General features: G+C 58.0%; 42 protein-coding genes and 3 pseudogenes. 29 read left to right on the top strand and 16 right to left on the bottom strand.

Features of this window, described 5'->3' with window-relative positions:
• Positions 1-141 precede the first annotated feature (141 nt).
• From Q2941_RS12305 to Q2941_RS12280, 6 genes are all read left to right on the top strand, one after another.
• The gene (locus tag Q2941_RS12305) at positions 142-2,220 is read left to right on the top strand and encodes a methyl-accepting chemotaxis protein (protein WP_458192643.1); all 2,079 of its coding nucleotides are present in this window, start codon (positions 142-144) and stop codon (positions 2,218-2,220) included.
• A 71-nt stretch (positions 2,221-2,291) separates the two neighbouring features.
• On the top strand, positions 2,292-2,597 hold the full coding sequence (locus tag Q2941_RS12300) for a hypothetical protein (RefSeq protein ID WP_458192642.1): 306 nt from the start codon (positions 2,292-2,294) through the stop codon (positions 2,595-2,597).
• Between the two features lie 615 nt (positions 2,598-3,212).
• Entirely contained in the window at positions 3,213-4,085 is an 873-nt protein-coding gene (panB, locus tag Q2941_RS12295) for a 3-methyl-2-oxobutanoate hydroxymethyltransferase (RefSeq protein ID WP_458192641.1), read from the top strand.
• Between the two features lie 14 nt (positions 4,086-4,099).
• A complete protein-coding gene (gene panC, locus Q2941_RS12290) occupies positions 4,100-4,948 on the top strand; it encodes a pantoate--beta-alanine ligase (RefSeq protein ID WP_458192640.1) in 849 nt (282 codons plus the stop codon).
• A gap of 1,705 nt (positions 4,949-6,653) precedes the next feature.
• Positions 6,654-7,589 carry a S1/P1 nuclease gene (locus tag Q2941_RS12285; RefSeq protein ID WP_458192639.1) on the top strand — a complete coding sequence of 312 codons (936 nt, stop codon included), beginning with the start codon at positions 6,654-6,656 and terminating at the stop codon, positions 7,587-7,589.
• Between the two features lie 495 nt (positions 7,590-8,084).
• On the top strand, positions 8,085-8,288 hold the full coding sequence (locus Q2941_RS12280) for a hypothetical protein (protein WP_458192638.1): 204 nt from the start codon (positions 8,085-8,087) through the stop codon (positions 8,286-8,288).
• A 536-nt stretch (positions 8,289-8,824) separates the two neighbouring features.
• Here Q2941_RS12280 and Q2941_RS12275 read toward each other — a convergent pair.
• From Q2941_RS12275 to Q2941_RS12265, 3 genes are all read right to left on the bottom strand, one after another.
• A complete protein-coding gene (locus Q2941_RS12275; protein ID WP_458192637.1) occupies positions 8,825-10,390 on the bottom strand; it encodes a radical SAM family RiPP maturation amino acid epimerase in 1,566 nt (521 codons plus the stop codon).
• A 1,202-nt stretch (positions 10,391-11,592) separates the two neighbouring features.
• Positions 11,593-11,754, bottom strand: a complete 162-nt coding sequence (locus Q2941_RS12270; protein ID WP_458192636.1) for a hypothetical protein — start codon at positions 11,752-11,754, stop codon at positions 11,593-11,595.
• A 226-nt stretch (positions 11,755-11,980) separates the two neighbouring features.
• A complete protein-coding gene (locus Q2941_RS12265) occupies positions 11,981-13,018 on the bottom strand; it encodes a cytochrome-c peroxidase (RefSeq protein ID WP_458192635.1) in 1,038 nt (345 codons plus the stop codon).
• Between the two features lie 486 nt (positions 13,019-13,504).
• Between Q2941_RS12265 and Q2941_RS12260 the strand changes: the two genes are divergently transcribed.
• Both Q2941_RS12260 and Q2941_RS12255 read left to right on the top strand, forming a co-directional pair.
• Positions 13,505-14,209, top strand: coding sequence for a lytic polysaccharide monooxygenase (locus tag Q2941_RS12260; RefSeq protein ID WP_458192634.1), 705 nt, complete (start codon positions 13,505-13,507; stop codon positions 14,207-14,209).
• A gap of 86 nt (positions 14,210-14,295) precedes the next feature.
• Complete coding sequence (locus tag Q2941_RS12255) at positions 14,296-14,454, top strand: hypothetical protein (RefSeq protein ID WP_458192633.1); 159 nt, start codon at positions 14,296-14,298, stop codon at positions 14,452-14,454.
• Between the two features lie 364 nt (positions 14,455-14,818).
• Here Q2941_RS12255 and Q2941_RS12250 read toward each other — a convergent pair whose 3' ends face one another.
• On the bottom strand, positions 14,819-15,727 hold the full coding sequence (locus tag Q2941_RS12250; RefSeq protein WP_458192632.1) for a LysR family transcriptional regulator: 909 nt from the start codon (positions 15,725-15,727) through the stop codon (positions 14,819-14,821).
• Between the two features lie 98 nt (positions 15,728-15,825).
• On the opposite strand from Q2941_RS12250, the gene mhpA reads away from it, so the two are divergent.
• From mhpA to Q2941_RS12235, 3 genes are all read left to right on the top strand, one after another.
• Positions 15,826-17,400: a bifunctional 3-(3-hydroxy-phenyl)propionate/3-hydroxycinnamic acid hydroxylase MhpA gene (mhpA, locus tag Q2941_RS12245; RefSeq protein ID WP_458192631.1), complete on the top strand. Its 1,575-nt coding sequence runs from the start codon at positions 15,826-15,828 to the stop codon at positions 17,398-17,400.
• The gene (locus Q2941_RS12240) at positions 17,373-18,467 is read left to right on the top strand and encodes an alpha/beta hydrolase (protein ID WP_458192630.1); all 1,095 of its coding nucleotides are present in this window, start codon (positions 17,373-17,375) and stop codon (positions 18,465-18,467) included. Before mhpA ends, Q2941_RS12240 begins: the two co-directional genes overlap by 28 nt.
• A 77-nt stretch (positions 18,468-18,544) precedes the next feature.
• Positions 18,545-18,670, top strand: coding sequence for a hypothetical protein (locus tag Q2941_RS12235; protein ID WP_458192629.1), 126 nt, complete (start codon positions 18,545-18,547; stop codon positions 18,668-18,670).
• 365 nt (positions 18,671-19,035) lie between these two features.
• Here Q2941_RS12235 and Q2941_RS12230 read toward each other — a convergent pair whose 3' ends face one another.
• Together Q2941_RS12230 and Q2941_RS12225 are read right to left on the bottom strand one after the other, a co-directional pair.
• The gene (locus Q2941_RS12230; RefSeq protein WP_458192628.1) at positions 19,036-19,545 is read right to left on the bottom strand and encodes a GNAT family N-acetyltransferase; all 510 of its coding nucleotides are present in this window, start codon (positions 19,543-19,545) and stop codon (positions 19,036-19,038) included.
• Complete coding sequence (locus Q2941_RS12225; protein WP_458192627.1) at positions 19,542-19,832, bottom strand: type II toxin-antitoxin system TacA family antitoxin; 291 nt, start codon at positions 19,830-19,832, stop codon at positions 19,542-19,544. The genes Q2941_RS12230 and Q2941_RS12225 overlap by 4 nt, the downstream gene beginning before the upstream one ends.
• 280 nt (positions 19,833-20,112) lie before the next feature.
• Here Q2941_RS12225 and Q2941_RS12220 point away from each other — a divergent pair, with 280 nt between their 5' ends.
• Complete coding sequence (locus Q2941_RS12220; RefSeq protein WP_458192626.1) at positions 20,113-20,505, top strand: hypothetical protein; 393 nt, start codon at positions 20,113-20,115, stop codon at positions 20,503-20,505.
• Between the two features lie 3 nt (positions 20,506-20,508).
• Here Q2941_RS12220 and Q2941_RS12215 read toward each other — a convergent pair whose 3' ends face one another.
• The 4 genes from Q2941_RS12215 to Q2941_RS12200 all read right to left on the bottom strand — a co-directional run bounded on the left by Q2941_RS12215 (position 20,509) and on the right by Q2941_RS12200 (position 25,602).
• Positions 20,509-21,093: a mobile mystery protein B gene (locus Q2941_RS12215; protein WP_458192625.1), complete on the bottom strand. Its 585-nt coding sequence runs from the start codon at positions 21,091-21,093 to the stop codon at positions 20,509-20,511.
• Positions 21,090-21,542 (bottom strand): mobile mystery protein A, encoded by a 453-nt coding sequence (locus Q2941_RS12210; protein ID WP_458192624.1) that lies wholly within the window; start codon positions 21,540-21,542, stop codon positions 21,090-21,092. Before Q2941_RS12210 ends, Q2941_RS12215 begins: the two co-directional genes overlap by 4 nt.
• 2,454 nt (positions 21,543-23,996) lie before the next feature.
• Complete coding sequence (locus tag Q2941_RS12205; protein WP_458192623.1) at positions 23,997-25,280, bottom strand: type II toxin-antitoxin system HipA family toxin; 1,284 nt, start codon at positions 25,278-25,280, stop codon at positions 23,997-23,999.
• Complete coding sequence (locus Q2941_RS12200) at positions 25,267-25,602, bottom strand: helix-turn-helix transcriptional regulator (RefSeq protein WP_458192622.1); 336 nt, start codon at positions 25,600-25,602, stop codon at positions 25,267-25,269. Before Q2941_RS12200 ends, Q2941_RS12205 begins: the two co-directional genes overlap by 14 nt.
• Positions 25,603-27,039: 1,437 nt before the next feature.
• Between Q2941_RS12200 and sfnG the strand changes: the two genes are divergently transcribed.
• The 8 genes from sfnG to Q2941_RS12160 all read left to right on the top strand — a co-directional run bounded on the left by sfnG (position 27,040) and on the right by Q2941_RS12160 (position 35,840).
• Positions 27,040-28,146 carry a dimethylsulfone monooxygenase SfnG gene (gene sfnG, locus Q2941_RS12195; RefSeq protein ID WP_458192621.1) on the top strand — a complete coding sequence of 369 codons (1,107 nt, stop codon included), beginning with the start codon at positions 27,040-27,042 and terminating at the stop codon, positions 28,144-28,146.
• Between the two features lie 125 nt (positions 28,147-28,271).
• The gene (locus Q2941_RS12190) at positions 28,272-29,090 is read left to right on the top strand and encodes an ABC transporter ATP-binding protein (RefSeq protein WP_458192620.1); all 819 of its coding nucleotides are present in this window, start codon (positions 28,272-28,274) and stop codon (positions 29,088-29,090) included.
• Positions 29,090-29,980, top strand: a complete 891-nt coding sequence (locus Q2941_RS12185) for a branched-chain amino acid ABC transporter permease (protein WP_458192619.1) — start codon at positions 29,090-29,092, stop codon at positions 29,978-29,980. Before Q2941_RS12190 ends, Q2941_RS12185 begins: the two co-directional genes overlap by 1 nt.
• Before the next feature lie 45 nt (positions 29,981-30,025).
• Positions 30,026-31,027 (top strand): branched-chain amino acid ABC transporter permease, encoded by a 1,002-nt coding sequence (locus Q2941_RS12180; RefSeq protein WP_458192683.1) that lies wholly within the window; start codon positions 30,026-30,028, stop codon positions 31,025-31,027.
• Positions 31,028-31,054: 27 nt separating this feature from the next.
• Positions 31,055-32,386 carry an ABC transporter substrate-binding protein gene (locus Q2941_RS12175; RefSeq protein WP_458192618.1) on the top strand — a complete coding sequence of 444 codons (1,332 nt, stop codon included), beginning with the start codon at positions 31,055-31,057 and terminating at the stop codon, positions 32,384-32,386.
• Between the two features lie 75 nt (positions 32,387-32,461).
• Complete coding sequence (locus Q2941_RS12170) at positions 32,462-33,250, top strand: ABC transporter ATP-binding protein (RefSeq protein ID WP_458192617.1); 789 nt, start codon at positions 32,462-32,464, stop codon at positions 33,248-33,250.
• 28 nt (positions 33,251-33,278) lie between these two features.
• Complete coding sequence (locus tag Q2941_RS12165; RefSeq protein ID WP_458192682.1) at positions 33,279-34,475, top strand: acyl-CoA dehydrogenase family protein; 1,197 nt, start codon at positions 33,279-33,281, stop codon at positions 34,473-34,475.
• 123 nt (positions 34,476-34,598) lie between these two features.
• Entirely contained in the window at positions 34,599-35,840 is a 1,242-nt protein-coding gene (locus Q2941_RS12160) for an SfnB family sulfur acquisition oxidoreductase (protein ID WP_458192616.1), read from the top strand.
• Between the two features lie 268 nt (positions 35,841-36,108).
• On the opposite strand, the pseudogene Q2941_RS12155 reads toward Q2941_RS12160, so the two are convergent.
• A pseudogene (locus Q2941_RS12155) lies at positions 36,109-37,340 on the bottom strand (diaminopropionate ammonia-lyase).
• A gap of 281 nt (positions 37,341-37,621) precedes the next feature.
• Here Q2941_RS12155 and Q2941_RS12150 point away from each other — a divergent pair.
• Together Q2941_RS12150 and Q2941_RS12145 are read left to right on the top strand one after the other, a co-directional pair.
• Positions 37,622-37,828, top strand: a complete 207-nt coding sequence (locus Q2941_RS12150) for a hypothetical protein (RefSeq protein WP_458192615.1) — start codon at positions 37,622-37,624, stop codon at positions 37,826-37,828.
• A 509-nt stretch (positions 37,829-38,337) separates the two neighbouring features.
• Positions 38,338-38,543: pseudogene (locus Q2941_RS12145) on the top strand (cold-shock protein).
• Positions 38,544-38,709: 166 nt separating this feature from the next.
• On the opposite strand, the gene Q2941_RS12140 reads toward Q2941_RS12145, so the two are convergent.
• Together Q2941_RS12140 and Q2941_RS12135 are read right to left on the bottom strand one after the other, a co-directional pair.
• Positions 38,710-38,907 carry a hypothetical protein gene (locus Q2941_RS12140; protein WP_458192614.1) on the bottom strand — a complete coding sequence of 66 codons (198 nt, stop codon included), beginning with the start codon at positions 38,905-38,907 and terminating at the stop codon, positions 38,710-38,712.
• Positions 38,908-39,245: 338 nt separating this feature from the next.
• Complete coding sequence (locus Q2941_RS12135; protein WP_458192613.1) at positions 39,246-40,139, bottom strand: hypothetical protein; 894 nt, start codon at positions 40,137-40,139, stop codon at positions 39,246-39,248.
• Between the two features lie 97 nt (positions 40,140-40,236).
• Between Q2941_RS12135 and Q2941_RS12130 the strand changes: the two are divergent.
• A pseudogene (locus Q2941_RS12130) lies at positions 40,237-41,437 on the top strand (IS256 family transposase).
• Positions 41,438-41,581: 144 nt separating this feature from the next.
• Positions 41,582-41,719 (top strand): hypothetical protein, encoded by a 138-nt coding sequence (locus Q2941_RS12125; RefSeq protein WP_458192612.1) that lies wholly within the window; start codon positions 41,582-41,584, stop codon positions 41,717-41,719.
• Positions 41,720-41,853: 134 nt separating this feature from the next.
• Here the strand turns inward: Q2941_RS12125 and Q2941_RS12120 are convergent, their stop codons facing one another.
• Positions 41,854-42,180 carry a hypothetical protein gene (locus Q2941_RS12120; protein ID WP_458192611.1) on the bottom strand — a complete coding sequence of 109 codons (327 nt, stop codon included), beginning with the start codon at positions 42,178-42,180 and terminating at the stop codon, positions 41,854-41,856.
• A gap of 426 nt (positions 42,181-42,606) precedes the next feature.
• Here Q2941_RS12120 and ltrA point away from each other — a divergent pair, with 426 nt between their 5' ends.
• Together ltrA and Q2941_RS12110 are read left to right on the top strand one after the other, a co-directional pair.
• Positions 42,607-44,124, top strand: coding sequence for a group II intron reverse transcriptase/maturase (ltrA, locus tag Q2941_RS12115; protein ID WP_458192610.1), 1,518 nt, complete (start codon positions 42,607-42,609; stop codon positions 44,122-44,124).
• 912 nt (positions 44,125-45,036) lie between these two features.
• Complete coding sequence (locus Q2941_RS12110) at positions 45,037-46,089, top strand: alpha/beta hydrolase family protein (RefSeq protein ID WP_458192609.1); 1,053 nt, start codon at positions 45,037-45,039, stop codon at positions 46,087-46,089.
• An 870-nt stretch (positions 46,090-46,959) separates the two neighbouring features.
• Here the strand turns inward: Q2941_RS12110 and Q2941_RS12105 are convergent.
• Positions 46,960-47,442 (bottom strand): MarR family winged helix-turn-helix transcriptional regulator, encoded by a 483-nt coding sequence (locus Q2941_RS12105; protein ID WP_458192608.1) that lies wholly within the window; start codon positions 47,440-47,442, stop codon positions 46,960-46,962.
• 719 nt (positions 47,443-48,161) lie between these two features.
• Complete coding sequence (gene speD / locus Q2941_RS12100; protein WP_458192681.1) at positions 48,162-48,497, bottom strand: adenosylmethionine decarboxylase; 336 nt, start codon at positions 48,495-48,497, stop codon at positions 48,162-48,164.
• Between the two features lie 153 nt (positions 48,498-48,650).
• On the opposite strand from speD, the gene Q2941_RS12095 reads away from it, so the two are divergent.
• From Q2941_RS12095 to Q2941_RS12085, 3 genes are all read left to right on the top strand, one after another.
• A complete protein-coding gene (locus Q2941_RS12095; protein WP_458192607.1) occupies positions 48,651-49,148 on the top strand; it encodes a hypothetical protein in 498 nt (165 codons plus the stop codon).
• Between the two features lie 1,734 nt (positions 49,149-50,882).
• Positions 50,883-57,338, top strand: a complete 6,456-nt coding sequence (locus tag Q2941_RS12090) for an amino acid adenylation domain-containing protein (RefSeq protein ID WP_458192606.1) — start codon at positions 50,883-50,885, stop codon at positions 57,336-57,338.
• The coding region (locus Q2941_RS12085; protein WP_458192605.1) for an MATE family efflux transporter at positions 57,331-57,671 on the top strand (341 nt) is incomplete at its 3' end. The genes Q2941_RS12090 and Q2941_RS12085, both read left to right, overlap by 8 nt.

Here is a 57,671-nt window from a genome sequence, read left to right as displayed (position 1 = left end):
CAATTGGCGACGCGAGCACGCTGAGTCTGAGGACACGAAGGACAAAGAACCAAAGCAAACCGCCCGGCCGGTCTCGTCACGGGACGAGTCGATCCCGGTCTCTTCGTTAGCCTTGTGTAACATACCCAACAGAGGTTGCGAATGGTCGGCATCTTTTTTCCGAGCTTACGTTTCGAGCGTGCTGATCAGAAGCGCACCGGAAATGTTCACGGATTGATTGGCAATTTGATGTCCGTATCAACGGCTGCGAAACGCTTCGTATTGCCAAATCTTCGTCGACTTCGGCCAAGCCTGCGAACTAAGATTGCCATGCTTGGAATAGTGGGCGTGCTCGTCACAGGGGCGAGTTGCATCGTGGGGCTCAATTATGTTGCGCAAGTGCAGCACGAGGCAGATCAGAGCGTCCACCTTCGTGCGCACTTGGCGGCGCTTTCAGAAGCGTTTCTTGAATCGCAGCAGCTAGCACTGGAGTTTCTGCGTAAGCACGATGAAGCGTTGATCGCGCGGCACGCCCAAGGCATCAGGAAGGAGCTGGCCCACCTCAACCAGATCGAGGAGTACGTTGCCTCCTTGCGGGAGGGCGATCCCCTGAAAGACGTATCTTTCCTGCGCGCTGGAATCGGCCTTTATGCAAGACGTTTCAACAACATCGTTTCAGCGCAGCGCGTCCTTGGCTTCGCCGAGAATGATGGGCTCCAGGGCAAGCTGCGCGACGCCGTGCATCAGGCCGAATCCCAGCTTGCGCAGTTCAATCAACCGCAGCTAACTCTGTTGATGCTGATGATGCGGCGGCACGAAAAGGATTTCATGCTGCGGCGTGAGGAGAAGTACGGCGATGAACTGGAAAAGCGGGTCGCCGAATTCGGAACCGCGCTTGCGTCTTCCCAGTTGGCGCCGGACGTCAAGACGGAACTGAAGGCGCTCATTGATTCCTACCGAGCTAGCTTTGTGGCCTTCATGGTTGCTCAACAGGCGTTGGATGACCAGGTTGATGATCTCGGGCAGATTTACGGTCGCAATCGTCCTCTCCTCCTGAAAGCGATCGCGGCGGCTGATGCCAGCTCTGCGGCAGCAGAAGAGCGTGTTTCGCGCATCCGCCAGATGCTAGGCTGGGGAATTGGGTTTGCCACGTTCGTAATCGGGTTGGTTGCCGTCTTTGTCGGGCAGGGCATAGCCCGGCTGATCACACGCATGACCAAAGCGATGCGCCAACTGGCGGCCGGGCAATTCGAGGTGACCCTACCCGGACTTGATCGTTCAGACGAGATCGGTGAAATGGCGCAGGCCATGGAATCGTTCAAGCTTAAACTAGGTGAGAAGGCGCAGGCCGAGATTGCAGCGAATCTGGAACAGGATCGATTGGCGGGGATGCGCCGGAAGGCGGAGCTGGAGAAGTTTGCGAGGACGTTTGAAGATGCGGTAAGCGGCGTCATCGACACACTGTCATCCGCCTCGACCGAGCTGGAGGCTTCCGCTCGCAGCCTGACGGACACGGCGCACAACACACAGGAAGTCTCTGACAAGGTCGCCTTCGCCTCGGAGGAAGCTTCAGGCAATGTTCAGGTCGTCGCTGCACGTACCGCTGAGATGATGGCGTCTGCTACGGAGGTTGGACGCCAGGTCGGGCAATCTACAGAAATCGCCAGAGGCGCCGTGCGTCAGGCGGAAGAAACCGACCGAAGGATAAAGCACCTATCGGCAGCTGCGCTAAGGGTTGGTGGCGTGGTTGAGCTAATCGCCGCAATTGCCCGGCAAACAAACCTTTTGGCGCTTAACGCAACGATCGAGGCTGCGCGCGCGGGCAAGGCCGGCCGCGGCTTTGCGGTCGTGGCGCACGAGGTAAAGTCGCTGGCAACACAGACAGCCAAGGCGACCTCGGAAATTGCAGAGCAAATTGCGGATATCCAGGCGGCCACGGAAGAGTCGGTCTGCGCCATCACGGAGATCGGTAGCAGTATCGGCAGGATCTCGCAAATCGCATCGACGATTGCTGCTGCGATCGAAGCGCAGGATACGGCAACCAAAGATATTGCGCAGAATATCCAACATGCGGCGCAAATGTCGACGCAGGTCGCCAGCAACATCCGGCAGGTTGCACTGAGCGCCTCAAGTACCGGCGCGTCATCCTCACAGGTACTGACATCTGCGAATGCGCTGGCCCAAAGCAGTCATCGTCTCAAACTCGAAGTAGATGGCTTTCTCGCCGCGGTCAGGTCGTGATCATCTGAAACTCGTGCAGAATTATTGAACCATTTGACGTGTGATTATTTGCTCTCACTGGGGGTTTCAGAATGCCCGCCTACCTTGCGTCGTATGATCTGAAGGAGACCAATCCTGATCCGCACCCCACCTTTTTGAAGCAAGCAGCGGCGCAGGGCTGGAAATTGTGGATACTTAGCCCGAACAACGTGCGGTATCGACTGCCAAACACAACGTTGGTAGGCTTATTTGACAGTTTGGCCGTTGCTGAGGCCAGGCTCGAAGCGGCCCGGTTGGCAACGGAGAACGAAATGGGCGGCACCGTTGCGACGAGCAAGTGGATTGTTGCGGAATACGGACCCACTCGCTTCAACTCTGACGAACGGCAGAGCGCGTAAGCTAGAGGCCGCCGGAGTTGTGCTGGCCGACCAGGTTCATCATGATCCTCGCTTGCAGCGTTGGCTTCGTCGGCCAGGAACTCAACGTTTCAGGCTGCTTTTTCGCCTGCCATCAATCGATAAAGCGAGATAATTGGCCGTGTGCGAGACGCCGAGGTTCTCAGATGGAGAAAATCCGCTGGCGCGTTAGGACCGGTCGAGGAGATATCTGTTGGCGCCATGCGGCCAATGAGTTGCCAGCCAATCGCGAAGGCAAACTCGAACCATTGTACATGGCATTCCAAGGTGCAACCCCGGTTCGTCTCGTGGTGTAGGCGAGATGCCGCGGCTTCGAGTCTACACTTTTGTGAAATTCAACAGATGAGCGAGGAATGGAACTGGTATCCTCTCTGGCGGGGCGGCGCGAGCCTGGCGCGCAGCCGGTTCGCATGTTGATAGCCACAAGGGACTTTTCATCCGATGATCGCGCAATCATTGGATGTTTTTGGCGCACCTTTCCTTGAATATGGAGCGCACGTTTGTTTTTTTTGCGCTCAGCATTGACAATTTTCTCCCATCTTTCTTAGGAAGCGACGACCCTGGATCTGCAGGGTCAGTCGACGGATCGGATTTAGGATGAGCCACATTTCGCAGGCGCCTGTCGAGCGCGTCACCATTCCAGCGCTTCACCGATGGAAGGGGGAGGGCCGGCGTATCGTAATGACCACCGCTTACGATGCGGTGACGGCACGCATCGCCGACCCAATCGTCGACATCATCCTTGTCGGGGATAGTGTTGGCAATGTCTGCCTTGGATTTGACAACACGCTGCCGGTCAGCATTGCGATGATGAACCATCATCTTGAAGCCGTAGCGCGCACAAGGCCTCACGCCTTGCTTATAGCCGACATGCCCTTTCTCAGCTTTCACCTCAGTCCCGAGGAAGCCATCCGCAACGCCGGAGGTTTCCTGCAACGTGGGGCCGACGCCGCGAAGCTTGAGGGTGGGGCCAAGCGTGCCGAAATCGTACGCGCATTGGTTGATTGTGAGATTCCGGTCATGGGCCATCTCGGCCTGACGCCGCAGAGCGTCAATGTTATGGGTGGTTTCAAGGTGCAGGGTCGGAATGCCGATGATGCTTTACGTCTGCTCGACGACGCCTACCGTCTACAGGAGGCTGGATGCTTCGCTATCGTTCTGGAGGGTATCCCGGCAGAACTCGCTGCCCGAGCGACCGAGATTTTGACAATACCGACGATTGGAATCGGGGCTGGCCCCAGTTGTTCGGGCCAGGTACTTGTATTTCATGATGTGCTGGGCTTAACCGAAGGCCGTCGGCCAAAATTCGTTCGCACCTATGTCGAGGGTTTTCGGCTGTTGCAGGAGCCGCTGTCACACTGGGCCGCAGACGTCCGCAACGGCGCATTCCCGACGCCTCAAGAATCCTATCGGCTTCCCGAAGGCATGAGTGAGGCGATCTCAAACTGGGCGCCTTCCAATCCAACCTGATGTAAAGTCAAAACATGCAAACGATTACGACGGTCGCTGAGCTTCGTACCGCTCTCGCAAAAGCTCGTGACAAACGGGTCGGCTTCGTGCCGACAATGGGTTACCTGCACGACGGCCACCTGGCATTGGTCGAGGCCAGTCGTGCGCAATGCGACGTCACGGTCGTCAGTATCTTCGTCAATCCCACTCAGTTCGGGCCGAACGAGGATCTTGGCACCTATCCGCGTGCCTTTCTGCGGGATGAGAGGCTGTGCCGTGATGCCGGCGTGACCATTCTTTTTGCTCCCGATGCAGGGGAGGTCTATCCGGCTCAGTTTGAGACCTTTATCGAACCTGGCGAACTGGCAAAATCGTTGTGCGGATCTTTCAGACCTGGACACTTTCGCGGTGTCGCGACCGTCGTCTGCAAGCTGTTCAACATTGCGCAGCCCGATATCGCATTTTTCGGGCAGAAGGATTTCCAGCAATGCGCGGTCGTGCGTCGCATGGCAGTTGATCTCAATCTTCCTGTCGAGATCGTCACAGTGCCAACCGTTCGCGAGCCGGACAGACTCGCTATGAGCAGCCGCAATCGCTATCTCAACAAAGATGAGCGCCGGCGGGCTCTTGCGATCAGTCGGGGTCTGTTCGCGGCGGAGGCCGAATTTCACGCAGGCGAGCGCGAGTGCGAGAAACTTATCATGATCGCCAGGCGGCATTTGGATGGGGTCGACCGGCTACAGTACCTTGAGCTGGTCGATGCCGATACGCTTGAGCCGGCGTCGAGTCCCTTAACTAATCCTGCGGCTCTGTGCGCTGCGGCCTACGTCGGCTCGACGCGGCTGATCGATAACGTAATCCTTAAGCCGGAAGTCGGCACGTAGTACGAGCGATCTGGCTCGAGCGACGATATCGCGGCTCGACGACTCTAGGCGGTAAAAAGGCGCGATCGCGGCGCGCGATGCTGACTGCTGAGCATGAGTGCGAGCGTCACAATATCAAGCACATAGCGAAACAGGCACTCGATGGCGGGGCCAGCTGCTGGAAGCAGACTACAAATGTGAAGATCCTTTGCCTAAGCTTTCCAATGCAGCCGGTCTTGTCGTCTTTGCGGTGATTTTATTCACCGCCCGCAACCCCGCTGTTCGCAGATAAGACCAAATTTGGTCTGCCGTGTCCGCCTTCGCAAGGAGCGCTGAGCGCCTCACGCTAAGCCAGCCTCAAAGGCAACACCTCGGCCGGTCCGAGTGTCCATGCTGATTTGAACAGTTCGAGACCACTTGGCGTCGGATTGCTGCGCTTTGAGAGTGCGAAGGCGTCGCCAAACTCTATTTCAGTGTGGCCGGATGCAAGTTATCAATCGATCTCTCTAAAATTCGTCGAAAATTGCCGATGGGGTGCAGGATTTAGGCTCAAGTCCGCTACGGATTGCACTAATCAAGATTGAACGACGCGTATAGTCACCAATAACGGCAAGGCCCTCCAATGGAGCGGTTGCTTCGTCAAATCGGTGCGCAATCAAGCGATGGCGCGCGGTGTCCCGTACACGCTGGAAGCTTGGCGCCGGCCGAAGTCGCGCATGGCTTGCGCGCGTAGTGCTGCGCCGAAGGAAATGCCGGGCGCGAGGGGCTATCCACGTAACGCCGACAGGAGGCAAGAATGCAAAACAGCTCCCATAATTCGGGGCATGGTACAGCAAGGTGCTGTGCGATCTGCGGTGGAAGGTTCGGTCTGATCCGCTACTACTGCTGGCGAACGGCTCTTTGTTCCAAGAAGTGCGTCGACCGTTTCAGAGTGCGGCGGGAAGGCGATCATAGATGGCTTTCCTGGCTGCGAGGGCCTAGCCCCATCGAGATCGGTTCAGGACTCGGCGTGTGATCTGCGGTTGCCCCGAGATCAGCGGGACTTCGAATACAGGGATCGCTGACAAGTCCCAGGCTGGATGAAAACCCTGACGGGCCATGCTATGAAATTCATCCTCGTGAATCACAGGACCCCGCACGGCAACACAACCTGCAGTGGATGTTCTCGGTCCTTAGGTCCAGGTTATGTGCGAGACGCGATAACGGGAGGAGGATATTGCGAGTACGACTGCTATCGACGTCGTCACCTGACAGCGATCGCCTTGCCTTACCTGACAGCCCGGGGCTTCTTTAGGCACGATACGCAAGCTCTCGTTCCTGTTGGATTTGAGGCCTTGCTGAGTGCAGCTTCATGTTGGCTTAACGTCGGCCTCGCCACAATGTCATGGATCAATACGGTGGCGTGTCCCGGCCAGCCCTCTAGGTCTGAAAGACCTCCATTGGCTTAACCTCGGAGTGGTGTGGACCGCGCGGGACTTGCGATGGTGTGTGCGGATTGAACTGATGGGGAGCTTGCGTGATGACGAGGACGGCGACCGGGCGGCGCTCCGGCAAGACGTCCACGGCATTGCGATCCGCACTTGGTTTGAACCCGCGTTGCCGCCCAAGCGCCCCTTACGTGGCAAGCGCCGTCTTTCCTTCTTTTCGACGACATAAATGACGTGTATGAATCCGTATCCGCAACGTCAGCGGGTTCTTTTGCGTTTCCAATTCGATGAGGATTTCCATGAAGAGACGTTTCTGGATCGCTTTGGGCTGTGCAGTGCTCCTGGGGGCGCCCGCCAACGCCTGGAATAACTTCGGACATATGGAGGCGGCTGCGCTGGCCTGGAGTCAGCTGACCCCCGCCGCCAAGCAGGAAGCCACGCGCCTTCTCAAGCTCAATCCTCAATACGATGGCTGGATCCAGGGCGTGCCGGCAAGCCAGCGTGACCAAATCGCGTTCGTCAAGGCGGCGACGTGGCCGGACCAGATCAAATCGCTCAGCGACTACCACAACGACGGCGACAGAAACGGCGATGTTGCGCCCCAGACGCCCGAAGCTTCGCAGAACATCGGCTATGCAGATCACTTCCGGCACAAATACTGGCACTTCATTGACGAACCGTTTTCGACGGATGGTACCTCGTTGCAGCAGCCGCAATCGCCCAACGCACAAACTCAGGTTGCTGTCTTCAAAAGCACGCTTGCCGATAAGACGGCATCGGACGACGTGCGCTCATACGATCTTTCCTGGCTGCTGCATCTCGTCGGTGACCTGCATCAACCGTTGCACGCTACCTCCCGCTTTACGCACGCCGAGCAAGATGGCGACGCTGGCGGGAACGACGTAAAGATCAAGTGCACCAAGTGTGGAAGCGCCAGAGAGCTTCACGCGTTCTGGGACGGGCTCTTGGGACCGACCAGCGCGCCGCCACAGGATACGATCGACGCCGCAGCGGATCTTCGTACGGTGGATAGCGGTTCGACGAATGAGAACGATTGGATCCACGAGAGCTTCGAGATCGCCAAGCAGTCAGTGTACGCGCCGCCGATCCGCGGCGGCGATGGCCCGTACAAACTCACGCAGGCCTATCAGTCGAGGGCCCACAGGATCGCGAACCAGCGGATTGCGCTCGCCGGCGCCAGGATTGCGGCGATTCTCAACGACGCATTCAAATGAGCGTCCGTCTGGGTACTCATCATAAGTTGTTGCGCACGATGGCCAAGCATCCCAGCAGTAAACGTTCGATAGGCGAGCATCACGGCTAGACGTTTTTCGTGTTCACAGCAGCTCGCCGTATCACTTCGCGTGAGAACGAGCATGCCAAGACGTACCGTGCTCGAGTGAGATGCATGCCAGCGCCTTCGGCAGAATAGAAGGCGCGAGCAAAAAATCGGCGCGCTTCCTATTATTTGGCAGCCGCTCTGGCATTGGCCGCTCGCGTTGAGCGGGGCCGCCGCTTCTGGAGGCGGCGGCCCCTTGCCGCGAAGGCGCCGGTTACGCGAGACATCGGCACGTCCGCGACCGCCACCAAAATGAGCGCGGTTCATGTACGGCGACAAGGAGCTTTGCTCGTTAGTATTACTAATCAAGGTTTCCGCAATGCGATGCTGCGTGGTGCTGCGGGATCCGATATATTAGTAAATTCAGGTTATTCGTTTATTTGAGAGATAGATGTCGCATTCAGTTGAGTTGATAGTCAACGGCTATGTCAGACTAAACGACCGTGGCGCACTGGAGAGCCTTCTTGCGCATCGGCAGGAGTTGCTCAGGCAACTAAAGGGCGTCACCGGCATCGATCCAAGACAAGTCGTCGCGCAAGTAAGCCAAGAAATCGCAGTCATCGAAGCTGGACTTGCGACGATCGCGCCAGAGTGACGCGCAGGCGGCTGCTCAGTAGAGAAATGTGGTGTTGGATCCGTCGCCATGGCTTTCACGCCATGCGGGCTAATCCGGAAACGACTAGCGCGAGCATGGTGATCCGGAGGCACTAGCTACGGCGGGTCACGACTGGTGTTGGTACCATTGCACAGCAACGGATTCGTCTGCGAGCCAATTGTTCATGCCGGCTCTCGCGCGAAGGCCCCCTGAGCGGGGATTCTCGGCAACGATCCGCGACGTCTCTTCGAATGTAAACGGCGCACTATACCCGTCCGTACAATATCCAGCCGAGAAGCATTCGAAACAGGCTGGTATCTGAGCGTTGCCAGCGGGTTGGATTCAAGTACCAGCATCGGGCCCGGCAGGCAGCCAGTTCGTTTGTTTTTGATGGAGAAGCGCCAGGCCACGATCATCACCCCATCGTTGCACATCCTCGGCCTTGCGCTTGACCGACTTGCGCTGGTTTGTCACCCCGCTCGGCGACTTGCGAGATGGCAAGATGGTGCAGCTCGTTCAGGGCGATGTGCGGGTACTCAATAGGAAGCGAAACGATCCACGCCCGTGCGGGAGGCCGCGTGTTTGGTCCCTGCGATGCGGTTCGTCACGTCATCGCGGGTCTGCGAGGCGAAGCGGTCATCGAGGTCCTCTTCGATCACCCCGGCTGCGTATAACTGATCGAGCAGGTCGGCGACTGCAAGGACGCTCGGTCCGTCGGTCGTGACCCGCATAACCAGCCCCGACGCTGTACAATTGCCGCACGCGATCTGATGACCAACGGAAGTTGGAGCGACATCGTCGAGCACGTGGTGTTCCATGTTGCGTGAGCGTAGATGGAAGGAGCGGTTTCCTGCTTTGTATTGCAAGTCCCTGCGGAAGCGGATCGGCAGGTCGGGGGCTGGGCTCTCGAGCATATGCTGGTCGATCATTCTCTGCAGTCCCTCGCGAAACTCGTCAGGCGTCCTGAAGACGCGTTCACCCACGATGCGGTACCCGAGAGGCCAACGTTCGCTACCCGGCACCGGCGTCACCAGTGTTAAACGTCCCTGGGGCATATTTACCAGGAAGCCGGAAACACAGGCGATCGTCGTTTGGTCGCGATCCAGCAAGGCGATTGCATCATTCTTGTTGGCGCCCATGAGCTTCTCCTTTCGCTCGCGCGCCCGCCCGGTGAGAGCCTTTGCGATCGGCGCCTCCTTGCCTTGCAGGATGAGTTCGACCCCCATCAGCTCCTCAGCCGAAAACGCCGTGTGAATCTGATTCGGATGTCTCGTGCTCAACACGGAAAAACGATTCGTCGTAGTGCCGTGCAGGTTGAAAAGCGCGAGCACGCGCCTCGTGAGCGCCTCATCCTTGAGCGGCGCGGCCGTCGTTGTTTGCGGTAATGCGCCCGTGATCTGATAATAGTCGAACAGAAAGCGGTCGTAGTGTGGGTTGTCCATGGGATCTGTGGCCCAGTAGCAGAAGCCAGTACGGGCCGCCGAACCAAACATCTCGCTCGTAGCGCCAACCACGCGACGCCAAAGCTCTGCATGTTCTTTGGTATACTCGTAATAGCCTTTGAAGCGATCGGCCGAGAGGCCACAGAACCAGCAGCCGACGCTGCAGCCTTCGCTCAGCTCGAAAGCGATAATGGGGTGTGTAAACGACGGCGCCGATCTGCCCAATTCGTCGTCGCAGCGCCGGATTTGGCGTTCGCGCCAGGCATGAAAGCGCGGGTTGATTGTCGACATCTGGCCTCTGTTGCGCAGGAAGTCCCGATGGCGCAACATCTCGCGGGTATACTCGTCCCACATCATAGCCAGCGGCCACGGGGCAGAATCCGACTTGAAGCGGTATTTCAGGTGGTCAGCGCGCCAGAGCGGCAGCATTTCCATCGGGTCAACTTCGATGCCGTGGCGCTCTGTTACCGCTCGAGGCGCGTCGACGTTCTCCGAAAGCGCCCTGCGGAACTCCATGTCGCCGGCAAGCCGCTCCATGAAGCGCTTGACGTGTGACAACGTGCGCCATTGTTCGGGTGTGCGGCGGTCGAAAAATTGTCGGCGGTGTTCGCCCTGACGGTTCCGATGCGCCCTTGCCGCATTTCGTAGGACGGATGGCATGATCTCCCCCTGACGAAGTTTGCTTTCATGTTCTCTGCGCACTCGGCTTCAACCGATCAAACGCGGCGAGAGCTAAAACTTACGTCACTCTACGACCACAATGACAACTACAACGACTAGAACGACCGCGGCGAAGCTGGGGACCATTTCCGGGACTTGCACAGCGCTCATCGGTGCGTCCGTCGTGGAGCTAGCCAACGCAGTGGTCTGTACAAGGCTCGTCGACGCCGCAATGCTCGAACCTTGCTTTCGGCCTGCAATCGCGTCGACCTTCTTAGTTGTGAAATCCCCTCGGCTAGGCGATGGGATGCAACTTTTAACCTCATCAAGCGTGAAGTTGTAGCCGAGGCGGTTTCCCATCGCCACAATCGGTGCAAGTCCTGTAGCGTATGGTGTGACGTTTTCAAGCAGACGACCCTTTTTCCCTAGATCGTCAACGAATCTCTCTACATCAGTTTGCGACACAGCTAATCTCCGCGCGCCTTTTCCTAATGTTGCCTACCAATCCCTGCCGCCCTTACAAGCGATGACGTCGTGAACAAAGCAAGCAGCGTGCCGACCCGGAATATTCTGCGCGGGTCGTTTGGCCGCACGTATCGTCAACTTGCCGACATTTGGTCTCGATCCCGACAATGGGGCCCCTCTAAAATGTTGGCAAACCGCGAAGTTCTTCGCTCAATAAGCACTCTGTGGTCGCCAGCGCAGTTGCGGATCCCGCCAGTCGTTTCCTTCCCCGACATCGGCGATCCCCGGCCCTGGAATCGATATTGCGTCGGCCGGTGCCTAGGCCCACGGTCAAGGTGCGTGGTTTGGAGCGACAGTCCGATCCTGTCATGCCAACAGCTTTTGACCGGATCGCCGTAGTTGTCTGGGAGGACATGAAACCACTAGCGTGAGGATCGCGTTTCAAACACTCCTGAACCGTGCACATCATGCTTTGCATATCGCGGCGCCTGTCGGTGTGGCCTGTTGCGACCCAAACCCTGACGCAGCCCGGAATCGCGATCATCCCCGTCAGAGAAGCTCAGGACCCCGCTGCAGCGCCTCGCTGCAGACCAAGGGGCGAAAAGTACCGGACGGCCGCCGCGGCGTGATACCGAGAAATAGATTAGGAACCGCTAAAGGCGCTATCCACGGCCCACGTTGATAAAAAGCCAGAAGCACCACATTCAAGATCGTGGTGGGACTTTTGTCTCGCGTTCTCACTCGCTAGTTTGCTGAGGCCGATCGAGAAGATCAAGCGCAGTACCTATCTGCTCGAGCTGACGCTCGATTTTCTCGCGCTGCTCATCGTCTTGGGCGGAATCAAGTTGCTCAATGAGCTTCTGCTTTCGGGCAAGCAGATTTTTAATGACCGTCGTCATCTGATCTCCGTTACAGCTCGCGATCCATCGCGCGATGCTTCCTTTTCCTCATCTTTGATCCAGCGCGTCCGCCGGCCGCGGTAGGGACCGTCGCGATGCTGAGAGACCACTTCGAAAGGCTAGGCCGTTCGGGGGGATGGCGGCTGCAAAAAAAAGCCAGCAGCCGCGCCGCAAGCAAACCGTAGAGAGGGTGGACCTGACGCATAGTGTACGTAGAAGAACGACACTATTTGCTTAAAGAGGGTGGTGGCGTCTCCTTTGTGCGCGTTGGCAATATCGGATACTCGATCTTGGGTAGACGCCCGCTCAGTGAACTAAGAAACGCAACAATATCGTTCTGCTCCTTCTCACTGAACTTGGCGCCGAGCTGGACTTCACTCATAACTTCTACGGCTTCCTTGAGAGTCCAAACCTGACCCGAATGGAAGTAGGGCGCCCGCAAGGCAACGTTGCGCAAGGGGGCGACACGAAATACGTATTCGTCACTGGGCGCCTTAGTGACCGCGAACCGTCCCTTGTCGGCGGCGGGAAGCAGTTTGCTATCGGGCTTTTCGATCACACCAAATGGGAAAAAATCCTGTCCCCCAATATTGATTCCGTTATGACAGGAGGCGCATCCCTTGTCCATGAACAGCTTCAATCCCTTCTTTTGCTGATCATCCAGAGCCTTGGCATCGCCATTTAAGTACCGATCGAACGGAGCCGCCGGTGTCGTGAGCGTCGCTTCAAAGGCCTCAAGCGCTTTGGCGAAATTGTCGAAAGTGACCGGCGGTGTATCATCCGGGAATGCCCGTCTGAACAGATCGACATAGTCTTTCATCGAGTTCAACGTGTTCATCACGTGATCCGCCGTCGCATTCATTTCGACGCTTGCCTGAACGGGCCCCTTGGCTTGTGCCTTGAGATCCGGCGCGCGTCCGTCCCAGAATTGAGCGACATTAAACACCGAATTGTACACGGTTGGCGCCCGACGCGCTCCCTTTTGCCAGGCGTGACCGACCGAGGTCGGGCCGGCATCGACCCCACCGGTGCCAAGATTGTGGCAGGTATTGCAGCTAATGATCCCGCTGGCCGAAAGGCGAGGGTCGAAAAACAGCATCTTGCCGAGCGCTGCTTTCGCGACTGTGACAGGATTGTCCTTAACCGCGGGGATAGCCGAGGGGATTGGTTTGAAAATGTGTCTGGCCGCCGTCATTAAATCGTCGTTCGCAATAGCATGAGATGAGACGAGCACTAAAACGATAGCAATAGACGCCTTGCGCATGACACTTCCGGTTTCTTCGAGGCCGCTACCGAGCAACACTTCTTCGGAAGGCCATCCACTACAAGATCGCCGGCCATCATGCAGAAACTAAGCCAAGCCTCGCGAGCGAATGGATAAGTGTTTTCCTGCTCAATGTCGGCTTGCCGACGTGTTGGCAGCAACCCGACACAGGGCGCTCGGCCTCGTACAAGGCGTATCGGTTTGTCGCTATTTTCGAAGGCGCAAAGCACTTCTCTAACGGCACACCAATTGCAAGAATACCTTGACATCGCGGGCCACCTTTGGGTGCCAGGACAGCTAGGCGCGGTCCACCAGACGCCGCCGCGATCATGAGGTGCGTGCCGAAGAAGCTGCAGGAGCTACGATTGCGGCCTCGGCGAGGGGTTATTCCGTAACCAGCTGCGCGGCAGGTGCCTGACGGCGGCTAGCAACCCAGGTTTCACGGCCTTCCTTCAACGGCCAATCCGACAATTCTCGAGGATAACCATGAGGTATATATTTCGACACTGGTCCAGAGCGCTCTTCAGCGCCGCGGTGTCGCTGTTCGCTGTTGCGAGCCTGCACGCGCAGGGTCGCCTTACCGAGCCAGCCTCGCGCGTCGTGCTCTGTGCTGAGCACAGAAATATGGACTGTCCAATTGATTTGTGGAGGGCAAACGTGATGGAGAACGGCAAGTTCTTCCCCGCCATGGAGGGAGGACTGCTAGACCCGATCGCGCCGACTGATGTGCAGAACGCGGCGCCACCAAGGGACGGCCTTATCGCAGGCAGCAGCGTACGCGGCGATGTGCCTTTGCTCGATGAGCAGACCCCGACGCGCTGGGAGAAGGTTCGGTTACGCTCCGGCGCAAAGCAGAAGTTCAGGTGGGAATATGGCGCGGCCCACCTGACGCGGCGTTGGAACTACTTCATCACACGGGTGGGCTGGGATCCGTCCTCTCCACTCGCACGTGCGCAGTTCGAAGTGAAGCCATTCTGCACAATCCAGAATCACGGCCAGCCGTTTTGGGATCCGAATGCCAACCTGATGCCCAAGGAGCCCTCTGTGCACACGTGCGACCTGCCAAAGCGCACCGGCTATCACGTTATTTTGGCGGTGTGGGAAATCGCCAACAGCCCAATGGCGTTCTATCAAATCGTCGATGCGACGTTTGAGGAACACAGGTCTTCGAGCGCCGGTCGCCCCGATTGAGGGCGAGGCGGATGCCACCGTCGAAATACAGCAGGCGCCAAACCGACCTGCACGGATCCACCACAAACAGCTGCTGGAAACGCCGAATGAAGCTGATTGCTTTCGACGTCGACATGCCGCGCTGGCTCTGGTCGGGCCTTGATCAGCTTTTACGGTCGCAACTCGTCGTGGCGGCGCTTTCAAGCCCGGGACTAGCGTGGCCGGCACCGGCTTTGCTGAACCAAGCGCCTGGAGGAACGGCCTGACCACCTCACATTCTTGAGCCGACTTCTTACTCATCGCGTTTCTAAGTTGGACTACGGATGCAGTGCGCACTTCGACATCCCTGAATGAAAGCGTGAAGCTTCGCTTTTGTGCTGACCTGGCCACGAATGGAGAGATCGAGGGCGATGATCGCCGCACCGAACGGCTACGACTGCTGCGTGTTGCTGGTTCTTGCTGACGATGACGATCGCTGACGCCCGATGGCAGCTCCAGAACGACCGGCGGCAGCGACCGACAAAGAGGCGTTCCGAGCATTCCCGTGAATCTTCCCGATCGGGATTTTTTCAAGAAAATGAGATGCTTTTTCCCGATCGGGAATTTTTTGGTGACCTACTTGTTGCGACCTCACGCCATGCGGGTTGCTTCCTGTAACATGATCTCTCGCATCCAGATGCTTGCCTGATCATTGTTGTGAAGAGCCGGCCATTGCACGGCTTCGGTGAAGGCTGGAAGCGGCATTGGAAGATCAACGATCCGCAGCCGCATCGTCGCCCCGAAATGTCGCGCCAGCCGTGAATGCATGGTCGCGATCCGCTCGGTGCCCAGCAGTAGCGGGGGGATCATAGTGAAGCTCTGCACCGAAACCTCGATACGCCGCTTGTGATCATGCTCGAGCAAGAGCCACGCCTCGATCGAAGGCTTGAGCGTTCGTCCGAATTGCGCCGCAACGTGCCCCATCGACATGTATCGCTCGAAGGTGAGCTTGCGTGAAAGCTGCTTGTTCGTGTGACAGCCCACGCACACCAGCGTCTCGTCAAACAGCTTTGCCTTGGGGTGCGCGTCTGACATGTACATTTCCGGAAAGATCAGGAAATCGACCTCGCCGCGCTGAAGTGGCTCGTCCGGTTGGTCGTCAAACGGAATCAGCTCGAACGTGATGCCGGGGGCCTCGCGCGCAACACGCGCGATCACCGTCCGAAAGAACACCAATGTCATGAAATCAGACAGAATGATCCGGAAGCGGCGGTTCGATTTGGCCGGGTCGAACGTATCACGCTCGGTCATAGAAAGCTGGATTTGCAGCAACGCTTCGCGGGTCGGCGCAGCCAGCGCCTCGGCAAGCGGCGTCGGAACCAGTTCGCGGCCGCGCATCGTGAAGAGATCGTCGCGGAAATAGGCACGCAATCTTGAGACCGCCGCGCTCATCGCCGGTTGGCTCAAATGGATGCTGCGCGCCGCCGCAGTGAGGCTGCGCTCGGTCATCAGCGCGTTGAGCGCGACAAGGAGGTTCAGGTCGAGACCTTTGAAGCGCATGATGAGGCATCCACGCTATAGATATGGCTCATAAAAACAATCAATTGTACCCATGCCTCACGGTATCACAAGCTGCAAAAAAAACCGGGAGGACATTCATGGCTCAGACCGACTTCGATGTGGCCGTTATCGGCTATGGACCGACGGGCCTGACCGCGGCATCGCTCCTGGGGCAGCTCGGCCACCGCGTCCTGGTCGTCGAGCGATGGCCGTCTCTTTATGGTCTTCCGCGATTGACGCATATCGATGGAGAGACCGCGAGGCTGCTCAGCTTCGCATGCGACGTCGAGGAGGCGCTCAGGGATTCATCGCCGATCGAATCCTACATATTCTATAATGCAAAAGGAAAGCGGCTGGTCGATGTCGTCGACATCCCCAGCCTACCGATGGGATTTCCGGCGCATATCTCGATTCATCAGCCCGATATCGAGGCGGCGATCGACCGCAAGGTGCGCAGCTTGCCAAACGTCAAGGTGCGCCAGGGGGTGGAGCTCACCGGCTTGAAAGTATCAGCCGGAAAGGTCGAACTCTCGCTAAAAGCAGGCGACGTCGCGGAAACCGCGCACGCGCGCTACGTCTTTGCGGCCGATGGCGCCAAGAGCTTCGTCAGGTCCGCGCTAGGGATCGAACGCGACGATTCCGGCTTCAACGAGCGCTGGCTCAACATCGACGGGGAGCGCAAGCGGCCGCTTCCTCCAAGCTTCGAGGAAACCAAGCAGTATTGCGACCCGGCAAGAGGCCACATGTTCCTGCCGATCGGCACAAATCGTCAGCGGTTTGAATTTGCGCTGCTGCCGGACGAGGACACCGACGAGATGGAGCGGGCGGAGAGGGCGTGGAGAATCTTGAAGCAATATCACGATGTCGGCCCGGACGACCTTCGGATCATCAGGCAGATCGTCTACACCTTCGAATGCCGGATGGCGCGAAGCTGGCGCAGCGGGCCAGTGTTTTTGGGAGGTGACGCCGCACATACCATGCCGCCCTATCTCGGGCAGGGCGCTTGCTCCGGTATCAGGGACGCCGCAAATGTTGCCTGGAAACTCGATCTTGTGCTCCGGAACGTTGCGTCACAGGAAATCCTTGAGAGCTACGAGCCCGAGCGCCGTCCGCATGTCGCCCACATCATGCGCACGGCGGTGATGTTGGGGAAAATCGCCAATATACGTAGCCGCACGGTCGCGTTCTTCCGTGACCTGGCTTTCCGGTTCAACCTGGTCCCGCCGCCGCCGCCATTTCCTTCCCTCTCCGCCGGCATCATTCAGGATGACCGTCGCGGCGCCTGGGGAAAGGCGGTGGGCTCGGTACCGCCGCAGGGGCGGGTCAGGATCGGCGATCGAGTTGCAAGGCTCGACGACCTCGTCGGTTACAGTTTCGCGCTAATTGCTGAACGCAATCCAGCGGCTATTCTTGGCCCATCGCGCATGGGCTTTCTTAGGAGTCTCGGCTGCCGCGCATTGACGCTCGCCGACGATGCCGGCGCCGGCGTCGAACGCTTGCTCGATATCGATGGAACCTATTCGTCCTATCTCGCCGAAAAGAACGCTGCCGCGATGATCATCCGTCCGGACACCAATCTGTTTGGCTTTGTCGCCGGGCTGAAGGACGTCGCCGACCTTGTGGAAAATCTCCAGCAGAAACTGTCGTGGCGCTTGACGGCATTGGCAGCGTGAACATGACCATATCTGAAGAACAGGCCAAGGAAATCGAGGCCCTGTGCCGGGCGATGTCGCTCACGCGCATGGTCGACTATGGCATGACGCGCCAGAAGGCACAGCTCGCACATCAGCGGGTGCGCGAGGGGAGGCCCTGGGACCTCGTGCTTGAGGAGATGGCGCACGAGGAGGAACGTCTTGCCGAGGCGGCTGATGACGCAGCGCTTGCCCGCGAAAGCTGGCACGCCGCTGCTGTGAGTCTGATCTTTGCTCAAATGGCCTTCAATGCGGATGGCGAGCGAAAGCGGGAGCTCTATCGCCGGATGACCCAGTGCTTCGCACGCTTTGCCGCGCTGTCAAAATATCCGGCGACGAAGGTGGAGGTGCCATACCGGCAGGGGACGCTGTTTGGGTGGCATTTTCAAGCTGTTGAGGAGCGAACTTCTGGAAGCGTGATTGTGTTCGGGGGTATGAGCGGCTGGTCCACGGCCTATCGGTCGATGGCCGAAGCGCTCTGTCTGCAAGGAATCGACTGTTTCCTGGTAGATGGTCCAGGGCAGGGCGAGAGCAGGCTTGAGGGAGGCATCCTCGCCGATGACGACGTCGCAAGCGGCATGAGCCGATTCGTCGATCTTGCTCTGATGCGCGCGCCTGGTCAGAGGATCGGGCTGTGGGGGAACAGCTATGGCGGACTCCTCGCGGCATTAACTGCCATCCGCGATAGCCGTGTGCACGCCTGCTGCATTAATGGTGCACCTGCGCGCACGGAGGTGCCGCCGTTCCGGACGGCGCAAGAGCAGCTCGCCGCGATGTTCGGCTGCCACGATCCGGATTTGCTGACCGAGCGCGTTTCCGGGCTTGTCTTCGACGGCCACCGCGTTCCGATCCCCTGTGCGACGCTGGTGCTTGAGGGCGGCGCCGATGCCCTGGTCAAGCCGGGATCTCAGAGTGCGTTTCTCGAAGGCAACACCGATCCCCGATCGTGCCTCAAGTCCTGGCCAGACGGCGAGCACACGATCTACAACCATCGGGACGAGCGAAACACGCTGGCGGCGGACTGGTTTAGCGGGGTGCTCAGATCGTAGCCGCAGGCCGCTGGATCGGGATGCGCGCCGGGCCAAGCCAGTCGAGCGTCGGGTCCACGAACGGCTCGGCCAGTGATGTGACGAAAGTTCTGGTCCAGCTCGGCGATATCGAGGCCGGCTATCTTGCCGGCTTTGAAGGTGGGGCGTTTGTCACGTACCGGATCCAGTCGGGGCAGGGCGGCAAGGCCCTTCGCTCGAATTGAAGCTGAAATATCTTCGGCAGATCGCCTTCGGGCCGCCAGCTTCACTATAGGACTGTAATAGCCGTCGAGCGCGAGCCTCGGTGTCTTCCCTCTGTCTTAAAGCGTGAGTTCTTCCTCGAAGTTTTCGTACATCGGCACGTGAACGTCGCCATCGAGTTCGATGAAGTAGGCGAGCAGCACCAATGAGCGTTCGATCATGGAAAACTGGGATGGGAGCGCCACTGCATAGGCTCAGCTTAGGAGAGCGCGACCGCAGAAATCCTGGCAATGATTGGGAAACGCAGTTCAATCGCAGACATTTCCAAGTACTGCGTTCTATTTCGACATTGTTCGATGGATCGAGATAGGGAGGCGGCCAGAACTGGTTAGGGCTGCTGTCCCGCGGCAAGACGAATGTCTTTGATAATCATAAAGAGATGACGCGGGTCGGTTGGCGAAGGAGCGAACCCGAAATGTCGATAAAAGGCAGCGGCCTGATCGTCTTTCGCATGCACGGCGAGCGCGCGTATGCCGACCACGTCGACCACTTGCAACGTTCGGCCAAGTGCGTCGAGCAGCAGGCCTGCGCCGATGCCTCGCCCTTGTGCTGACGAATGAACCGCAAGGCGCGCCAGCACAAGAAGCGGGATCGGATGGCGCGGTATGCCTTTTACGACCCGTTCGGGCGCATTGGCGTGATGCACCTCGCCGGCGACGACAGTATAGAAGCCGATGACGTCCTGGCCGGCTAACGCAACGTAGGTCTGCGACGAGTTAGATTGTTGGGCCTGAAGAGCATGCCGGATCAAAAAACGATCAAGCTCGGGTTGCCCGCAGGTGAATGGCTCAACAGCGTGGGTGCGATCCAGCTTTTCGATACGGAGCGAATCCTTCACGGCTCGCTTTTCGCATCGAAGACAGACGGTTCACGAAAGAGACGTTCGAGGCGCGAATGCCGGCGCGGAGGCGCATCGAGAGCGGCGATATAGGCATCCCAGTTCTTGCCATCAAGCGTGAAGACACGACGATCGGCAAGCCGCTCCTCGGCTTCACTCAGCGCGGTCTCAAGCACAAATTCGCTGACGGATTTGCGTTCGGCCGTCGCCGCTGCCTGCAAAGTCTGCTTTGCTGCCCGGCTCAGCCGTAAATCAAGCTTTTCTGTTCTGTTGGTGCGTTGAACCATTTTCCACCCTCTTAAAGCCAATGATATCACAAATCGCCCGACAATGTCACGACAGATGGAGGTTTCCGGTAATCGACGTAAGTAACTGACATAAATAAGATATATTCCGTGTCTAAGGACGGCCTCGATTGTAATTGTTGAGAGTGTTCGGTAATCGTTCTATGGTGATTTCGGCCTCATTGGAGGCTGCCCCGGTGGGCAATCGCGACGAGTTTTCAGCCAGAACCAAACAAGCGCTCGCACTTCGCGCCGGAAACACCTGTTCATTTCGGGGATGCGCATGCCCGACTTCTGGCCCACGCGAAGAGGCCCTGATGCCTTCAGCATGGCCGGAAAAGCAGCGCATATCCGCGTTCCCTATGAACTGCTTGATGACTATTGCGACGATTATGACAAAGCCACACCAGGACGTTCTTTATCCAAGCAGCTTCGCGCAGCCGATTGGTACGAACACGCACGTGCGATCCGTCATACGGTGTCGCAAAATTTTCGATTCGATTTTTCGCGATACAAGCCGGAAAACTTTCCGATCACGTGGAGCGGCATTTCCATGACACCAGAGCTGCACGAAAAGGCATCACTTTCGCCTCGTTCTGGCAGAAGGTCTGGCTATGAGTTTTTTGTTGCAATGCGATCGTTCGCCAAGGCATTGCCGGAACCGTCCATCACCTAAGAACTAAGATCTGGCAAAGGCGACAAGCGGCCCGAGATCATGATTGTCGGCCGCTCGGAGCACTGTGATGTAGGCAGCGCGTGCCGTGCCGGCCTTTTGTAGATCGGCTCCGCCCCATGTAAAGCGCTGGCGGCCAAGCTGAGCGACCAGTACGTCGGCCGCTAACCGCGACCAACGACCATTTCCATTGGGAAATGGATGCACGGATACCAGGCGGTGATGAAAACGAACCGCAAGTTCGTCAGGCTCATAGGTCTTGTGTTCGACCCAAAAGCGCACGTCGTTCAGGACTTCGTGAAGCGATACTTCAATCAAGTGAGGCTTGACGCCCAGATTGCGGTCCGTTGTCCGGTATTTGCCGGCCCAACGCCAGACGCGTTCAAACATTCGCCGATGCAAGTTTTTGAGAAAACTATCCCGTGTCGGAACCTTCCGGCGGCCAAACGCCCAGCGATTTGCCGTGGCAATGTTTTGCTGCTCAAGCTCGTTCAATTCGCTGCGCATCGTGATGTGGGTTGGGATAAGTTCTTCGCGCTCCTGGGGCGTCAGCGGTGTTGCATGATCATCGGCGGCGTGCAGATCGGTCATTCTTCATCCCAGAGACGCGCGGGGCGTTTCAGCAAATCCTCAATCACTTGCTCGCGGAGTACCTGAGCAGCCCGATTGTCCTCCACCGCCTGGTCCTCAAGCCGCATGGTTTGCTCGATGGCCCGTGATTGCCGCTCAGCGATCTCGGCGGCACGTTTGCTTACAACTTCTGCGAGAGGGCGCTCGGGTACGAGCACGTAGACCAACCGGCAGCCTAGAGCTTCAGCGGCGCGCTGGAGTGTATTGAGAGTTAGACTGCCGCTTTGTTCGGATTTTTCAAGTTCCACGATGCGCGGCTGCGATACGCCTAGCCTCTTCGCATATTGTGCTGTCGTCATGCCGAGCGCGTCACGGATCGCACGAATCCAGCCCTTCGGGGGGCGCTGGGCGTGCGAGAGCGCTCGGAGGGTACCAAAGCGGTTGTCCAGATGTCGGATGGCGTCCTTCATCCGATAAGGTATAGCATATATTTTATTACGAAAGCAATAAGATATGTGTTATTGAAATCGATATTTTGATAAGTTAAGTCTTATTGAAAACTCCATAACGATAAGGGATATCATATTGACATGTATCACCTCCCCACCGATGGGCTTTTTAGTGAAACTCGCGACAACCTATGATTGATTATCTTAATGTTCTAGTCTCGCTTGTTTCCTTATTGCCCGTCATCAGCTCACATCTCACACCCCGCCTACCGGGAGAGCTTGATGGCGTTCGCTGACAATTTACAAGAAGAAGTCCGCCTTTGGCGGAGGACGAGCTAAATCGGAGCCGTTGTGCCGAAATCTCGGTCACCTCACGATTGAACTTGGTAGATTTGCGAGACGACCGTGCTCTCGAATGGTCGTGCCAACAGATGCGCACCGGGCGTCAAGCCACGTCCTCGTACGCCTTTGGTCCGTGGCCCTTTTTGAGCATCCATCCGCCCCCGACGGCATCATATATCGGGCTCCGGTGGGCCGGCTCGGCGAGATAATTGTTGGGCGGTATGAGCTGTCGTCCGCGTCCGATGGGCTTTGGCCAGGCACGTGCACGGGGCGAGCCCGAAGCGCGCTCGCATGAAGGCGGAGACCATGCGAGGGGCTCGCTGCCGATCCCGAAATTACGGACCCGATTCCCTGCGATCGGCGGCGCGGCGAGCGGCCTAGGGAACGGGCGATCGTGGAAGGCCGCCGGCGCGCTGCGCGTCGGCAGCACGACGTGACAAAATAAGCGCGCAGCAGTCCAGAACGAAGTCTCAGCATGCCAGATGATCGCGGGAAACTTAGCCCAAGGTCTATCGAGCAGAAAGACGGCGCATGGCGTTCAACTATGCTCATTATCGCCATGGTTGCATGATATAGACTTGCACCGGTTAGCTGGGAACCAGATTGATGAAGAGTATTCGCAATGCCGCCATGGTAGGAACGTTCGTAGCAGTCGTCGCCGCACAAGTCACTTGGGAGTTTGCAAATACCTATCTCGCTTGCACTCTTGCGCTTGTCGCTTCATTCAGTGCTGGCTTTTGCGTCGAGCGCGTTTTCATCAAATGGGCGCATCGCAAGATGACTTGCCTTCACGGCGCAGACTGGGGTGCTTAGACAACGGTCCTACTGGCGTCGCCGCTCATCCGATGGAGCCGCCACAGCGAAGGTGAGTGAATGATGGTTGATTGTATCGGCGCGAGGTCGATCAAAGTCGAGGTTCTTGACCCAGACGTGCTCGATTGCCCAGTCTGTTGTGGTCGTCCATTTCTCGTCCAGGACAACGCCGGCACTTGGCGCCTTCACTGCGAGGCGTGCGAGCCGTACGGAATGATAGTCGCGACCAGACCGTGCAGTTCGCCACATAAGGCGATAGAAATCTGGAACCGTGACAGTTCGACACCAGCGACAGATTCAGAACTCGCCGAAAAGGCCGAGCTGCGCGACATCTTCGGCTCGGGACCTTGTCTAGAACTAAATCTCGAAGCGCAACGCGAGCCGTCTATGGACTTCTTTTGTGAGCTGAGAAAAGGGTCGCCTCTTCATAACGTTCGGAACAACGGTGCCGAGTCGTTCAGCATTATGCCCATCGACAAGAGCGTGGACGCAGCAGGCCGATTTCAACGTGTCGCTCTATTTGCGATCGCATACGCTAATGACGAATACAGGGTGATGCCCCACAAGGATACAAGCTTCGGTGTAAGAATGTACGACGTGGTCGTGATCCAGAGAGTTTCATCCTAAGAGCCGCCACTCGTGAAACAGATAGCCAGAGTGAAGCATGCCTAGGAATGGGTCTCGGCGATGGAGCAAGGAAGAGGACAAACGTCTGCTCGAACTCGCCTCAAACAACGAGGTGCCGAAACGGATTTCCATCCTTCTCGAGAGAAGCGAAAACGCTGTCGCTCGGCGGCTCAAGCAGTTACGGCCGAAGCTCCCAAAATCCTAGCCACCCTCCTGAATTGATGTCGCAAAGCCCGGGTCGAAGTCCCGCGCTGAATAGCATGATCCAGAGAATCTCCAAGCCTCGGCGGCAAGCCACAGTCAGGGGAGCAAACTGCCTGCCCGATGTTCCGTAGCCGAAGCCCACAACCAAGCCGACGGCGAAACCCATTCCGGTGAGCGCCCAAAGTTCCTCGCCGTCCATCGACGAATCGGCGACCGCCACGCGCCGCGCAGGCTCTTCGGAAAGAGCTTCGTGCCTCAGCACAAGCGCCGTATCCCGCTGTCGTACAAAGAGAGAAACTCAAGAGTCCGTGCAACTGCGCAGAAAGGCTCTGGAAATACCTTTCTGTATTTTTTCGACGGCTTGATTGCTAACGAGCTGGCTCGGCGGCCAAATTATGCTCGACAAACGTCGCGATGCGGCCGTGCCGCCGCTGTGGGCTCCGGCGCGCGCATGGGATGCTGTCGCGCCCTCGGCGATGCAGACGGGCTTCAGTTGGAAAGTTCGGCGAGAACCGCTGGAGCATTGACGAACGCGAACGCATTAAGGAATTGGCGTCCCCAGAGGAAATTGAGGTCGACCTCCGTAAGCAATGCGGCTTCGCATACCTCGTTCCAGGATCTCTTGATTGTCTTGATTTGGCGAGCGATCAGTTCGACGGCATCATTCTTGTTGAGCAGAAACAAGGGAGCCGCTTCAAGGCAAACGGAAATTTGGCTCGTGCGGTGATTGCCAACAATAAGCATCGCCTGCGTTGTTTCTCCGACCGTCCTGATTTGTGGACAGACGTCGTAGGCAGGCGTCAGCATAAGATCTTTTCCGTTCCAGAACGCCGCGTGATTGCGGGCATAATCGTCCGTGTTGCCGCAAAGGATGTTGAACACCATCCGGCCGTACAACTCACGTAGCGTCTCCTTGGGCGAAGTGAACCGGTGGCGGATGATGGTGGCAAGATCTTCATAGCTTGCGTAGCGCCCCATCATTTCGTCGAGCCCAAGCAGGGTCAGTGCTGACACCATGGCGCGGCGCTCCCATCCGCCATTGGCCTGTTGCCGATCAAAGCGTTCGATCAGCAGCACATCTTTGCCAGCGGCGCGCTCAAGGCTGACGGAAGCCGCGGCAAGCCCCGCTTTGGTGGCCAGTCGCATGGCTACGAACTCGGCTTTCACGACATTGTAAAGGTCGTTCTGCGAGGAGAACTTGGCGATGTACTTCGTGCTATCTGAGGTGATCACTGTCTTGGGCCGGGCGCCACCGATCGAGCTTCCATGTATGAGCGCGCGATCGAGGTCCTGCGTCAGCGGCTCTCCCTTTTCGACGATTGCCGTTGCGGCCTGAAGCTCTTCGAGCGAGGCCGCTGAGGCTTCCCGCGGGACGTACTTTTCGGGGGAGGACTGAAAATCGAGGGCTCCAATGCGGTCCGAGCCTGATTCGAGCAGATAGGTAAGTTCGTCGATCTCCGCTGCATTAATCTCCTTGTCGCTCTTCCCGAATTTGCGATTGATGATGACGCGGCGTCCCCACGCATCAGGGGCGGCGTCGCGGATGCAATTCGGCATCATCAGCCCCGGCGTCAGCGGAATCGTGCCGCGGCGTAAAGACAATTCCGGATCGTAGAGTGCAATCGCGTTGTTGCGCGCGAGATAGCTTTGCCCGTAGTTGAAGAGGAACTGATTGCCCGAGCCGAACAAGCGGCCGGCTACGACCGGCGCCGTCTCACCGGGCAGCCACACCCACACATAGGCTTCAATCGGCTTCTTGTCAGAAGTTGTCATCGGGTTTCACGCGCGGTGTGTGGACGGCTTTCGGTATCAGCGTCATGACGGCTGTATTCGATGCGAGAGCGCTGGTCAGGGCGCGTTCATCGGCAGCAAACAGCGGCACGCCAACGATAGCGGCGGCTTCGAAGACGGCGCCCAGCGTGCAGCCGAGATCTCCGTTCTCGATTCGCCGCAGGAGTCCACGCGAAAGGCCCGCGCGGTCAGCGAGTTCTTCGGCCGTCATCTTCCGGTCGATGCGCGCCTTACGGATGAGCTGACCTAAAAGAACCGCGGCCTCCTTCGCGTAGCGAGAATAAGGTCTCGCTTTCTTCGACATTGCTGATCCATTAATGGGCCACATCGGCCCAACTGGACCATTTATAGCGCAAATTCGGGTGGTGCCGATGCGTTTGGCTAGCATTGAGGCGCTTGCGCCGGTCATGGACAAGAGCGCCGATGCTGGGTTTTTTGGGAGACCGCATGAGCCAAAATTTAGCGGAACGCATCGTATTAGGTGCAAAGACGCGGGATGTTTTGGACTCATTGGAGCGATCGAAGCGCCGAAAAAGGCCGCCTTCAGTGGAATCAAATCCGATGCGTGGCGTCGCTGTGAGCGGCATCCGGTTCATCGCTCTGAACCTCATGAACGACCTTGTCGATGTGTCCGAAGTCCCGCCTTCGTGATGGCATTTCCGACGCCAGCCTCCGAATTCTTTGCCTCCGAACTGTAGGTTCAACCTCGTTGATCCCAACGCGCGGCGCTTGGCGGCTCCAAAAGCAAACGACCGCGCTAGACCCCTCCGTGGTCCGCAGGAGCATGGCTCGCTCGCAGTCGGCGACGGACATCGTTCGTCCGCTATCCTCCCACAGTGTTCGATGGCGATCACCCATGAAAAAGCGTTCTGTGGGCATGAAGGTCTCAAGGTGCGAAGTCGCGAGGCGTCCGCCTGTCATCATGGGACATGGCATCAGTTGACGTCCAGCCACGCCGGTACGAAGGCATCGCGCGCCTCGTCGCGCTCCCAGAGGTCTCTGTTGTTTGCGACAGCTAGTCACACTATTTGAATGCTCCTTGTGACTTCAGTGTTTGGGTTGTTGAGCAGTAGGCGGATCTCGGCAGCCAGCAAAAAAGACCGTTCCAGCGTGCAGACGAAATCGAAAGCACTCGTGATCGTAACGGGTGAGTGCGTTGCCTCGAGGGGCGGCATGGCGAGGATTTTAGAAGAGTTTATGGGACGATAAGAAAGACTGAGCCTGACTGTTGAAAAACAGCTGAAAACCTTTCGGCGAATAAGACCGACGTCGGCTGAGGATCGTGAGCTTTGCGACAAGTTTGTACGCATTCATTCAGTGATCGTTCTCATTCGCGCAATAGAAATCGCGTCTGATGAAAAATTACAAAAATTGATTATCTTAAGTGCAGGAAAAATAGTTCGTCTTCGACTCGCGCCGTCGAGAATTCTTTGAGACGATAGATCATGCAACGGTGCCAGCCAGGGACGCTCATGATGCGCAACAACAACGTCGACGGGGTGAGTGATTTGACCAAACCCACGGCTTGTCGATGCTTTTGTGCGAACGTGTGTTGGTGCGGCTGAAATGCACATGCTCGGACCGTGTCCGAGACGACTGTAGCGCTTCTGAATCAATAGCTTAAACGACGACGAACAGCACGTGAGCCGCGCCGGTCTCGACGGGTGCGACGGCGCGATGCTGCCTGCCTGAGATCGTCGCTCTTCTTCACGCAAAGCTTAATTCTTGAGGGAAAAACAGGATGACTGTGAGCAACAATCCGATCAAATTCGCTTACTGGGTGCCAAACGTATCCGGTGGCCTCGTGATTTCTTCGATCGAACAGCGCACCAGCTGGGATATCGATTACAATCGCAAGCTTGCCCAGATCGCCGAGAAGTCTGGCTTCGACTATGCTTTAAGTCAGATCAGATTCACTGCAGGTTATGGCGCCGACAAGCAGCACGAGTCCGTCAGCTTCTCTCACGCGCTCCTTGCCGCGACCGAAAAACTCAAGGTGATCGCCGCTCTCCTTCCCGGGCCTTGGAATCCGGCGCTGGCCGCAAAGCAGATTGCGACGATCAACCAACTCACCAATGCACGCGTTGCGGTCAACATCGTCTCGGGCTGGTTCCGCGGCGAATTCCATGCAATCGGCGAGCCTTGGCTGGACCATGACGAGCGTTACCGCCGCTCGGAGGAGTTCATCAACGCGCTGCGCGGGATCTGGACCGAGGAGAATTTCACCCTCAAGGGCGACTTCTATCGGTTCAACGACTATTCGCTCAAGCCAAAGCCGCTCGATCCGCTGCCAGAGATCTTTCAGGGCGGCTCCTCGCGGGCAGCCCGCGACATGGCTGCCCGTGTGTCCGACTGGTACTTCACCAATGGCAATACGCCGGACGGTCTGAAGGCCCAGGTCGACGACATCAGGACCAAAGAAAAGGCTTTTGGCAAGAGCTGGCGCACCAAGATCGGAATCAATGCCTTCGGTATCGTCCGGCAAACAGAAGACGAAGCTAAGGGGGTCTTGCAGGAGATCATCGATAAGGCGATCCCCGATGCGGTTCGTGGATTCCACCACGAGGTCCAGAATGCAGGCAATGCCAGCCCCGAGCGCGAGGGCAATTGGGCCAAATCCACCTTCCAGGACCTCGTTCAATACAATGATGGCTTCCGCTCGAATTTGATCGGAACCCCGCAACAGGTCGCCGAACGCATTATCGAGCTCAAGGGCGCTGGTGCCGATCTCATCCTGCTCGGTTTCCTCCATTTCCAGGAAGAGGTCGAATATTTCGGCAAGCATGTGATCCCGCTCGTTCGAAAGCTCGAGGCAAGCGCGCCCGTGCAGGCGCAGGCTGCCGAATAATCGAGTTTGTTGGGGGAGGGGGCCAAGTGGCGGGGATTGCGACAGGAGGGGCTGCGCTTTGTCTGGAGGATGGTTCTTCCGACAAACATGTCGGTCACGCGAGGCGAAAGCGCGGCGAGGCGATTGTGAGCCGCGCAGAGCCTGTTACGCTCGCACGTCCGGTTCTCGGACTTACGAACATCTCGCTGAGCTTCGGCGGTGTCGTAGCACTGCGCGATGTTAATTTACAGGTCGCGCGGGGTGAAATCCGGGCTGTCATTGGGCCGAACGGGGCCGGCAAGAGCACACTGCTCAACGTTGTCAGCGGGCTCTACCGGCCTGGTCAAGGCGAAGTATGGTTCGGCGAGCATTCGTTCCGTGATGTGCCGACGTCGAAGCTCGCCGCCCATGGCGTGGCGCGGACATTTCAGAATCTCGCCCTGTTCAAGGGACTTTCGGTCTTCGACAATGTGCTCATGGGGCTTGCGCACCGCTTTCGGCCCGGCTTTCTGCGGCAGATCGTCGGCTCGCCGCTGGCGCGGCGCATCGAGGCGGAGAACCGTTCGGCGGCAAAGGAGATCATCGGCTTCCTGCATCTTGACCACGTTCAGGACCGTATTGCCGGAACGCTGCCTTATGGCGTGCAGAAGCGCGTCGAGCTTGCGCGGGCGCTGGTGGGCCGGCCAAGGGTCCTGCTCTTGGACGAGCCATTCGCTGGTGTGACCATGACCGAAAAGCAGGAGTTGTCGCACCACGTGCGCAACGCCCGCGACAACTTCGGCGCCACGGTTGTCCTGATCGAGCATGACATCGGCCTCGTCATGGGGCTGTCGGATCGCGTGGCCGTGCTCGACCACGGGCGGAAGATAGCCGACGGCACGCCTGAGGAAGTCCGAGCTGATCCTGCCGTGATCGATGCCTATCTCGGCGTCGACCACGAGAAGTATGCGGAGCTTGTGATTTGATGTTCGACTATCAGTTCTTCATTGAGGTGCTGATCGGAGGCCTCCTGTCAGGAGTGATGTACTCCCTGGTCGCGATCGGCTTTGTGCTGATCTACAAGACCTCCGGCGTACTCAACTTCGCCCAAGGCGCGATGCTGCTTTTCGCTGCGCTGACCTTTGTCAGCCTGGTCGAGCGTGGGGCGCCGTTTCCCGCGGCGCTCTTGGCAACACTGGCCATCATGATCGCACTGGGCATCGCCGTTGAGCGCACGGTGCTGCGGCCGCTCGTCAACCAGCCTCCGATCACATTGTTCATGGCGACGCTCGGGCTCTCCTATGTGATCGAAGGCGCCGCACAGCTCCTCTGGGGTACGCAAGTCCATGGGCTTGACATCGGGATCAGTGATACCCCATTCGAAGTCGCCGGCGTGCTGATCAGCGGGTTCGATCTGTTCGCGGCCGCGGTTGCAGGCAGCTTAGTGGCGGTGTTTTCGCTGTTCTTCCGCTACACCCGCACCGGACTGTCGTTCCGTGCGGTCGCCGACGATCAGTTTGCAGCGCTTGCAATCGGCCTGCGGCTGCCGCGTGTTTGGGCCGCAGTTTGGACAGTGGCCGGGATCGTCGCCCTGGTCGGTGGGCTATTGTGGGGCGCGCGGCTTGGTGTGCAGTTCTCGCTCTCGCTCGTCGTGTTGAAGGCACTGCCGGTGCTGGTGCTCGGCGGTTTCGATTCCATCTTAGGCGCGATCGTCGGCGGGCTTCTGGTTGGGGCAATCGAGAAATTGTCCGAAGTCTATGTCGGGCCCTCCTTTGGAGGCGGCATCGAGACCTGGGTCGCCTATGTCGCGGCACTTGCGCTGCTCTTGATCCGGCCATCTGGCCTGTTCGGACAGAAGTTCGTGGAGAGGGCATAGGCAGTGGCGATTCCCTTCAGCAAATCGAGCTGTCCGTCGGCCGAGATCCTGTGGGGCGGGATCATCGTCGCACTCGCCTACGGCGTTGTTCCGTTCGTCGGATCGGATTATCTGCCCGATGCGGTGCTGACGCCGTTCCTGGCGCTGGCGCTGGCCGCCGTGGGGCTCAATGTTCTCACCGGATACACTGGACAGGTCTCGCTCGGCTCGGCCGCCTTTCTCGCGGTCGGCGCGTATGCGGCCTACAACCTTCATCTTCGCATCCCGAGCTTGCCGCTGCTGGTTGATCTGGTGCTGGCAGGCGGCATCGCGGCTGCCGTTGGGATCGTGTTCGGATTGCCCAGCCTACGGTTGCGAGGGTTCTATCTGGCGGTATCGACGCTCGCCGCACAATTCTTCGTACAATGGGCGCTCAACAAATTCGGCTGGTTCTCTAACGACAATCCGTCCGGTGTGATCGATGCACCCGTTCTGAGCATTGCGGGCATTTCGTTCACGAACGCTGCCGAGCGGTATGTTTTTTCGCTAACGATCGTCGTTATGTCGACCTTGCTGACACTGCGATTGCTACGATCCCAGTCGGGCCGCAACTTCATCGCAGTGCGCGACCATGAGATCGCGGCTAAAGTGATCGGCGTGCCGCTGCTTCGAACCAAGCTGCTCGCCTTTGGCATCTCGTCTTTCCTCATCGGCGTTGCCGGCGTTCTCTGGGCCTTTGCGTATTTGCGCACTGTCGAGCCGGCCGGCTTCAATCTCGACCGCTCATTTCAGATCCTGTTCATGATCATCATCGGCGGTCTCGGCTCGCTGCGCGGCTCCTTCATCGGGGCGGCCTTCATCGTCGTCTTCCCGCTTCTGCTGTCACGCGTCGGCGCGGCCCTCCTCGGCAGCGTGTTTGATTCCGGCGTCCTGGAGATGAGCCAACGTATCCTGATCGGTGCGCTCATCATCGTATTCGTCATCGCCGAACCACGCGGTCTGATCGCCTTGTGGGATCGCACCTGGTCTACCCTTCGGTCTGCACGGCGCACGGCAGCGCCGACTTGATCTCTTAACAACTCAAAGGAGCTCGCAATGAGCATGCTGAGACGCTTGAAAATGACTCTGGGGGCGGTACTCGTCGCCGGCCTTGCCGGTACACTGGCGGCCCATGCCGACGAACAGTTCTTTCCATTGCAAAGCTATCGCGTCGGTCCTTATGCCGCCGGCGGCACGGGCTTTTTCGGCGGATTTATCGATTACCTCAATCTGATCAATGTCCGCGATGGCGGCGTCAATGGCGTAAAATTGACCTGGGATGAAGGCGAGACCCAGTACGAGGTCGAGCGTGGCGTAGAGGTCTATGAGCGGCTGAAGAATCGTCCCGGCATCGCTGCCTGGAATCCGCTGTCGGTCGGGATCGCCTATGCCATGATCGACCGCATCACAAAGGATAGAGTGCCGCTGATCACGATCAACCATGGTCGTACCGATTCGACCGATGGCCGGGTGTTTCCTTACGTCTTTCCGCTGCTGCTCAATCCCTACAGCGAGACCTCTGGAATTGTAAACTACATCGCCTCGAGAGAGGGGGGCCCGGACAAGCTCACAGGCAAGAAGATCGTCGTGCTCTATCATGGCTCGCCCTACGGCAAGGAGACGATCCCGATCTATAACCTGCTCGCGGACAAGTACGGCTTTGACCTTGAGCAGATCGAGGTCCCGCATCCCGGCAATGAGCAGCAATCGCAGTGGCTATCGATCCGCCGGGCAAAGCCGGACTATGTGGTCCTGCGCGGCTGGGGCGTGATGAATCCGGTAGCCTTGAAGACTGCACAAAAGGTCGGCTTCCCAGCGGACCACATCGTCGGCAATGTCTGGTCCAATTCCGAGGAAGACGTCATTCCGGCAGGAGAGGCGGCTAAGGGCTATATCGCGATTACGACCCAGGCGTCCGGCGCCGAATATCCGGTGCTGCAGGAGGTGATCAAGACCGTTTACGGCGCGAACAAGGGCAATCTCGACGACAAGAAGCGGATCGGTAGCGTCTATCACAATCTCGGGATTGTAAACGGTATCCTCAATGTCGAAGCTGTCCGGATCGCGCAGGCCAAGTTCGGCAAGCGCACCCTGTCCGGCGACGAGGTTCGCTGGGGCTTTGAGCACCTCCAGCTTGATCCTGCGCGGGTCGAGGCGCTGGGCGCAAAAGGGCTATTCCACTCGATCAACGTCACCTGGGACAATCACGAGGGCGACGGCCGTGTCACGTTTCAGCAATGGGACGGGAGCAAGTGGAAGGTCGTCTCGGATTGGATCGCGCCTGATTGGGCGTTCCTCCGGCCGATCATCGAGAAGTCGTCGACGGCCTATGCCAAGGAGCATGGCATCAAGACCCGTACCTCCGGTGATGATCCGGTGAGCCAGTAGTGCAAGGGTTGCGCGCTATCTTTCGGAAAGCGTCAGCTCCCGAAAGGTCTCGCATGAGGAAGGATGGATCCGGGCATGAGTGACATTCTGCTTTCGCTCGAGGGGGTGGCGGCGACCTACAATCATGCCGTCCGGGCCGTGAACGAGGTGTCATTCGCGGTCCGGCGGGGCGAGATTGTCGCCGTGCTGGGTGCCAACGGTGCTGGCAAGTCCACGACGCTTCAGACGATCTCAGGGCTCCTGCCGGCGCGGCGCGGCCAGGTGACCGCCGGACGGATCAATTTTGACGGTCGCGACATCGTGTCGGCGTCGCCCGCCAAATTGGTTCGCTCCGGGATCGTTCCCGTGCTTGAGGGCCGGCATTGCTTCCGCTCGCTGACAGTGGAAGAGAATCTTGTTACGGGCGCTATTGGCCGAGACGCCAAGTCTGGCCTGATCCGCGCTGGCCTGGAGGAGATCTACGAGCTTTTCCCACGGCTGAAGCATCATCGCAGGTCCATCTCGGGACTAACGTCGGGCGGCGAGCAGCAGATGACTGCGATTGGCCGCGCACTGATGTCGCGGCCGAAGTTGTTGGTGCTTGACGAACCGTCGATGGGGCTCGCCCCGCTTGTCGTTGAGAGCATCTTCCGAGCGCTGAAGCAGCTTAACAGAGAGCAGGGCCTCTCCATCCTGGTAGCTGAACAAAATTCGACGGTCGCGCTACGCTTTTCCGACCACGCGGTCGTCCTCGAGAACGGCCATAGCGTCCTTTCCGGTACATCGGTCGCCTTGCGCAATCGCGACGAGATCAAAGCGCTTTACCTCGGCGGCTCACCCCCAACCGACTCCACACAGAAAGTGCTGACGCACGCCGTTGCTTGAATTCGCAAGAAAAAAGGAGAGACTGAGAATGGCTTCAGCCAAACTGGCACACAACTTCAGCCAACACCCCTATTCCCGGCTGGATGCTGCCATCGATGCGACCGTAAGGATCAATGCCGATCGCAATGATCTCGAAAGCCGCTTTCCGAGAGAGAATTTGACAGCGTTGGCGGAAGCCGGCTGGACCGGCGTCCTGAACGAAACCCGGTTTGGCGGCCTTGGCCTTGCCCATGTCGATTTTGCCGAAGCCGCCTATCGTATTGGCCAAGTTGATGCATCGACGGGCCTTGTCTACGTCATGCATGTCGGTGCGGCTCAGACCATCAATCTATATGGTAGCGACGACCAGAAGGAGCGCTGGCTCAAGGCGAACAACGGTGCCTTGCTGGGTACATATTCGACTAGCGAGCGCGCCACCGGCGGGCACTGGTGGTATAATCTGTCGGAGGCATCGCGCGATGGCGACAACTATCTGCTTGATGCCAAGAAATCATTCACAACGAGCTCCGGTCAGGCCGACTTCTATGTGGTGCAGACACGTACGCCGGGTGCCAAGGACCAGACCGACATTGTCTTCTTCATCGTGGACGGCAAATCTGCCGGAATCGAATCAAAACCTTGGAACGCTCTCGGCGTGCGCGCCAATCACTCGGGGCCAATCCATTACACGAGCGTGCGGGTACCGCAGCGGGACCGGCTCGGCGCTGAAGGGCAGGGGAAGGAAATCATCTACAACGGTGTCTCGCCCGTCTATCTGATCGGGCTCGGGGCCGTCTGGGAAGGTCTCGCCCGGGGCGTGTTGAATGCGGCCGTCAAGCACACCGCAAGTTTCGTACACAAGGATCGGAACAAGAGAGTTGCGGATTATCAGGCGGTCCGGCAGGAGCTCGGTGCGGCCAAGGTGCTCGTCGAATCGTTGCGGCCCTGGCGCCTCGAGCTTGCAGCAAGGCTGGACGAACTCTGGCGCGCCGACAAGCCGCAGAGCGAAATCCTGATCCCGCTGACCGAGTTCAAGGTGCATGCGGCCGAGGTCGCAAACAAGGTCGCAGCCGCTGCGCTAACAGTCACCGGAGGTTACGGCTATCACCGGGGGCCGATTGAACGTTCCTTCCGCGACGCTCGTGCCGCCATCGCAATGGGCCCATCGAACATCATCGCTCGGGACTGGATCGGCAAATCTCTGGTGGGCTTGCCGCTTGAGCTCTTCTACGAAGGTGGAGAGTAGTTCGAACGCCGTATCGGAAACAAGTCTATGCCGCGAAAGATGCGGCGATTAGGCTCAAGGTAGCGAACGGCACCTCATGGTGCCAGCCAGCCGGGGCGGCCGCCAGGCCTTTCGGAGTTTTTCATGACCACAATAATTGAACGTGCTGGCCGACCCGAGGCTGGATCGGAGTTCAACGTCGTACCAAAGGCGCAGGTCCTCAGTTCTGACGCGGAGGCCATCGACATCGCGCACAAAATGGCCGCCGAACTTGCAATCGATGCGCCAGCGCGCGATCGCGAACGGCGTCTGCCGGCAGCCGAGCTTGATCGCTTTTCGTCAAGCGGTCTTTGGGGCATCACCGTACCGAAGGCTTATGGCGGAGCCGGCGTCTCCTTCGCGACGGTCGCAGAAGTGGTCAAGATCATCTCGGCCGCCGATCCCTCACTTGGGCAAATTCCACAAAGTCATCTGAGAGTCCTGGACCTGTTGCGACTGACCGGCTCGGACGATCAGAAGCGCTTCTGGTTTGGTAAGGTCCTGCAAGGCCATCGCTTTGGCAATGCGGTCTCCGAAGCCAAAAGCAAGCATACCGGCATTTTCGAGACGACGATAACCCCGGATGGAGATAGCTTTCTGATCAATGGTCAGAAGTTCTATGCGACCGGGGCGCTCTTTGCTCATTATATCGCCATTGCAGCAACTGACGACAACGGAAGAGCGCATATCGCGATCGCGCCTCGCGATGCGGACGGATTGAGCGTCATTGATGATTGGTCCAGCTTCGGCCAGAGGACGACTGCCAGCGGCAGCGTCGTTATACGCAATCTTCGGGTATCCGAATTGGCAGTATTGCCGGCGCACGCGGTATATGACGCCCCGACTGCGAACGGACCGTTTGCCCAGCTCGTCCACGCCGCGATCGACGCGGGCATCGCCAAAGGCGCTCTTGCCGACACGGTTGCTTTCGTGCGCCAATATGTACGGCCATGGATCGATAGCGGTCAGAACCATGGTTATGAGGACCAGTTCACTATCGCCCAAATTGGAGATCTCAGCATCAAACTGCATGCGGCTGAAGCCCTGCTCGAGCGAGCGGGGCACGCCTTGGATTTTGCCGTCGCGGAGCCAAACGATAAAACGGTCGACGAGGCATCAATCGCCGTTGCAATCGCCAAGGTGACGACGACGGAGATCGCGATTTTGGCAGCGAACAAACTGCACGAGCTTGGCGGAACGCGATCGACGCTTGCACAGTACAACCTTGATCGTCATTGGCGCAATGCGCGTACGCACACGCTGCACGACCCAGTGCGCTGGAAGTACTTTCATATCGGGAACTACGTGCTGAACGGAGTACGTCCGCCGCGACATCCCTGGAATTGAGGTGTCCGTTGTGATCACGGCAATCGATTCGAATAGATCTTGATTATTGGTCGAGCCGTTCTAAGAGTGTCTGCTGTTTGATCGATGGGGAGTTTATGCGTTGAGCCGACCTGACGGCTTGGGCAACGTCTTTGCGAGCCGCTTGCACAGGTGGTGCACTCTGCAAAGAGACAACTTGGGACGATTCGAGATGAAGAAAGCGGCCACATTCGCCGCAATCAATATCGCCCAGCTTGAATGCTCAAGAAGGTGTTCAGATCCCAAAAGGCTAGCTCGCAGCATCCGTTGACATGTTTTTGCCGGCCTTATCGTTTTTCGCGGTCACGTGAGAAGGCGTCGTGCCGACCAGCTCTTCATAGAGGGAAGGATCAGTCGCACCTTCGGTGTTGACCAGGAAAACCCGTGCATTCGGTCCAAGACCAAGCTTGGCACGCAAGGTCGGCTCAGAAGCAGCTTTCAGTAACCCTGCGAGACCAACACCACCGCTTTCGCCAGCAACAACTGCCGGATCGCCATCCCTCGGATTTGCCAGGCGCTTCATCACGCTGATTGCGTCCTCGTCGTCGACCGTCATAAAAGCGTCCGCTGCGCGCGAAAGGATGCGCCACGCGATAAGCGAGGGCTCGTAGCATTCGAGCATTGCCATCACGGTGGAATGCAGGTGATTGACCTTCACAGGACGCCCGGCCCGCGCGCTTTCAAGGAGGCACGCCGCTCGCGAGGGATCGACAACAGTGAAGAACGGGCGGTCGTTGCCGAACAGGACCGAGAAATGTCCGGACATCGCGCCGGCGAGCCCACCCACGCCGGCCTGAATGAACACATGAGTCGGGGGGGCGCGCAATTGACGCAGAGCCTCACTCAGTAGCGCGGTGCATCCTTGCATCACCAGTCCTGGGATCCGCTCATAACCAGGCCAAGACGTATCAGATACCGTGATCCAGCCGTTTTGGGCCGCAACGCGGGATACCTCGGCAACTGCATCGTCATAGTTGCCATCGACGCGGATCATCTGCGCGCCAAAGCGAGCAATGGCGACGATGCGCTCCTTGCTGACGCCTGAATGAACGAAAATGGCGCATTTCGCCCCAACAAGCTGGGCGCCGTAGGCAACTGATCTGCCGTGATTGCCGTCAGTGGCGCAAGAGACCGTCATGCCTCGTGCGACGGACTGACTTCAGATGTGCGCAAATCGGACAGCTCAACGTCGCGACCGAGTTGCCGGGTTGCTTCCTCGATCACTAGGCGGATCACAGCATAAGAACCGCCCAGCGCTTTGAAACTACCAAGGCCGAGGCGATCGCCTTCATCCTTTAGATGGATCGAGCCAACTCCGATCTCACGGGCAAGGCCCGCTAAAGAAATAAGAGGAGTTTCCTTGTGCCCATCGCGATCCCTGAGAAAACGCTCGACCTCGCGGGCGGCATCGACGCTCAGCGTGTCGGCGTCCGAAGCGTCAAGGAGAGCGCGGTGATCGGGGTGCGAGTTGAGGAGAAACATGATTTGAACTCTCTTGCCTCGTTGGCGCGGCTGTATGAAGCATTTCATTCGCGATGGCAAAGTGGTTGGCTTCGCTAGCAGCAGAAGCCAACAATCGAGTGGTGGAATCCGTCAAAAAGACTGTTCATGCGCCGAATTTGTGCGTCGATGGGTGAATCATTGCGTTAATCAATATCGATAAAGCCATACCTTGCAGGACTACGCACGTTGTTTTGGAGGCGATAAGGGACAAGCGCCGGTTGGGCCCACACCAATTCGGCGCAGCACCATAGGAGCAGGACATGGCCAACCATTTCTACCGACTCCGTATGGGCAGATATGCCGAGACGTTGTTTCGGCGTAGTCAGCGCGACCTGGAGCAAAGGCTTTGGCTGCAGTACAACCTGATGCGGCTAGGGAACGAACTCGCGCGAGCCAAGCACCGATCCGGCCTGGCGGACCAGCCAGTCCGGCATGGACACAATGCAACCGAAACCGTCCTCAGCTGAATCGAGCTGATCAGAGGTGGCAAAGAAATCTTTGTCACGGCCGCAACCAAGCGGACTTACCGCCCGTCCATTGCGCAAACCTTCGTATGCGGTCGCTTAGCGAGCGATCCTGAATGAGGTTTGCGAGAACATCCCAAGCAGGAGACTGGCGTCCACGCTCATGTCGCCCCCGGGTTTCTGAAAACCTCTACCGATGGCGAAACGACGCTCGACGGCCTCAAGCGCGCGCAAGCCCTGCAACCGGGTGGATCAACATGGTGCATCGATATTGGAGTATTGAGCTGTGGCTTCGTGTCTTCCGCTCGATGCGGCTTTTGCCAACGGACGGCTACCTTTGGTGCCTGGGCCGCAACGCCGATTGACAAGTCAAGGGCGACGCCATGGGAGGCGATCGAGAATTCGCGACGTCCGCTCGGCCTAGCAGCATGTATGTCGCAGAACGCAGATGGTCTTGATGCTCAATAGGTACTCTGGCCAAAATCCTGCGGGTTCAATTTGAAGTTACTGTGCTGGCAATCGGTACGGTGAAATGGTTTAGCTCGACCAAGGGGTACGGCTTTCATCGAGCCGGATGATGGCGGCCCCGATGTATCGTCCACATTCGTGCCGTTGAAAAGGCCGGCTACGCCGAGTTGCAGAGGGTGCAAAGATCAGCTACGAGATAAGGGCCGGACGTTCTGGCAAAACGTCCGCCGAAAATCTCCGACTTGGATAACCACGCTCGCGCGAACAGAAGAGAATTCTGGCTTCGCCTCCGGCCTGTCCGCGGAGGCGTAGGTGCGGCCTCAGCATATCCCCCCGGAGCCGCTGAGGCCGTTTCCTTAAGTCCACGCGTGTGATTTCTCGCTCCCTGAACACGGGAGCCAATTGTGCGAATTGCGTCAGCAGGTGAACGCCTCCTTGCGCTCGCGGATGACGAGCCTTCCTCTGACGGGCAGGGCGAGCAGATCGACGTTGAAGCCCTTGCCGTCGTCGTGCGGCCAGACCGCACCGATTTTTGTCCAGAACGCGCTCTCGCCTTCCCCAGTGATGACGAAGGCCTCATGGCTCGGCTTCTTGGCTTTAGGTTTTGCGGGCATTGCATGCTCCAGGTTTGGGTTTGCCGCGAGGGTAGGACCGTCCGGGAGACAAAAACGTTCTGGTGCCGGTCGTTGCCGGCATGCGGTTGGGCGTAGTCTCAGCGGTGACGATCCGTCGCGCAACGCAATCGCGCCAGGATAGGTGGCGCAGGCACGCCACGGCTTGTATGACCCACCATCCTCGAACGGCAGAGATGAAAAATCGGGAGGCAACTCGCCAATTGCGCGAGACAGGTAGGCGCAGCCGCTTTCAGCCGGCGGACGGGATCTGCACGATGTTGGCGAGAGTTAGCAAGACGGGTTGTTGCAGGCGCCGGTCAGACGAGACGGCGGTCCAATCAAACCTTGTCCCGACCCTGCTTGGATTGACGAATGTCAGCGACAGGCCAATCAGCATAGTGTAGGCGGTATGACAGGCATCTGGGCGAGCGGCGATAAGCCAAGGAGTTCGCTCGCCTAACGCGTTCAAGAAGTGCGGCCCGCATCGGGCGCTTCAGTGTGCTCCACCAGACATCGGACATGCAGGTGTGTTCGACGTGTTCGAAGGCACATTGGACGGCAAGCGAAGCCATGTGCTCCCTTGGCCGAGCGCCGAAAGTGCGGACGAACCGCTTTGCGGCGACATCACCTCGCAACCAAGTGAAGGCAAGAACTGTCACGCCGTCGGCGGCAAGCAAGTGCATTGCCACGTAAGTACAGTCCTCCGCGAGGTTCTGAACCCGTCGAGCGGCGAAATCGTATTGCGGCCGGAATGCGCCGGTAGCCATCACGGCAGGGGGCGTGTCGAAGCGAATGACGAGGCTGCGGAGGTCCTTGAAGCGTCTAGCCGCAATGATCTTCTCAGTACGGATTAAGGCGTCGTGCGCTTCCTCAAATGCCTTTTCGCTCCATATCGAAATCCAGGAAAATCTGGGGTTCAGTGGTTCGTTCGATTCGTAATCCAGCTCGGACTCTGCTGACTCCAGCTGGCTATTGCGCTGATAGAACTCAGCGGCAATTGCTCGATAGTGCAGTAGCGCGAGCTGCTCGGGTGAGAAGACGAGCGGCACATCCTCAATTGGCGCAAAGAGAGCCTTATCGTGACCGGCACAGAAGCAGTTCATGGTCGAGAACTCGCTGACGCCAATCTCTTTCGCCTCGAATCCGGTCCGCTGCATCTTCATTATGGCAGGGGTCGTGTCCCCGGAGGTGGTGTAGCTCGGTAGAGCAAAGCCGTCCGCACGCGCGCCCACCAATAGCGCCGTAGCGGGCGGGCGGCTTTGCGGTGGTCACCGATGATTCGTCGGTAAGGTTTGGGTTGCGACACCAACCTGATTCGAGGAACCACCGATGACCGACGACATGATGAACCTGCGCACGCTCGTAGAGAAGACCCCTGACGCCGATCTCTTGCGAGAGATGATCGGCTTTGCCGCCCATCGGCTGATGGAGCTCGAGGTCGAGGGCCTGACCGGGGCGGCTTACGGCGAGAAGAACCAGGAGCGCCTGGTCCAACGCAACGGTTATCGCGATCGAAGCTGGGAGACCCGCGCCGGCACGGTCGAACTGCGCATTCCCAAACTGCGCAAGGGCTCCTACTTCCCGGGCTTCCTCGAACCGCGGCGGATGGCCGAGAAGGCGCTCACGGCGGTGGTGCAGGAGGCCTACGTCCAGGGCGTCTCGACCCGCTCGGTGGACGATCTGGTGCAGGCCATGGGCATGAGCGGCATCTCCAAGAGCCAGGTGTCGCGGCTGTGCGGCGAGATCGACGACAAGGTGAAGGCGTTCCTCAACCGCCCGATCGAGGGCGACTGGCCGTATTTGTGGATCGATGCCACCTACGTGAAGGTGCGCCAGCAGGGGCGCATCGTCTCAGTCGCGGTGATCATTGCGGTGGGTGTCAAACAGCGACGGCCGGCGTGAGGTGCTCGGCATGGATATCGGCCCGTCCGAGGCCGAGACGTTCTGGACCGCGTTCTTGCGCAAGCTCGCCCGCCGCGGCCTGCGTGGCGTGAAGCTGGTGATCTCGGATGCCCACGAAGGCATCAAGGCGACTGTCGCCAAGGTGCTCAACGCCACCTGGCAGCGCTGCCGCGTGCACTTCATGCGCAACGCTCTGGCGCATGCCGGCAAGAGTGGCCGCCGCGTCGTCTCCGCCTTCATCGCCACCGCGTTTGCCCAGGACGATGCCGAGGCGGCACGCGCGCAATGGCGGCGCATCGCCGATCAGCTGCGTCCCAAATTGCCAAAGCTCGCGGTGTTCCTCGACGAGGCCGAGACTGATGTGCTGGCCTATATGAGCTTCCCGGCCGCGCACCGGGCCAAGCTGCACTCGACCAATCCGCTCGAACGCGTCAACGGCGAGATCAAGCGGCGCACCGAAGTGGTCGGCATCTTCCCCAACGAGGATGCCATCCTTCGCCTGGTCGGCGCCATCCTGCTCGAACAGAACGACGAGTGGGCAGTCCAGCGCGGACGTTACATGACGCTGGAAACGATCGCGCCTTTGGGCGATGATCCCACCGTCAGCTTCCCGGCTATCGCCAGCTGACCGATCCGGCTCATGCCGGCGAACGTGGTGACACCCGCCCAGCTACACCACGCCACGGGACACGACCATGGCAGGCAAAGAGGTGGGAACGGCAACTATGTGTCCGTCCCGCGCGATCTGCCTCAGTTGGGAGCGGGGAATGATATGGGCGCGAACGATCTGACCTCTGCATGGCGATTGATCGCCAGCAGCCAGGCACTCCTTGAACTTAAAGAAGCGCTGGTGCCGTTCGGTGAAGGACCACAACTGTGGTGGAATCGACATGATCCGAAGGATAACTAAAGTGTAGGCTCACTGGCTAGATAGTACGATCGGCGGCGACTGGGTATCGTTGCTGCTCGAGGTAAATTCAGACATTATCCTTTTGGGTTGCAGCTCCAGCGGCTTTCCGCCTTTGCCGCTCGTCGTTTATGGCCTCACATATTCTCGCGGAACGTAGATGTTGTCTTGAACCCATTGCCAAAGCTCATCCCAGTCGGCGAACTGTTGCGCGTCTGCAGAATGGAGAGGTTCAAGGAATGCGTCGCACCAATAACAGAGAAGTGCCAGCCAAACGGCGGGTGCTGATCGTCAGCAGGAGCAAACGGCAGATTCCAATCTACAAATTCCGAAAGGCGGACCATGCCGCGCCTCGCAAGAAGCTCTATGGCGCGATCTTGCTGGGTTGGTTGAGCTGAAGGCATCAGGATTGTGTGGTATAAAACGTCTGATTTGTCGATAAAAATACCGACGATATGTATCATCGTGGCGAATAAGTGATTTGAAATAAGTGCGCCAGCCGCAAGCTGGTGCGATCCAGCTGGTGAAAGTCCGGCCCAAGTAAGGCGTAGCGTCCGCTTGGTAGTGAGTGTTGCGTGGTCACTGGCGACAGTGGGTGCGAAGCGTACACAGCGATTGCATGGGGTGTGGGATTGAGCCACGAAAGATCAGATGTCGCAGGGGCCGAGGGTTTTTATTCGCTCGAAGGCAACATGTGCGGCACCGTTATGCGAGGTGCTGACGCCCTGCCGGGGTCTAAGGCCACATCACGTGCAAAAGGATCGCATCGGAAGCTGGGAGATCTCGGGTCTGACCGGAACGGCAAAGCCGCTGCCGGCCCGCATCGGGAAGGTGAGGAACCGTAGCCGATGATGAACGGACACGAGAAGTCTGACCCTGCCATAGTAGCAATGAAGCTGACGAACAAAGCGGAGCCCTCTGCGGAGCGATCTGCGGGGGAGCCTTACGCGGCGGAGTCGGTGGAGCAAAGGGCAGGGACCAAGGGGAATGCGGGCCAGCAAAGCACGCGCCGGACGCAGAGTCGGGAAAGCGTGTCACAGGCGCTGGAACGCATACGGAAAGTCGCGAGAGAAAGGAAGAAGGAGAGGTTCACCGCGCTCCTCCACCACATCAACATCGATCTGCTCGAAGAAGCGTTCTTCGAACTCAAGGCGAATGCTGCACCCGGCGTGGATCGGTTGACGTGGAAGGACTACCAGGCAGACCTTGAGCGCAATCTCGAGGACTTGCATGGACGGGTCCAGCAGGGAGCGTATCGGGCACTGCCGAGCCGGCGGGTCTACATCCCCAAGCCGGATGGCCGGCAGCGCCCGCTCGCGGTCGCCGCGCTGGAAGACAAGATTGTCCAAAGGGCGGTGGCCGCGCTGCTGAACGCGATCTACGAGGAAGACTTCCTCGGGTTCAGCTACGGATTCCGACCTGGGCGCGGCGCCCATGATGCAATGGACGCGCTCTGCGTCGGGATCCACAGCAAGAAGGTGAGCTACATACTGGACGCCGACATCCGATCGTTCTTCGACGAAATCAGCTGGGAATGGCTGGTGCGCTTCCCGGAACATCGAATCGGTGACCGGCGCATCATCCGCCTGATCCAGAAATGGCTGAAGGCGGGCATCCTCGAAGACGGGGTCGTCTCGGTCAGTGACAAGGGGACGGGACAGGGCTCGGTGATCTCACCGTTGCTTGCCAACGTCTACCTTCACTTTGCCCTCGACCTCTGGGCCGCACGCTGGAGACGGCGCGAGGCCACGGGCGACATGATCATCGTGCGATATGCCGATGACTTCATCATCGGATTCCAGCATGAGAGCGACGCCCGGCGCTTCTTGGACGAGATGCGCAAGCGGTTGGGAGAGTTTGCGCTGTCACTGCATCCTGAGAAGACCCGGTTGATCGAGTTCGGACGCTTTGCGGCGGAGCGCCGTAAGCGACGCGGGCTCGGCAAGCCGGAGACCTTCGACTTCCTGGGCTTCAGCTTCATTTGCGGCAAAACCCGCTCGGGCAAATTCCAGATCAAGCGGAAGACCCGAAGGGATCGCATGCGGGCGAAGCTGCGGGAAATCAAGGAGGCGATGCGACGGCGTATGCACCGGCCGATCCCCGAACAAGGGAAATGGCTGAGGCAGGTCGTCCGCGGCTACTTCAACTACCACGCCGTGCCGACCAACGCGCCTGCACTGGCCGTCTTCCGACACCATGTCACCGACCTCTGGCGGCGCACGCTGCGGCGGCGTAGCCAGAAGGATCGGATGACGTGGGAACGGATGACGCAGCTGGTGAGCGACTGGCTCCCAGAACCAATCATCCTTCATCCCTGGCCGAGCGATCGCTTCGCCGTCACACACCCAAGGTGGGAGCCGTATGCGGGAAAGCCGCTTGTACGGCTCTGTGCGGGGGGCGCGAGGTAACTCGCGTCCCTACCGCAAAAACGATTTTCTGCGGTGTTGGTGGCCGAGGCAGCACGATCCGCGCGGTTTACGATCCGTCAATCAACCCATCATAATGGCCAGATAATCTCCGACCTTTGAGAGTTTCAACCCACTAAAAGGGTTGGATATCCCAACCGGTGATCGACATGCCGAGATGGCGCAAACCGACCAAAGTCGAGATTCGAGAGCGCCGCGCCGCCGTTTCGGCGAAGGCGCGGGCGGGCGAGCTACGGCTTCCGCGTGCTGTCGCGGAGATGCGTCACGCGCTCGGGCTTTCGCAGCCCGAGTTCGCGAAACTTTTCAAACTTACGACACGTCAGGTCGCCGAAATCGAGCGAACTGCTGACCTCGAGCACCGATTGACGCAAAGCGATCGCGAGTGGAAGCGCGCAACGCGGGTGTCCGCCCCTGCAGCGTGACTAACGCATGTCTTTCGTTGGCTCACGCGAAGCGTGCTAAACCGGCTCTTGTGCTAACATTGTGCAAAGGGCTGAAAGCTCCGTCAATCTCCTAGCGTGATGATTTACCTTAGCCCTTGCGTGATAAGGATTTGAAGTGCGAACCAAGCCGCTTTCATCGCGGCGCTGGTCTCCTAGTCGGCGCCAATAGAGGCGTCGTAGAGCTCGGCACTGCTGGCAGTTTATAGGCTTTTATTCCAAGGGCTTTGCGGTTCGCGCCAAGTCTACTGAGTCGCGGATCGTCTGGTGCAGCGGAATGCAGGTGGATGAAAAACTGCGCGCGCTCGCGACCAAAGGCAGAATTGCAGCGCTACATGGCTTAATACTGCGAAGTTTCTCCAGCGATGTCAGCTACTGTCTCCGTGACACGTGGAGCTAAGCTGGCGCTATAGAACCGGCTATCTCTTCAGATCCGCACTAAGGGGCAAATGGGATGGACGACGCTGCGTGGCCCCAGGTGAGGGGCGATCTTAGATCCACGCGATGGGGCGCTGCGGCGTTCCTCAACAATCTCGAAGCCGCCTGCACAGGTATTAGCCGAGCTGAATGGGTCATTAGATGGATAAACATCGGAGATGCCCATCGGGTCCTTGGTGATACGAATCGGGAAAAGGGATACCTTGATGAGGCGGCACAAGATTGGCTATGCGCGCTAACCGCCTTTGAAGTTGCAAGGCGTTTGGCTTGTGAAGACGCTTCAGGCAGCGAAGGCGTTCCGGCCAAAATCAACGCTGTCATTCAAAAATTCGGAGCCTTGGAACAGAAGATCGAGCGAGTGCAAATCGAGTGCTGCGATCAAGGTGAGATTGTCGCGCACTACTTGCCCGCGGACGGTCGCAGCTCTAGCGCCCCAGCAATTATTTGCATCAGCACGGAAGAGGAGCCGGCAACGACGCTGCTTGGAAGGCTCTTGCCCGTTGTGATGGATCGAGGCATGTCCGTCCTTGTTGTCGCTCACGAGGACGTCTCAAATACCCGGCGCGGTCAGTCGGACATGTACTTGTCTTGCTGTGTGGATTATTTAGCAGCCCGGTCAGACATTGATGCTGCTCGTATAGGCATCTATGGAGACGGGTTATCCGCTGCCATGGCATCCGATTTCGCTGCATCCGACAGCCGCGTTGCCGCAGCGGTCTGTGACGGTGGCCTCTGGAATTTGGCTCGGATGCTGGCGTCTGTCGACTGGGTTACCGGAACCACAGATGTGCCGGACGAGGAAGTGATCTCGGCCCGTCGCTTGCGGTTGCTCCGGCGGTTGAGATGCCCTGTTCTCGTGGTAGCAGGTGGCCGCGGCATCGTCAGCGCGTCGGAAGCGATGAAGCTGCTGCGTAACGGCGCGGCCGCACCCATTGATCTGCAGTTGGCCATACCACGGACGATCACGACCGACGGAGGAGAGGTCGAAAATTTCGTGACCTCCGACGATCGAATCTTCGGATGGCTAGAGCATAAGCTTGTGCTGAGCTCGCTCTCTATTCATTGTTGAGTTGGACAGTAGCGGAAACCTCGCCGCTCGCGCTGCTGTATTCCGTTCGTGCCACAGGCGATATCCTCAGTATAACTTCTCACACCTCAGGCTCACATCAGGAGACGCCATTAGCGTCCGGCCTTGATCAGAGGCTCGCTGAAATGGGCACGCTCAATAGCCTCTGCAAGTCGTTGTGTCCATTTCGGCAAAATGACAACAAAAGCAAAATCAATGGCTTATCAAAAAAATGTTCAAGTTCACTATTTGGTACCTGGAACCTAGCTTCCCCCATCTAGCCTCCCTCTTGCGGAGACCGACATGCTCGGACACGGGGGCGGACGGGCGTTCTTTGGGCGGAGCCAGCGGTTCACGGCCCGCGACCTATCCTCCCAGGCGCGCCAGCGTGAAGCGGACCGGATCTCGCGGGTCTCAAGGCGCCCCCTCCATGGTCGACACGCATTGCGCGCAGCCCAGCACCTTGTGCTGACCGAACAACGTCAACGGGATCGTCAGCATGGCGCCGATCACGATGATCATCACGACAATCATCTGCGACGCGATCAGATATCCATCAGCATACGGGCCATCGTTGCCGCCGGTCCAAAAAGCGAGCGCAACCAAGCGAAGACGCGCGCCCAAAGGCTCTGCAGCTCGCGTTTCGCCGCGGCCAAGGGCGGAATTTCGCGAAAGGATCATCCCACCAACTGCTAAATCGAAAAGCGCGCCGGCGACGCGATCGACATCGTCCTCTCAGCGGTAGATCACAACTTTCGACGCATCATCGTGTATTCGTCAAGTTGCGGGCTCAGTAGGCCTAGGCGCCGCGGTTCAAGTCGTGGTGCCGAGCGAGCAGGCTCTGATGCTAGCTCAGCACCGCGTCATTTAGATCTACAATATTCCGATACTCAGCTTTTGAGATGCCAATCGGCTGTTCTTAGCAATTAAGTGTAGCCGTTTATTGACGTAGTGAAGAGACTCCTCGTCGAGCCCGTCAAGCATCGCAGCGTTGAGGGCTTGTCGTTTGATTGACAGCTTCCTGATTTCCGCCCGCGCCTTTTGCGTCAGTGAGATCTGTAGGTATCTCGCATCGTCAGGCGAGGTCACACGGGTCAGGAACTCCATTTGTTCGAGTTTCTTTGTTTGGTTGGTAACGAAAGCGGGATGGATTCGCAGCTTGTTCGCAACCGCTGTTCCCGAGACGCCTCGACCTTCATCGAGTTCGTCGATGGCCATGAGGATCAACCACTGCGCTTCGGTTATGCCTAGTAGCTGAGCCCAACTCTTGTGTATTTCCTCGAGTTGGGAATGGACCTCAACGATGTTCCAGATGAAGTCGCTAACGGCTCTATCGAGTTGTTCTTTCACTTGCATGTTGCTGTTCCCGGCAGTTCAGGGTGTCGCCGATACGCGCACAGGTTGATGTCCACTTCGGCGAAAACCTACGTACGCTTCTCGTGCGACCTAAAAAAGTGCACGGGCGACACAGTGCTATCAAAAACAATTGAGAAGCACAATTGATCTGAGTGCGCATCGACGTCGCAGCTACCCAGTTTGATGTCGGGGATATGTCACTTTTGCGTCTACTTTTAATCCAAGTAGAGCTCGTCTTCGTTCTGAACCCAACTGACTTTGTCCACGAAAACGTCTTGCGATAGAATAAACCTGCTCAAGGAAAGCGTGCTTACGATCCGACGCTTTATCGAAGCCGCGAGATGCCACTCGGCAAGCTGTATGCAAAACGGCTATATCTGCACTGGCTAGCGACTGCGAGCAAAATGGAAGAACTCTATTCGATAGAACTTTCTTCAGTTCTTCGAGGAGACACGCATTGCAACAGCGCCGCGCGCCAGGTCGTCATCGTTGCGACATGACACGGCTTCAAGATGATAAAAACTGAATGATGCCTCATTCGTCGACGAGGCTCAGGTGAAGATATCGAGCACCCAAGCTGCTGCGGACGTTGTCATCGGCGCCATCGGCCGCAAGGTTGCGAAGGGCGGGCCCCAAATCGGCTTTCGCAATACTGCTGGCGCGACGCGTGCGCGAGCGAAGCAGCCTCCGCGACCAATCCAAGGAGATCGACATCTGCTTCAACGCGTTGGCTTGATTGACTCGCCTCTGCGGAAGCGGCGAACGTCAGAGTGTTCGGGCTGAAAGGCCTCAACTAGAATTGGCACGGCGCTCGCAGGATCGCAGTTGCCACATACGAAAACATCAGCGGCCGCGTAGGACCTCTCTGGCCAGGTGTGTAAGGTGATGTGCGATTCGGCCAACAAGGCTATTGCGGAGACGCCGTGACCCGGACAAAACTTATGAACATGAAGATGGAGTAATGTCGCACTCGCCGCCCGGACGGCTTTTCGGATTGCGTCTTCGGCAATGACTGGATCGTCAAGGTTCCTCGCTCCCCATAGGTCGATGAGCATATGCGTCGCACCGGAGGACAGAGACGGCGGGGTTTCCTTCTCGCTATCAATAGTCACTCAGAAATCTCCATTGAATTATGGGCCCATTAAGCTGAGCTATTTGGGATTTAGGTGACGAGGTGATCAGGCCCGCTCGGCACCTTGATTACGTGAATGCCGTCATTGAATCTGACAACTGCGACCTTCGGCACCTCTTTGTGCCTTAAGCCACCGCCAGGCCTTTATTTTGCGATCACCAGCTCGAACACCTTTGGCCTGGGGTGGTTGGCATCAAGGAGCACTTCGTCTGCGTGGTCCTGTCTTGCCGTGGCGAGCACGCTCTCGATTGAATTGGTGGTCCGCAAGAGATCTCTGTTCGGAAAGAAAATGGTGGAAGGCCAGCGGTGCGTCGGCATTCAATACCCGGCCGTACTTGGCGCAATACTTGTCGGCAAACAGTTCCGTCGCCGCTTCGCGCGGACGCTCGATTCGCGGCCAATAGACCTCGCGCAAATCCCTCTTCGTGGTGGCCTGAACGACGGTGGCACTGGAGGTTCGCGGTCTTGTGCACCCAGCATCGTTGTGCCCTGTGCCAGGAAAGACCTCGTCGAGCGTCTTGTAAAAGCCGAGCGCGCCGTCGCCGACATTGGCGAAACTCGTTGTTATTTATGACCTCGCCTCGATTGCTTTGCCAAGCCACGCCTTCCTTGAGGTAGGCCAGGGTGTGGCTGTGCGTGCCCAAAGCGTAACCGAGGCGACCGGCCCCGGTAACAGAGACGATTGGACTCGCCTTGTTTGCGCTCAGTGCTATGCGGGAGGCGGCGAGGCAGATATTTGTACAGTTAGAGACAGCGCCCCGGGCATCACGTTCGAGGCCAAACACCGAACTGTTTTTCTGGGAGTTGTAGCCGGTCTTGTCGTCTGCAAGGAACGCATGGGGATCGATGCCACCGTCATAGACAGAGGGAATGTCGGGATTGGTGAAGCATTTTGGGCCGCAATCACCGCGGACGTGCCCGCCAATATATCCTCCGGACAAGCTCCACGGAGCCGATGACAGACGTGCTGCTGGCTCAAGATCCGCCGAATGGGCTACGCCGCTTGCGACCAGCGCAATCGTTGTCGCTTCCCCAGAACGAACTTTAGATCGCATCAAACACTCCGCGGCGCAATTTCTATAGCACTTTCGAGCTTGCATCGGTGATGGCGCCGCGAATGAAGCAAGCAGCGTGCCGCTTGGAAATTGAGGAGTCTCGAGTTGCTTCGTACCGGGTGCATGCGTCAAGTTGTGGACAATGGTCTTAAAGTTGACAATCGCTCTGTACGTACCGACAATATGCTGCGCGGCAGGAAGACGCCTTCCTCGCTGCAGAGTAGAAGGAGCCTTTTGTTGGTTTCGACAGAATTTCGATCTCACCTATCGAGCCTGATGCGAACCGGTATAATCCACTGATTCTTACCGACGAGCGGAGCCGGCCTGGACGCTCGACCCATCTGCCCGCACAGCGCACCAGCTACGCTGGGGTTATCGAAGTCCGGCTCGCGGGAAATCGTCACGAGCGATCGGTCACGCAACGCGGCACGGCGGGAAAGGCTCACCGTCAGTGTCTTCCAGCTTGCCACGAATGCCTGTAACGCGCCGGCTCCGGCTTCGCTGTGATGCTAAGCGGCTGCGAACATCGGCAGATTAAGGACCTCGCGTGGCTGGTTCTGCACGCCTAGGACTCGTTACGCTGCCCCGCACTCGGAAACGTCAACTCTGGTCGCGGAGGGCAACCTCTAGAGTACCCGAAAGGGTGCTCCGATACGCGTTCCAAACCGCAATTGAAGCGTGTGTAGTGCCGCTTGGCCGCCGCCAGGTGCATGCTCGACAATCCCTTCCAGCGCGTCAAAGCAAGTTTCAGTCTCCCCGTCTCACAGCAGAACCCTACAAAGCCAAAAGCGTCAAAATGTTCGAGCACCTAACAACTGCCCCTCAGCGGCTACGCAACCGCCTCGTGGAAAACAAACACGCATCCGTCTTGATGTCGACGTCATCGCTTGGGGGCCGTAGGCAACATGTAACCCGGCGAGCGTCAGGTCCTCTTTCATCAGGAGAGCACATGCAAGAATTCACAAGCCAAAACCGGGTCTCTGAGCGCGTTGATTGCGCCTGGCATGCAGACGATCGCGTGTCTACTACAAGATCCGGTAGATGCCACCGCCAACATCAGGCCCTAGCGTTCGGTTGTGTTCCCCTGCCGATCATCGAGGAAACAGTGAGCGCAAAGGGCGAGAAGCTAACAATTAGTCAAAACGGCACACTATGACTGGCAGAACCAGGGTGGCGAAGAAACGTACACCCCATTCAGGACCCTCGGTGTTCTGATTCAAGGGCCACACAGGGCGACGAATGGCGGGAGGCGTATGCCTACGAAAAATCGATCGGACAAAAATCCTCTTGAGGAACGTCAACCGATCGACCCGATCATGCAGATCGATCGGCTTGCATCTTCGGATCCCGAGAGGGTTGCCCTGAGGTACGGCGCAGGCGCACTCACCTACAAGGCGCTGCGCTTGAGATCGGATGCCCTCGCGAGGACGTTACGAGAGAGGGGGACTCACGGCGCGGTGGTCGCCTATTTGGGTGAGCGGGACCTCGATTGGGCGACGACTGTCGTCGCAATTTTGAAGGCTGGATCAATCTACCTGCCGCTCGATCCGTCGCTACCCGCTTCCCGTACATCATTCATGATCGAGCAGAGCCGCTGCGCTCTGATTATTGGTCCAGACCGGCTGGAGTCGCTTAGCCAATTCCAGGCGAACAGCAAAGCCACCACGCAATTCGTGACGATAGAGGCGGCGCTGCGCGAAGGCCAAGCGTCGTCTCTTGCGCCATCATCGAACGAGAATGGACTTGCCTACATTCTGTTTACGTCAGGTTCGACGGGCCGGCCCAAGGGCGCAATGATCGAGCGTGCAGCCCTGAATAATCATTTGGCGGCAAAGATTGACGCTTTAACCCTAAGTCGGACGGATTGCGTCGCGCAGACAGCGTCGCACTGCTTTGACATCTCGCTGTGGCAGCTTCTGGCGGGGCTTTGCGTCGGCGGCTGTATCGCTATCATCGATGATGCGACCCTGAAATCGCCAGTCGTTCTTCTCCAATCAATTCAACAATGTGGCGTGACGGTTGTTCAATTCGTTCCGTCGATGCTTGCAGTGTTTGTTGAATATCTGCAGTCGCTTGCGGCCGCTGAGCGAGCTCTGGACGGTTTGCGGGTTATTTCTACGGTCGGAGAACCTCTCACGCCGGGACTGGCGCGCGCGTGGCTTGCCTTATATCCTCAGGTCCCCATTCTCAACCACTACGGGCCGACCGAGTGCGCGGACGGCGTTGCGCATCATGTGCTTTCCGTCCCCCCTGCGCCGGCTGACCTCTATGTGCCGATCGGCAAAGCGATTTCTAACCTCGAGGTTTATGTCGCGGATGGACCGCGGCTGTGCAACCCGGGAGAGGTCGGCGAAATCTGTGTTAGCGGCGTTGGTGTCGCTGCTGGTTACGTCAATGACGATGACCGCACCAAGGATGCCTTTGGGCCAAACCCGTTCTCGAACGATCCCTCGTTCCAGCGCCTATACCGGACAGGTGATCTCGGGCGCGCTCGTTCCGACGGCCTCTTGGAATGTCTCGGTCGACGGGACCGTCAGGTCAAAATTCGCGGGCACAGAATTGAGCTGGGAGAAATCGAGGCCCGCCTTTGCGCTCATCATTCGGTAGGTGGCGCCGTCGTGGTCGCCTCCGCCTGCGCAGGCGTGAAGCTTACAGCGAGAGACATAACCAGGGCTGAGGGGGAAACTGGATCGAGGCGACTTTTCGCATATGTGTCGGCCCCGGCTGAAGTGGGGGAATGCGAGCTTCAGAACTTTCTTGCCGAAGCGCTTCCCACCTACATGCTTCCAGAAAGAATCATCCACGTCGGCAGTATTCCACTGACCAGAAACGGAAAAGTCGATTTTGGAGCCTTGCCGGACCCGGCAAGTGTTCGCCCTCCCTTGCCGACGCGATTTGAGGAGCCGCAAACAGAGCTCGAAGCTCAGCTGTGTCAAATTTGGTCCGGCGTTCTGCGCATTGAGAACATTGGCGTGAATGACGAGTTCATAAGCCTCGGCGGAGACTCGCTTCGGGCGATGCTTATATTGGGCCAGTTGCAGACCTTGCTCGGAATGAGAGCGGATTTCAGGCTGGTTCTGAATGGAACGATCCGATCTCTTGCGGCGTCGATCTCGGCTCCAGTCGAATCGAAACCGTGCACGGCCCCGACGCACGGTAGGCTAACGCGAGCGCCCCTAACGCGAGTTCAGGAGCACCTATGGTTTCTCTCACAGCTTGATCCGTCTGCCAGGAACTACATCATTCAGGGCGGCCTGCGAATAAAGGGTATCATCGATCTGGCCGCGTTCAATCGCGCCTGGACCGATGTCATTCACTCCCATCAGGCACTTTCTGCACGCGTCATCGACGAGAACGGTCCGGTTCAGTGTTTCGATGCTCCTCAATGCGCAAGCCTTGAACTGGCTGATGCATCTCATCTCACGGCGCAGGAAGCTGAGGAGCTGATCGCAGAGTTACGGCGAACAGAGCTTAACGCCAGTTTTGATCTCGGCCAGGGCCAACTGTTTCGCGCGCGTCTGATCCGTTTTGGCCCTGACAACCATCTGATACTGATCACCGCTCACGAAATCATCATCGATGCCTGGTCGATCTCCGTTCTGCTCAGGGACCTTCGACAAAGGTACGTAGATGCAGCGGCGTTCTTGCCGGAAAACCGGGCGTCACTCTCGACCTACGCCCTCTGGGAAATCCAACACACGACGCCGGAGGCGCTGGCCAAGCAACGTAGTTATTGGCGCAATCAGATTGGCGATGATCTGCCGGTTCTTTCGCTCGGAACGGGACGAGCGCGGCCGCAGACAAATTCCTATCGCGGCGCTTCGCATGCGGTGCTGCTTGGCAGCGAGCTCTCCAATCAGGTCCGGGAGTTTGCGCGCCGCCATAGATGCACCACGTCGACAACACTCCTCGCATGTTTCAAGCTGCTGCTGCGGATGTATAGCGGTCAGGACGATATTATCGTTGGCATACCACACGTCGTACGGGATCAACCAGGCAGCGACGTAATTATTGGCTTTTTCCTGAATATGCTGCCAATCCGGACCGCGATCGATGTCGACCAGTCCTTTGTGGTTCATGCGTTGCGCATCCAGGATCTAGTCAGCAGTGCCATCGCAAATTCGGCATATCCATTCGGCTGGATGGTGAGGGATGCCCGTCTATTTCGCGAAGCGGGCCGCTCACCGATCTTTCAGGTCATGTTCAACATGTACTCCGAGGCCGCCGAGCCATCTGGCCAACATGAGTTGGATCTGACATTCCGCGAATATGAGACCGGCTATGTAAAATTCGATCTGACATTGTACGCACAAGATCAGGGCGATGAAATTGCCCTCCAGCTAGCGTATGCGGAAGACGTATTTTCGAGCGATCTGATTGCTCGCATGGCCGACAATCTGCGCTGTCTGATTGCAGCCTGCCTTGAGAAGTCGCTTGCGCCCATTAAGGATCTGAGCTGCCTCAGCGCGTCAGACGTCGCCATGCTGGATTCGCTGGTTGGCTCGGTGCAGCCAAATGAGACTGAATGCCCGCTTGTCGAGGCGTTCGAGCAAATCTGCGTCTCGAATCAGAGCCAGGTGGCATATTTTGGTAAGTTCGGCGAGATCACATTCGGCCATCTGCGCGAGCGCGTAATAGCTGTCAGATCGCTACTGCGGGTTTCGGACGTGGGAGCTGGCGATATGATCGCCATGCTTGTCGACCGGTCGCCCGACGTGGCCGCGGTTATTCTTGCGGCACGAGCCTTGCAGTCCATAGTTGTCCCGATATCGCCGGATTATCCGCGTGATCGGATCGAACATATCCTGCGAGATAGTCAGGCAAAGCTCTTGGTTCACGCTAATGCCGCCGAGCCTGGTTTCGACATGCCGTCGGTCTGTCTATTGACCCTAGAGGGGTCGAGCGTGCCCGCGCACGATTCTGGGCGCAGGGACAAACCATCAGATCAGGGAATTGCAAGCCTTATTTACACGTCGTCATCAACCGGAAAGCCGAAAGGAGTACTTATACCGGAATCGGCAATTCTCAATCGACTGAACTGGATGTGGCGACGCTTTCCGTTTGACAGTACCGACGTTATGGTTGTGCAGAAGTCCGCATCACTTGTTGCTTCGGCTTGGGAGTACTTTGGGGGGCTTCTGAAGGGTATACCCGCGCTGATCCTGGCCCAGGAGCAGTTGCTGGATCCGGATCTGCTGTTATGCGCGTTGGCGAAATGTCGTGCGACACATTTATTTGCCTCGCCGCCACTCCTATCCGCCGTCATCGCTTCGCAAGAACGGCGCCCGCGACCGACGGCCTTGCGGCTGGTCACAAGCAGCGCCGAATCGATGCCTTCCTCGCTTCCCGGGCGCTGGCGTGCGAATTTTCCTGAAACGCCGTTGTGGAACTTCTACGGTGCTACGGAATGCGCATCCAATGCAGCAGTCTACGAAACATCGGATGCCGACGACGGCTCGTCGCTTGTCCCCGTTGGGCACCCAATCGATAACGTTAAACTCTACGTGCTCGATGCCCAGTTAAGGAGACTCCCTGTCGGTGCTGCTGGCGAACTCTGCATTGCCGGACGATGCGTGAGCGCCGGGTACTGGCGGGATCAAGATCGGACCAACCGATGTTTCATCTCGAATCCGTATGATGACGGCCGATACAGCGTTCTTTATCGAACTGGCGATATCGCACGCATCTCAACCAGCGGCCTGCTCGAGATTTGCGGCCGATCGGACAACCAGATCAAAGTACGGGGCTTTCGCATTGAGTTGGAGGAGGTCGAAACGGCTCTTGAGTCTCATCCTGCAATCGCTAAAGCCGCGGTCGTCGCAGACGGCATGGATAATCATCGTCGCTTGATCGCCAGCGTGGTTCCGGCTCGCCACAGTCTAAGCTCTGGAGATATCGTCACTCACCTGCGCCACACATTGCCATCCTACATGATTCCTGCCGCCTTCCGTTTGGTCGACAGCATCCCCCTTACGGCAAGTGGGAAGATAGATCGTTCTCGCCTGTCGTCCGTTCCTTACCGGGAGGTCGGGCCAGTTCCTTGTGCTGAGCCCCGCACGAGGAAGGAGCGCGTTCTTGCTGCGATCTGGCAGGATCTATTAGGCACCAAGTGGGTCGGACTCGATCAGAGCTTCTTTGATATCGGCGGAGATTCTCTTCTCAGCGTGCGCTGCGTCACGCTGGCGCGCAAAGCCGGACTGAATCTCACTGTCGAGCGACTTCATCGAACACCGACTATCAGGGAATTGGCGGCAGACGAAGCGGTTACACTCTATTCCGCGGATGGTTCATTGGCAGTCACCCGCGCAATCTCATCTTGGAATCGTCTTGCCGGCTTCGACGAGCATTTCAACATCGGCGATCTCTTCTTCTTGCCCGCCGGCGTCCTGAACGTCCGAACGCTGGAGCGTGCCCTTGCCCATGTCATGAATAGGCACGAAGGCCTCAGACTGCGTATCGCTCGAACTGCTGATGGCCTACGTCTGACAATCGAACCTTCCGTGGCCGAACGCCTCGTGGAAGAGATCGATCTTGTCGGGATAAACGTCCTTCAGCAGCGTAAGATAATCGAAAGCATCTCGGCAAGACGTCAGCATATGTTTCGGTTTGACGGCCAGACGCCTCTTGTCAGCGTCACAGCGTTCCGCACAGCGGAAAGCGGCGATTACTATCTTCTGGTCCTGATCCATCATTTTGTAGCGGACGGGATCGGCTATCGCCTATTCCTGGAAGCGTTGGATACGGCATACAACGCCCTTGCCTCGGGCCATGCTATAAGCGGTCCCGAGAACACACAAATGCTCTGTCCATGGTTGAAGCGCCTTGAGCACTACGCGAACAGCGAAGCGCCAGCCGAACTCGAATACTGGGAAGGGATTGACTACCATCAGTTCGATTTCCACATCAGCGACACTTCATCTGGCGGCGCAAGCTTTTCGAAAGCGACAGCGAGAGAGCTTCACCATGCACGCCTTGAGGGGCGCACGGAAGAGGCGAACTGCCGATTCCTCTGGGAAGATCAGGCCAAGTACCATCTTGAGATCGACAAACAAGCGACAGCCGATCTCTTCAATATTGCAGCCAGATGGGCGCATTGTCAGGACGTCGATGTCTTTCTTGCGGCCATATCCGGCGCCTTTGGACGCGTTTTCGGCAACTACTCGCTCTGGATCGATAGCCTTACCTCAATCCGAGGTCGGCTGTTTGACGATCTCGATCCATCTCAGATCATCGCCCATATCAGCGAACTTGTTCCGCTTCCCTTGAGACTGACAGCAACGGAGCACCGTCCCGATCGTGCGCGTTCAATATACCGCCAGCGCAATGCCCTGCCGCGCAGGGGAATCGGGTTTCGGGCCATGAAATTCTTAAACCGAGATACAGCCGTGCGGAGCCGGGTCGATCGCCTGTCCTTACCAAGAATTGGATTGAATTATCGAGCGGGTGTGCAGCGCCATTTTCCACGCCGTCTGCTAGCCAAGGAACCCTCTCCACTCTGGATCGGCGAAGACATGGATGAAGGGTCCGTGATCCACCTGTTCTGGTTCGATGTCGGATATCAAGCCGGCCATCTTCAGATCGAAGCGAGGTATGATTCAAGCCAAGTCGGTTATGAGCTGACCCGTAATCTTTGCACAACATTGCAACAGGAGTTGGTGCAAACGATTAGCGAATGCGCAAGAGCTCGCGACACGTTCACCCATGAATGAGCCAGATGCGGAATTCGCCTTCGAGAGCGATCGCGATGTGATGCCGAAGAAGATGCAGCACATTGACCTATCGGCCCCCAATCTGGCGAGCCTCATTCTGCGGCTCGCCATTCCGTCTGTTGTTGGCTTGTCGATCAACGCGTTACAGCAGGTCGTCAACGCGATCTTTGTTGGCGCGCTTGGCGCACAGGCGATCGCAGCTGTCAGCATGGCCTTGCCAATCGTGGTCCTGCTCACAGCAGCTGGACAGGGGATCGGTGTTGGGACAGCGTCGGTCATATCCCGTCATCTTGGCGCTGGAGAGTACCTGGAAGCGAGTCGAGGCGCGAGCAC

It is taken from the genome of Bradyrhizobium sp. UFLA05-153 (assembly GCF_054185185.1).
The sequence above is the reverse complement of the archived record's forward strand: the minus strand, read 5'-3'. Positions and strand labels throughout refer to the sequence as shown.

Bases quoted from the DNA above. Each gene is read 5' to 3' on its own strand.
- Q2941_RS12175 (WP_458192618.1), top strand. From the start codon at position 31,055: ATGAGCATGCTGAGACGCTTGAAAATGACTCTGGGGGCGGTACTCGTC.
- mhpA (WP_458192631.1), top strand. From the start codon at position 15,826: ATGGCTCAGACCGACTTCGATGTGGCCGTTATCGGCTATGGACCGACG.
- Q2941_RS12125 (WP_458192612.1), top strand. From the start codon at position 41,582: ATGGGCGCGAACGATCTGACCTCTGCATGGCGATTGATCGCCAGCAGC.
- Q2941_RS12280 (WP_458192638.1), top strand. From the start codon at position 8,085: ATGTCGCATTCAGTTGAGTTGATAGTCAACGGCTATGTCAGACTAAAC.
- Q2941_RS12285 (WP_458192639.1), top strand. From the start codon at position 6,654: ATGAAGAGACGTTTCTGGATCGCTTTGGGCTGTGCAGTGCTCCTGGGG.
- Q2941_RS12250 (WP_458192632.1), bottom strand. From the start codon at position 15,727: ATGCGCTTCAAAGGTCTCGACCTGAACCTCCTTGTCGCGCTCAACGCG.
- Q2941_RS12170 (WP_458192617.1), top strand. From the start codon at position 32,462: ATGAGTGACATTCTGCTTTCGCTCGAGGGGGTGGCGGCGACCTACAAT.
- speD (WP_458192681.1), bottom strand. From the start codon at position 48,497: ATGCTCATCGACCTATGGGGAGCGAGGAACCTTGACGATCCAGTCATT.
- Q2941_RS12210 (WP_458192624.1), bottom strand. From the start codon at position 21,542: ATGAAGGACGCCATCCGACATCTGGACAACCGCTTTGGTACCCTCCGA.
- Q2941_RS12095 (WP_458192607.1), top strand. From the start codon at position 48,651: ATGCCGTCATTGAATCTGACAACTGCGACCTTCGGCACCTCTTTGTGC.
- ltrA (WP_458192610.1), top strand. From the start codon at position 42,607: ATGAAGCTGACGAACAAAGCGGAGCCCTCTGCGGAGCGATCTGCGGGG.
- Q2941_RS12255 (WP_458192633.1), top strand. From the start codon at position 14,296: ATGAAGCTGATTGCTTTCGACGTCGACATGCCGCGCTGGCTCTGGTCG.
- sfnG (WP_458192621.1), top strand. From the start codon at position 27,040: ATGACTGTGAGCAACAATCCGATCAAATTCGCTTACTGGGTGCCAAAC.
- Q2941_RS12275 (WP_458192637.1), bottom strand. From the start codon at position 10,390: ATGCCATCCGTCCTACGAAATGCGGCAAGGGCGCATCGGAACCGTCAG.
- Q2941_RS12090 (WP_458192606.1), top strand. From the start codon at position 50,883: ATGCCTACGAAAAATCGATCGGACAAAAATCCTCTTGAGGAACGTCAA.
- panB (WP_458192641.1), top strand. From the start codon at position 3,213: ATGAGCCACATTTCGCAGGCGCCTGTCGAGCGCGTCACCATTCCAGCG.
- Q2941_RS12215 (WP_458192625.1), bottom strand. From the start codon at position 21,093: ATGACCGATCTGCACGCCGCCGATGATCATGCAACACCGCTGACGCCC.
- Q2941_RS12260 (WP_458192634.1), top strand. From the start codon at position 13,505: ATGAGGTATATATTTCGACACTGGTCCAGAGCGCTCTTCAGCGCCGCG.
- Q2941_RS12150 (WP_458192615.1), top strand. From the start codon at position 37,622: ATGGCCAACCATTTCTACCGACTCCGTATGGGCAGATATGCCGAGACG.
- Q2941_RS12110 (WP_458192609.1), top strand. From the start codon at position 45,037: ATGGACGACGCTGCGTGGCCCCAGGTGAGGGGCGATCTTAGATCCACG.
- Q2941_RS12305 (WP_458192643.1), top strand. From the start codon at position 142: ATGGTCGGCATCTTTTTTCCGAGCTTACGTTTCGAGCGTGCTGATCAG.
- Q2941_RS12105 (WP_458192608.1), bottom strand. From the start codon at position 47,442: ATGCAAGTGAAAGAACAACTCGATAGAGCCGTTAGCGACTTCATCTGG.
- Q2941_RS12185 (WP_458192619.1), top strand. From the start codon at position 29,090: ATGTTCGACTATCAGTTCTTCATTGAGGTGCTGATCGGAGGCCTCCTG.
- Q2941_RS12200 (WP_458192622.1), bottom strand. From the start codon at position 25,602: ATGTCGAAGAAAGCGAGACCTTATTCTCGCTACGCGAAGGAGGCCGCG.
- Q2941_RS12140 (WP_458192614.1), bottom strand. From the start codon at position 38,907: ATGCCCGCAAAACCTAAAGCCAAGAAGCCGAGCCATGAGGCCTTCGTC.
- Q2941_RS12300 (WP_458192642.1), top strand. From the start codon at position 2,292: ATGCCCGCCTACCTTGCGTCGTATGATCTGAAGGAGACCAATCCTGAT.
- Q2941_RS12160 (WP_458192616.1), top strand. From the start codon at position 34,599: ATGACCACAATAATTGAACGTGCTGGCCGACCCGAGGCTGGATCGGAG.
- Q2941_RS12270 (WP_458192636.1), bottom strand. From the start codon at position 11,754: ATGACGACGGTCATTAAAAATCTGCTTGCCCGAAAGCAGAAGCTCATT.
- Q2941_RS12165 (WP_458192682.1), top strand. From the start codon at position 33,279: ATGGCTTCAGCCAAACTGGCACACAACTTCAGCCAACACCCCTATTCC.
- Q2941_RS12225 (WP_458192627.1), bottom strand. From the start codon at position 19,832: ATGGTTCAACGCACCAACAGAACAGAAAAGCTTGATTTACGGCTGAGC.
- Q2941_RS12265 (WP_458192635.1), bottom strand. From the start codon at position 13,018: ATGCGCAAGGCGTCTATTGCTATCGTTTTAGTGCTCGTCTCATCTCAT.
- Q2941_RS12120 (WP_458192611.1), bottom strand. From the start codon at position 42,180: ATGATACATATCGTCGGTATTTTTATCGACAAATCAGACGTTTTATAC.
- Q2941_RS12205 (WP_458192623.1), bottom strand. From the start codon at position 25,280: ATGACAACTTCTGACAAGAAGCCGATTGAAGCCTATGTGTGGGTGTGG.
- Q2941_RS12220 (WP_458192626.1), top strand. From the start codon at position 20,113: ATGCCCGACTTCTGGCCCACGCGAAGAGGCCCTGATGCCTTCAGCATG.
- panC (WP_458192640.1), top strand. From the start codon at position 4,100: ATGCAAACGATTACGACGGTCGCTGAGCTTCGTACCGCTCTCGCAAAA.